Origin of the sequence: Micromonospora sp. NPDC023966, assembly GCF_040639095.1 — a bacterium.
In the GTDB taxonomy this organism is placed as follows: domain Bacteria; phylum Actinomycetota; class Actinomycetes; order Mycobacteriales; family Micromonosporaceae; genus Micromonospora.
The window spans coordinates 1-56,798 of sequence record NZ_JBEZZJ010000011.1 but is presented as its reverse complement, the minus strand read 5'-3'; the positions used below and the strand labels follow the sequence as shown (position 1 = coordinate 56,798).

The 56,798-nt window shown below is 73.8% G+C and carries 50 protein-coding genes and 3 pseudogenes (1 of these 53 running past the window's edge); 18 read left to right on the top strand and 35 right to left on the bottom strand.

Going from position 1 to position 56,798, the window contains the following annotated elements; translation table 11 throughout:
* From AB0F68_RS16705 to AB0F68_RS16690, 4 genes are all read right to left on the bottom strand, one after another.
* A protein-coding gene (locus AB0F68_RS16705; protein WP_357338541.1) for a D-glucuronyl C5-epimerase family protein crosses the window boundary here: on the bottom strand, positions 1–824 show its 5' portion. 616 nt of this gene lie to the left of the window's left edge; the window shows 824 of its 1,440 coding nt (coding positions 1–824); it begins with the start codon at positions 822–824; its stop codon lies off the left edge, out of view.
* Between the two features lie 125 nt (positions 825–949).
* Positions 950–2,425, bottom strand: coding sequence for an aminotransferase class V-fold PLP-dependent enzyme (locus AB0F68_RS16700; protein ID WP_357338538.1), 1,476 nt, complete (start codon positions 2,423–2,425; stop codon positions 950–952).
* A gap of 55 nt (positions 2,426–2,480) precedes the next feature.
* The gene (locus tag AB0F68_RS16695) at positions 2,481–3,851 is read right to left on the bottom strand and encodes an MFS transporter (protein ID WP_357338535.1); all 1,371 of its coding nucleotides are present in this window, start codon (positions 3,849–3,851) and stop codon (positions 2,481–2,483) included.
* A 32-nt stretch (positions 3,852–3,883) separates the two neighbouring features.
* Complete coding sequence (locus AB0F68_RS16690) at positions 3,884–4,198, bottom strand: MGMT family protein (RefSeq protein WP_091317788.1); 315 nt, start codon at positions 4,196–4,198, stop codon at positions 3,884–3,886.
* Between the two features lie 13 nt (positions 4,199–4,211).
* Here AB0F68_RS16690 and proB point away from each other — a divergent pair, with 13 nt between their 5' ends.
* Both proB and AB0F68_RS16680 read left to right on the top strand, forming a co-directional pair.
* Positions 4,212–5,369, top strand: a complete 1,158-nt coding sequence (gene proB / locus AB0F68_RS16685; protein ID WP_357338532.1) for a glutamate 5-kinase — start codon at positions 4,212–4,214, stop codon at positions 5,367–5,369.
* 11 nt (positions 5,370–5,380) lie between these two features.
* A complete protein-coding gene (locus AB0F68_RS16680; protein ID WP_357338529.1) occupies positions 5,381–6,622 on the top strand; it encodes a glutamate-5-semialdehyde dehydrogenase in 1,242 nt (413 codons plus the stop codon).
* A gap of 195 nt (positions 6,623–6,817) precedes the next feature.
* On the opposite strand, the pseudogene AB0F68_RS16675 reads toward AB0F68_RS16680, so the two are convergent.
* The 6 genes and pseudogenes from AB0F68_RS16675 to AB0F68_RS16650 all read right to left on the bottom strand — a co-directional run.
* Positions 6,818–7,687, bottom strand: a pseudogene (locus AB0F68_RS16675) (hypothetical protein); the annotation flags it as partial.
* Positions 7,688–7,761: 74 nt separating this feature from the next.
* Positions 7,762–8,943, bottom strand: coding sequence for an adenylyltransferase/sulfurtransferase MoeZ (moeZ, locus tag AB0F68_RS16670; RefSeq protein WP_357338515.1), 1,182 nt, complete (start codon positions 8,941–8,943; stop codon positions 7,762–7,764).
* 107 nt (positions 8,944–9,050) lie between these two features.
* Positions 9,051–9,950 carry a DUF3152 domain-containing protein gene (locus AB0F68_RS16665; RefSeq protein WP_357338513.1) on the bottom strand — a complete coding sequence of 300 codons (900 nt, stop codon included), beginning with the start codon at positions 9,948–9,950 and terminating at the stop codon, positions 9,051–9,053.
* Between the two features lie 87 nt (positions 9,951–10,037).
* Entirely contained in the window at positions 10,038–10,901 is an 864-nt protein-coding gene (locus AB0F68_RS16660) for a DUF3152 domain-containing protein (protein WP_357338512.1), read from the bottom strand.
* Between the two features lie 5 nt (positions 10,902–10,906).
* Positions 10,907–11,950, bottom strand: coding sequence for an alpha/beta hydrolase (locus tag AB0F68_RS16655; protein WP_357338511.1), 1,044 nt, complete (start codon positions 11,948–11,950; stop codon positions 10,907–10,909).
* A 39-nt stretch (positions 11,951–11,989) separates the two neighbouring features.
* Positions 11,990–15,010, bottom strand: coding sequence for a hypothetical protein (locus tag AB0F68_RS16650; RefSeq protein WP_357338508.1), 3,021 nt, complete (start codon positions 15,008–15,010; stop codon positions 11,990–11,992).
* A 149-nt stretch (positions 15,011–15,159) separates the two neighbouring features.
* On the opposite strand from AB0F68_RS16650, the gene AB0F68_RS16645 reads away from it, so the two are divergent.
* The gene (locus AB0F68_RS16645) at positions 15,160–15,798 is read left to right on the top strand and encodes a TetR/AcrR family transcriptional regulator (protein WP_074472473.1); all 639 of its coding nucleotides are present in this window, start codon (positions 15,160–15,162) and stop codon (positions 15,796–15,798) included.
* Between the two features lie 65 nt (positions 15,799–15,863).
* On the top strand, positions 15,864–16,091 hold the full coding sequence (locus tag AB0F68_RS16640; protein ID WP_262282993.1) for a DUF3107 domain-containing protein: 228 nt from the start codon (positions 15,864–15,866) through the stop codon (positions 16,089–16,091).
* A gap of 83 nt (positions 16,092–16,174) precedes the next feature.
* Here AB0F68_RS16640 and AB0F68_RS16635 read toward each other — a convergent pair whose 3' ends face one another.
* Positions 16,175–16,816, bottom strand: coding sequence for a ferritin-like fold-containing protein (locus AB0F68_RS16635; RefSeq protein WP_357338504.1), 642 nt, complete (start codon positions 16,814–16,816; stop codon positions 16,175–16,177).
* Between the two features lie 297 nt (positions 16,817–17,113).
* On the opposite strand from AB0F68_RS16635, the gene AB0F68_RS16630 reads away from it, so the two are divergent.
* Positions 17,114–18,784 carry a DEAD/DEAH box helicase gene (locus tag AB0F68_RS16630; protein WP_357338501.1) on the top strand — a complete coding sequence of 557 codons (1,671 nt, stop codon included), beginning with the start codon at positions 17,114–17,116 and terminating at the stop codon, positions 18,782–18,784.
* An 88-nt stretch (positions 18,785–18,872) separates the two neighbouring features.
* Positions 18,873–20,021 carry an SAM-dependent methyltransferase gene (locus AB0F68_RS16625; RefSeq protein WP_357338499.1) on the top strand — a complete coding sequence of 383 codons (1,149 nt, stop codon included), beginning with the start codon at positions 18,873–18,875 and terminating at the stop codon, positions 20,019–20,021.
* On the opposite strand, the gene AB0F68_RS16620 is transcribed toward AB0F68_RS16625, so the two are convergent.
* Positions 20,018–20,449, bottom strand: coding sequence for a hypothetical protein (locus AB0F68_RS16620; RefSeq protein WP_357338497.1), 432 nt, complete (start codon positions 20,447–20,449; stop codon positions 20,018–20,020). The genes AB0F68_RS16625 and AB0F68_RS16620 overlap by 4 nt on opposite strands.
* Positions 20,450–20,637: 188 nt before the next feature.
* Here AB0F68_RS16620 and AB0F68_RS16615 point away from each other — a divergent pair, with 188 nt between their 5' ends.
* Positions 20,638–21,060, top strand: coding sequence for a helix-turn-helix domain-containing protein (locus AB0F68_RS16615; RefSeq protein WP_357338495.1), 423 nt, complete (start codon positions 20,638–20,640; stop codon positions 21,058–21,060).
* Between the two features lie 16 nt (positions 21,061–21,076).
* On the opposite strand, the gene AB0F68_RS16610 is transcribed toward AB0F68_RS16615, so the two are convergent.
* The 4 genes from AB0F68_RS16610 to AB0F68_RS16595 form a co-directional block, all read right to left on the bottom strand.
* Positions 21,077–22,039: a hypothetical protein gene (locus AB0F68_RS16610; RefSeq protein ID WP_357338977.1), complete on the bottom strand. Its 963-nt coding sequence runs from the start codon at positions 22,037–22,039 to the stop codon at positions 21,077–21,079.
* A 79-nt stretch (positions 22,040–22,118) separates the two neighbouring features.
* Complete coding sequence (locus AB0F68_RS16605; protein ID WP_357338493.1) at positions 22,119–22,349, bottom strand: heavy metal-associated domain-containing protein; 231 nt, start codon at positions 22,347–22,349, stop codon at positions 22,119–22,121.
* Positions 22,350–22,458: 109 nt separating this feature from the next.
* Positions 22,459–24,579, bottom strand: coding sequence for a RecQ family ATP-dependent DNA helicase (locus AB0F68_RS16600; RefSeq protein ID WP_357338490.1), 2,121 nt, complete (start codon positions 24,577–24,579; stop codon positions 22,459–22,461).
* A gap of 9 nt (positions 24,580–24,588) precedes the next feature.
* The gene (locus AB0F68_RS16595) at positions 24,589–26,346 is read right to left on the bottom strand and encodes an AfsR/SARP family transcriptional regulator (protein WP_357338488.1); all 1,758 of its coding nucleotides are present in this window, start codon (positions 26,344–26,346) and stop codon (positions 24,589–24,591) included.
* A 142-nt stretch (positions 26,347–26,488) separates the two neighbouring features.
* On the opposite strand from AB0F68_RS16595, the gene AB0F68_RS16590 reads away from it, so the two are divergent.
* Positions 26,489–27,310, top strand: coding sequence for a hypothetical protein (locus AB0F68_RS16590; RefSeq protein WP_357338486.1), 822 nt, complete (start codon positions 26,489–26,491; stop codon positions 27,308–27,310).
* 55 nt (positions 27,311–27,365) lie between these two features.
* Here AB0F68_RS16590 and AB0F68_RS16585 read toward each other — a convergent pair whose 3' ends face one another.
* From AB0F68_RS16585 to AB0F68_RS16555, 7 genes are all read right to left on the bottom strand, one after another.
* Positions 27,366–28,115 carry an SDR family oxidoreductase gene (locus AB0F68_RS16585; protein WP_357338484.1) on the bottom strand — a complete coding sequence of 250 codons (750 nt, stop codon included), beginning with the start codon at positions 28,113–28,115 and terminating at the stop codon, positions 27,366–27,368.
* Positions 28,116–28,193: 78 nt separating this feature from the next.
* On the bottom strand, positions 28,194–29,324 hold the full coding sequence (locus tag AB0F68_RS16580; RefSeq protein WP_357338481.1) for a branched-chain amino acid ABC transporter permease: 1,131 nt from the start codon (positions 29,322–29,324) through the stop codon (positions 28,194–28,196).
* Positions 29,321–30,211, bottom strand: a complete 891-nt coding sequence (locus AB0F68_RS16575; protein WP_357338477.1) for a branched-chain amino acid ABC transporter permease — start codon at positions 30,209–30,211, stop codon at positions 29,321–29,323. Before AB0F68_RS16575 ends, AB0F68_RS16580 begins: the two co-directional genes overlap by 4 nt.
* Complete coding sequence (locus AB0F68_RS16570; protein WP_357338472.1) at positions 30,208–30,951, bottom strand: ABC transporter ATP-binding protein; 744 nt, start codon at positions 30,949–30,951, stop codon at positions 30,208–30,210. The genes AB0F68_RS16575 and AB0F68_RS16570 overlap by 4 nt, the downstream gene beginning before the upstream one ends.
* The gene (locus AB0F68_RS16565) at positions 30,948–31,691 is read right to left on the bottom strand and encodes an ABC transporter ATP-binding protein (RefSeq protein ID WP_357338470.1); all 744 of its coding nucleotides are present in this window, start codon (positions 31,689–31,691) and stop codon (positions 30,948–30,950) included. The genes AB0F68_RS16570 and AB0F68_RS16565 overlap by 4 nt, the downstream gene beginning before the upstream one ends.
* A gap of 2 nt (positions 31,692–31,693) precedes the next feature.
* On the bottom strand, positions 31,694–32,896 hold the full coding sequence (locus AB0F68_RS16560; protein ID WP_357338468.1) for a substrate-binding domain-containing protein: 1,203 nt from the start codon (positions 32,894–32,896) through the stop codon (positions 31,694–31,696).
* Between the two features lie 139 nt (positions 32,897–33,035).
* On the bottom strand, positions 33,036–33,320 hold the full coding sequence (locus tag AB0F68_RS16555; protein WP_357338466.1) for a hypothetical protein: 285 nt from the start codon (positions 33,318–33,320) through the stop codon (positions 33,036–33,038).
* A gap of 376 nt (positions 33,321–33,696) precedes the next feature.
* Here AB0F68_RS16555 and AB0F68_RS16550 point away from each other — a divergent pair, with 376 nt between their 5' ends.
* Positions 33,697–35,031, top strand: a complete 1,335-nt coding sequence (locus tag AB0F68_RS16550) for a potassium transporter TrkG (RefSeq protein ID WP_357338464.1) — start codon at positions 33,697–33,699, stop codon at positions 35,029–35,031.
* Positions 35,021–35,689: a TrkA family potassium uptake protein gene (locus AB0F68_RS16545; RefSeq protein ID WP_357338459.1), complete on the top strand. Its 669-nt coding sequence runs from the start codon at positions 35,021–35,023 to the stop codon at positions 35,687–35,689. The genes AB0F68_RS16550 and AB0F68_RS16545 overlap by 11 nt, the downstream gene beginning before the upstream one ends.
* A 50-nt stretch (positions 35,690–35,739) precedes the next feature.
* On the opposite strand, the gene AB0F68_RS16540 is transcribed toward AB0F68_RS16545, so the two are convergent.
* The 7 genes and pseudogenes from AB0F68_RS16540 to AB0F68_RS16510 all read right to left on the bottom strand — a co-directional run bounded on the left by AB0F68_RS16540 (position 35,740) and on the right by AB0F68_RS16510 (position 44,494).
* Complete coding sequence (locus AB0F68_RS16540; RefSeq protein ID WP_357338457.1) at positions 35,740–37,356, bottom strand: serine/threonine-protein kinase; 1,617 nt, start codon at positions 37,354–37,356, stop codon at positions 35,740–35,742.
* A gap of 71 nt (positions 37,357–37,427) precedes the next feature.
* The gene (locus AB0F68_RS16535; RefSeq protein ID WP_357338455.1) at positions 37,428–38,981 is read right to left on the bottom strand and encodes a fused MFS/spermidine synthase; all 1,554 of its coding nucleotides are present in this window, start codon (positions 38,979–38,981) and stop codon (positions 37,428–37,430) included.
* A 36-nt stretch (positions 38,982–39,017) separates the two neighbouring features.
* Entirely contained in the window at positions 39,018–40,058 is a 1,041-nt protein-coding gene (locus AB0F68_RS16530; protein WP_357338450.1) for a hypothetical protein, read from the bottom strand.
* Positions 40,059–40,251: 193 nt separating this feature from the next.
* A complete protein-coding gene (locus AB0F68_RS16525) occupies positions 40,252–41,061 on the bottom strand; it encodes an inositol monophosphatase family protein (RefSeq protein WP_357338448.1) in 810 nt (269 codons plus the stop codon).
* The gene (locus tag AB0F68_RS16520) at positions 41,054–41,506 is read right to left on the bottom strand and encodes a response regulator (protein ID WP_357338445.1); all 453 of its coding nucleotides are present in this window, start codon (positions 41,504–41,506) and stop codon (positions 41,054–41,056) included. Before AB0F68_RS16520 ends, AB0F68_RS16525 begins: the two co-directional genes overlap by 8 nt.
* Positions 41,503–43,215, bottom strand: a pseudogene (locus AB0F68_RS16515) (ATP-binding protein). The gene AB0F68_RS16520 and the pseudogene AB0F68_RS16515 overlap by 4 nt, the downstream one beginning before the upstream one ends.
* 82 nt (positions 43,216–43,297) lie before the next feature.
* Entirely contained in the window at positions 43,298–44,494 is a 1,197-nt protein-coding gene (locus tag AB0F68_RS16510; RefSeq protein WP_357338443.1) for a fused response regulator/phosphatase, read from the bottom strand.
* Between the two features lie 299 nt (positions 44,495–44,793).
* On the opposite strand from AB0F68_RS16510, the gene AB0F68_RS16505 reads away from it, so the two are divergent.
* Positions 44,794–47,220: a M28 family peptidase gene (locus AB0F68_RS16505; RefSeq protein ID WP_357338437.1), complete on the top strand. Its 2,427-nt coding sequence runs from the start codon at positions 44,794–44,796 to the stop codon at positions 47,218–47,220.
* A gap of 96 nt (positions 47,221–47,316) precedes the next feature.
* A complete protein-coding gene (locus tag AB0F68_RS16500; protein ID WP_357338422.1) occupies positions 47,317–47,919 on the top strand; it encodes a dihydrofolate reductase family protein in 603 nt (200 codons plus the stop codon).
* Between the two features lie 18 nt (positions 47,920–47,937).
* On the opposite strand, the gene AB0F68_RS16495 is transcribed toward AB0F68_RS16500, so the two are convergent.
* Positions 47,938–49,107, bottom strand: coding sequence for a low temperature requirement protein A (locus AB0F68_RS16495; RefSeq protein WP_357338416.1), 1,170 nt, complete (start codon positions 49,105–49,107; stop codon positions 47,938–47,940).
* 186 nt (positions 49,108–49,293) lie between these two features.
* Between AB0F68_RS16495 and AB0F68_RS16490 the strand changes: the two genes are divergently transcribed.
* Genes AB0F68_RS16490 through AB0F68_RS16480 form a run of 3 tightly spaced genes read left to right on the top strand, consistent with a single transcriptional unit; the run spans position 49,294 to position 50,874 of the window.
* Entirely contained in the window at positions 49,294–49,764 is a 471-nt protein-coding gene (locus tag AB0F68_RS16490) for a hypothetical protein (protein ID WP_357338414.1), read from the top strand.
* Between the two features lie 58 nt (positions 49,765–49,822).
* Positions 49,823–50,182, top strand: a complete 360-nt coding sequence (locus tag AB0F68_RS16485; RefSeq protein WP_357338412.1) for a metalloregulator ArsR/SmtB family transcription factor — start codon at positions 49,823–49,825, stop codon at positions 50,180–50,182.
* Entirely contained in the window at positions 50,179–50,874 is a 696-nt protein-coding gene (locus tag AB0F68_RS16480) for a cation transporter (RefSeq protein WP_357338409.1), read from the top strand. Before AB0F68_RS16485 ends, AB0F68_RS16480 begins: the two co-directional genes overlap by 4 nt.
* A 94-nt stretch (positions 50,875–50,968) precedes the next feature.
* Here AB0F68_RS16480 and AB0F68_RS16475 read toward each other — a convergent pair whose 3' ends face one another.
* Positions 50,969–51,313, bottom strand: a complete 345-nt coding sequence (locus AB0F68_RS16475) for a hypothetical protein (protein WP_357338407.1) — start codon at positions 51,311–51,313, stop codon at positions 50,969–50,971.
* A 122-nt stretch (positions 51,314–51,435) separates the two neighbouring features.
* Between AB0F68_RS16475 and AB0F68_RS16470 the strand changes: the two genes are divergently transcribed.
* Positions 51,436–51,792, top strand: coding sequence for a hypothetical protein (locus tag AB0F68_RS16470; RefSeq protein ID WP_357338405.1), 357 nt, complete (start codon positions 51,436–51,438; stop codon positions 51,790–51,792).
* Positions 51,793–51,817: 25 nt separating this feature from the next.
* Here the strand turns inward: AB0F68_RS16470 and AB0F68_RS16465 are convergent, their stop codons facing one another.
* A complete protein-coding gene (locus AB0F68_RS16465; RefSeq protein ID WP_357338403.1) occupies positions 51,818–52,033 on the bottom strand; it encodes a hypothetical protein in 216 nt (71 codons plus the stop codon).
* Positions 52,034–52,265: 232 nt separating this feature from the next.
* Between AB0F68_RS16465 and AB0F68_RS16460 the strand changes: the two genes are divergently transcribed.
* Entirely contained in the window at positions 52,266–52,697 is a 432-nt protein-coding gene (locus AB0F68_RS16460; protein WP_357338401.1) for a hypothetical protein, read from the top strand.
* Between the two features lie 188 nt (positions 52,698–52,885).
* On the opposite strand, the gene AB0F68_RS16455 is transcribed toward AB0F68_RS16460, so the two are convergent.
* Entirely contained in the window at positions 52,886–54,100 is a 1,215-nt protein-coding gene (locus AB0F68_RS16455) for a low temperature requirement protein A (protein ID WP_357338399.1), read from the bottom strand.
* 905 nt (positions 54,101–55,005) lie between these two features.
* On the opposite strand from AB0F68_RS16455, the pseudogene AB0F68_RS16450 reads away from it, so the two are divergent.
* Positions 55,006–56,062, top strand: a pseudogene (locus tag AB0F68_RS16450) (IS110 family transposase).
* Between the two features lie 29 nt (positions 56,063–56,091).
* Here AB0F68_RS16450 and AB0F68_RS16445 read toward each other — a convergent pair.
* Positions 56,092–56,798, bottom strand: a 707-nt coding sequence (locus AB0F68_RS16445; protein ID WP_357338396.1) for a GNAT family N-acetyltransferase, incomplete at its 5' end; no start/stop codon positions are given.

Sequence of the window (56,798 nt, the reverse complement as noted above, 5' to 3'; positions counted from 1 at the left end):
GCCCAGTCCTCCACCCGGATCTTCGACGGCAGGTAACGGCGGACGGTGCTGGCCGCCCCGTCGAAGATCGTGACCGCGCGGCTGTCCTTGGTGATCCGCCAGTAGTCGTAGACGCCGAACATGGAGAAGATGTGGCCGTTCATCACCCGCTCGCCGCGCAGGGCATCGCTCTCCGGGTATTCCTCGAGCCAGAGGTAACCGTCGGGGTCGGTCCAGACGGCCCAGGGGGCCTTCTCGTCCGGGGGCAGGGTCAGACTGAGGAAGGTCTTGTCCGCCGCTTCCTTCCACTTGGCGTCGCCGGTCTCCTCGAACAGCCGCACGAAGACACTGAGCAGCTGCCCCTGCGACATGCCGCTGTACCAGGTGGCCTTGATGACCGGGCGCCCCTTGCATCGAGTGAGATCGAATTCATAGGGGTACCACCAGGCGCCGCGCGACTCCACGCGCCGGTCCAGGTTCCGCTGGGCGTTCGCGATGGCCCGGTCCAGGTACCGGCGGTCGTTGGTGGCCTCCCAGCTGGTGAGGTTGCGCAGCGCCCACTGCGCCTGCGCGACCGGGTGGTCCCAGAGCTTGTCGTCCTTCTTGAACATCCGCACGCCCTGGTCGTCGTGCTGCCCCGCGTCGACCAGCGGCGCCGGTTCCTCTTCCTTGGACGGCAGGGCCTCGGCGGACACGCCGTGCAGCTGGTAGCCGTCCCGCTTGAACTCCAGGTCGCCGTCCGACCGGTTGCAGGCGGCGAGCATCGGCGCCACCCCGGCGAGCAGGCCCACAAAAAGGACGGCGGCCGTCCAACGGGCAGGGCGCGACCAACGTAGCTTAATCATCGAAATCCCCCGCGTATCTTCAACGTTGGGACGCTAGCGGACCCTCGGCTGATCAAGCACCACCGGATCGGTCGACCTGGCGGGCCTTGTGTTGCGGCGACATCGACCGAACGGGCCGCCCCGCGTTACCAGGCCGGCCGTTGCAGCAGCCCGACGAACTCCACCAGCAGCCGCTCCCGCAGCCGGACCGGGGCGGCCTGGAGCAGGGTGTTCACCGCGGCCATCCGGTCCGGCGCCGGACCGGTGCCGAGCCTCAGGCCGGCGGCGAGCCCGGCGATCAGGTCGGGGGTGAGCGCCTCCGGGGTGAGGCTGCCGGCGAGCGCCAGGAGCTCCGGCGGCAGCACGACCGGTCCGGCCGACCGGGCGGCGGCCGCCGCGTCGGCCAGCGCCGGGCCGAACTCGGCCACCCGCGGGGCCACCGCCGCGGTCACCGTGAGGTGCACGCTGGCCGGCAGGCCGGCGTACGCGAGCTGCGGCTGGGTGTGCCAGCCCCGGGCGGTCAGCTCGTCCACCAGCAGGAACAGGTCAAGGCCCGGGTCGTCGGCGGTGAAGCAGACCACTGTCGACTCCGGCTCGGCCATCAGCCGCAGCCCGTCGACGGCGCGGACCGCGTCGGCCAGCCCGGCTACTGCGTCCCGGGTCCGCGCGGCCAGCCGCAGGTAGCCGTCCTCGCCGAGGTGCCGCAGGGTGGCGTACGCGGCGGCGATCGGCCCGCCCGAGCGGGTCGAGGCGATCACCGGGTTGACCATCGTGTAGCCGGGCCAGTCGGCGTACGCGAAGAACTGCGGCGCGCGCAGCCCCGGGTCGCGGTGCAGCAGCACCGACACCCCCTTCAGGGCGTACGCGTACTTGTGCAGGTCGACCGAGATCGAGGTGACCCCGGGCACGGCGAAGTCGAACGGGGGCACCGGCGCGCCGAGCCGGCGCAGCCAGGGCAGCGTCCAGCCGCCGAAGCACGCGTCCACGTGGCAGCGCACGCCCGCCTCGGCCGCCACGGCCGCGATCTCCGCCACCGGGTCGACGACGCCGTGCGCGTACGACGGGGCGGAGGCCACGACCAGCACGGTCTCCGGCCGGATCGCGGCGGCCACGTCGGCGACGGCCGGGCGCAGGGTCACCGGGTCCACCGGCACCGGGTCGAGGGCCACCCGCAGGTAGTGGGCCGCCTTGGCGAAGGCGGCGTGCCCGCTGACCGGCACCACGATCCGCGGCTCGGCCAGGTCGGGCCGGGCGTCCCGGGCCGCCTTGACGGCCAGGATCAGCGACTCGGTGCCGCCGCCGGTGACGCTGCCGACCACGTCCGGCGCGGCCGTGCCGGGGCCGCCGCCGAGCAGCCGTGCGGCCGCGCCGACCAGCGCGTTCTCCATGGCCAGCAGGGACGGGAAGGCGGTCGGGTCGAGGCCGTTGACGTGCGCGCTCTCCGCGTGGGCGGCCTGCGCCAGCTCGTCCAGCCCGGCCACCCCGGGGTCGTAGACGTAGGCGAAGAGCCGCCCGCCGTGCGTCGGCCGGTCGGCCGCCCGCAGGGCCCGGATCTCGTCGAGCACCCGCGCCGCGGGGACCCCCTCGACGGGCAGCGCGCCCGCCCCTGCCGTGTCGGTCATCGGGCTCGGATGTTCCTCTCGTGACGGTCCGGCCGGGCGGACGGATTCGCGTGCCTCACGCCGGCACCGTCGGCGCGGCCGGGCCGGGGGCAGGCACGGCGGCCAGCTGGGCCGGCGTCAGGGTGTAGCCGCGCAGCAGCACCACCGGGGCGGCGACCAGCAGGGCCGGCAGGACCGTGAAGCCGAGCAGCACGCCGAGCCGGGCGGTCGCCGACTGGGCGGCGGCGACCCCGGTGGACGAGGAGACGTAGCCCGAGAGCTGGAGGACCAGGCCGTAGATGCCGGGGCCGAGGGCCAGGCCGAAGGTCTCCCCGGCGGTCCACAACCCGGTGAACACGCCGGCCTGCCGCCGGCCGGTGCGCGCGGTGTCGTAGGCGATGCAGTCGGGCAGCATGGCGAGCGCGAAGACCTGTTGGCCGGCGTAGCCGACGCCGATCAGCGCGACCACGGCGTACACCGCGGCGGCCGGGACCGCCGGGGCGGCGACCAGGGCCAGCGCGCCGGCCGCGAAGAGCAGCGACGCGACGACCAGGGCGGCGCGCTTGCCCAGCCGGGCGCCGGCCCGGGTCCACAGCGGCATGACCAGCAGGGCCGGGCCGACGAAGCAGGCGAAGAGCAGGGTCGGCCCGCTGTCCGGGGCGCGGAGCACCTGGTCGGCGAAGTACTTCACCCCGGCCAGCACGGTGGCCACCCCGGCGGACTGGATCACGAAGCAGGCCAGCAGCACCCGGAACGGCCGGTTGCGGCCGGCGACCGCGAGCTGGGCGCGCAGGCTGGGCTCGCTCTCCCCCACCGTGCCGCTCGGCGCGGAGCGGGTGCCGAGGAAGGCGCCGACCGTGCCGGCCACGATCAGCACCGCCACGAACAGGCCCATCCAGCGGTGCCCGGGCACGCCGTCGCCACCGGCGGTCACCACGGCCGGGGCCACCGCGCCGGCGACCAGGATGGCCAGCGCCAGCACCGCGATCCGCCAGCTCATCAGCCGGGTACGTTCCGCCGGGTCGTCGGTCAGCTCGGCGGGCATGGCCACGTAGGGCACCTGGAAGAAGGCGAACGCGGTCGCGGTGGCCAGGAACGCCAGGGCCACGTACGTGCCGGCGGCCGGGCCGGTCCCGAACGGCGCCGCGAAGATGGCGGCGAAGAGCACGGCCAGCGCGAGCCCGCCGCCGAGCAGGTAGGGCCGGCGCGCGCCCCAGCGGGACCGGGTCCGGTCGGAGATCCGCCCGGCGACCGGGTTCACCAGCACGTCCCACGCCTTCGGCAGGAGCACCAGGAGGGCGGCCACCCCGGCGGCGACGCCCAGCGTGTCGGTGAGGTACGGCAGCAGGAGCAGCCCGGGCACCGTGCCGAACGCGCCGGTGACCAGCGAGCCGAGCGCGTATCCGGCGTGCACCCGGCGGGGCAGGCTCCCGCCCGTTGCTGTCATGGAGCCGAATGCTACTCACGTTGTGCCGGCGGTCACATCCCCTCGTCGGGCGACCAGGCGGCCGCCGCCATGTCCACCCCGGCGGGGCGCAACGGGCAGCCCTCGGCGCGCAGCCGGGCCCGCGCCTCCACCTCGTGCCCCGGTGGCAGCCGGCCGGCCGAGTTCACCACCCGGTGCCAGGGCACTCCGCCCCCGTGCCGGGCCATGATCGAGCCGACCAGCCGGGCCGAGGCCCGCCCCGACCGGTCGGCCAGCGCGTCGGCCACCGCCCCGTACGACATCACCCGGCCGGGCGGGATCCGCTCGACCAGGTCCAGCACCGCCTCGACGTACTCGTCAGGTGTCACGGGCTGCCACGATATGGGAACGCGCCGAGGTGCGGCGGACCGCAGCGCGCAGAATGGTCGGGTGCGCGAAGCAGTCACCTCGGCCCGCCGGATCGTCGTCAAGATCGGGTCGTCCTCGCTGACCACCCCGGCGGGCGGCCTGGACGACACCCGGGTCGACGCGCTGGTCGACACGCTCGGCGCGCTGGCCGCCGCGGGGCGCGAGGTGGTGCTGGTCTCCTCCGGTGCGATCGCCGCCGGCCTGGCCCCGCTCGGGCTGCCCCGGCGCCCCCGCGACCTGGCCACCCAGCAGGCCGCCGCCAGCGTCGGTCAGGGCCTGCTGATCGGCCGGTACGCGGCGGCCTTCGCCCGGCACCGGCTGACCGTCGGGCAGGTGCTGCTCACCGTCGACGACGTGACCCGGCGGGCGCACTACCGCAACGCCTACCGGACCCTGCGCAAGCTGCTCGACCTGCGGGCCGTGCCAATCGTCAACGAGAACGACACGGTGGCCACCGAGGAAATCCGGTTCGGCGACAACGACCGGCTCGCCGCCCTGGTCGCCGCCCTGGTCGACGCCGACCTGCTGGTGCTGCTGTCGGACGTGGACGCGCTCTGGACCGGCGACCCGACCCGCGCCGGCAGCACCCGGATCACCGAGGTGCACGGCGAGGGCGACCTGGCCGGGGTGGACATCGGCGGCGCGGGCCGGGCCGGGGTGGGCACCGGGGGCATGGTCACCAAGGTCGAGGCGGCCCGGATCGCCACCGGCTTCGGCATCCCGGTGGTGCTCACCGCCGCGCCGCTGGCCGCGCCCGTGCTGACCGGCGAGCCGGTCGGCACCTTCTTCCACCCGAGCAGCCGGCGCCCGGCCGCCCGGCTCTTCTGGCTGGCGCACGCCACCGCCCCGCGCGGCCGCCTGCACCTCGACCCGGGCGCGGTGCAGGCGGTGGTCGGCCGGCGCAAGTCCCTGCTCCCGGCCGGGATCACTGCGGTGGACGGCGCGTTCACCGCCGGGGACCCGGTGGACCTGGTCGACACCGAGGGCGCGCCGGTCGCCCGCGGGCTGGTCAACTACGACGCGATCGAGCTGCCCGGGCTGCTCGGCCGCTCCACCTCGGAACTCGCCGCGGCGCTCGGCCCGGCGTACGAACGGGAGGTCGTCCACCGCGACGACCTCGTACTGCTGTGAGGAGTGCTGGCATGAGCGTGGTCGAGCAGGCCCGCCGGGCCCGGGGCGCGGCGGAGGCCCTCACGGTCGCCACCCGTACGGTCAAGGACGCCGCGCTGCACGCGATGGCCGACGCGCTGGTGGCGCGTACTCCGGAGATCCTGACCGCGAACGCGGCGGACCTGGCGGCCGGGCGCGAGGCCGGGCTGAGCGCGGCCGTGCTGGACCGGCTGGCCCTCGACGAGGGCCGGGTGGCCGGCATCGCCGACGCGCTGCGCCAGATGGCCGCGCTGCCCGACCCGGTCGGTGAGGTGGTCCGCGGCGCGACCCTGCCCAACGGGCTGGAGCTGCGCCAGGTCCGGGTGCCGTTCGGGGTGGTCGGCATCATCTACGAGGGCCGCCCCAACGTGACCGTCGACGCGGCCGGGATCTGCCTGAAGTCCGGCAACGCGGCCCTGCTGCGCGGCTCCTCCTCGGCGGCGCACTCCAACGCGGCCCTGGTCGCGGTGCTCCGCGACGCGGTCGCCGGGGCCGGCCTGCCGGCCGACGCGGTGCAACTGCTCGACGCCAGCACCCGCGACTCGGTGAAGGAGCTGATGCGCGCCCGGGGTCTGGTCGACGTGCTGATCCCGCGCGGCGGCGCGTCGCTGATCAAGGCCGTGGTCGAGGAGTCCACCGTGCCGGTGATCGAGACCGGGGTGGGCAACTGCCACGTCTACGTGGACGCCGCCGCCGACCTGGCCAAGGCCGTGGCCATCACCCTGAACGCCAAGACCCAGCGCCTGTCCACCTGCAACACCGCCGAGTCGTTGCTGGTGCACGCGGGCGTCGCGGACGCCTTCCTGCCGGCCGTGCTGGCCGCCTTCGCCGACGCCGGGGTGACCGTGCACGGCGACGCGCGGGTGGCCGCGTACTCGGACGCGGTGGTGCCGGCCACCGAGGAGGACTTCGACACCGAATACCTCTCCGCCGACATCTCGGTCGCCGTGGTCGACTCGCTGGACGCGGCGGTCGCGCACATCCGGCGGCACGGCACCGGGCACACCGAGGCGATCGTCACCGACTCCCAGCCCGCGGCGCGCGAGTTCGTGGCCCGGGTGGACGCCGCGGCGGTGATGGTGAACGCCTCCACCCGGTTCACCGACGGGGGCGAGTTCGGCTTCGGCGCCGAGATCGGCATCTCCACCCAGAAGCTGCACGCCCGTGGCCCGATGGGGCTGCCCGAGCTGACCAGCACCAAGTACGTGGTCACCGGGGACGGCCACCTGCGCTGACCGGCCGGCCCGGACGGCTCAGGTGGTGGGCGCGGCCGGCTCGGGCGGCGCCGACCCCGGTGCGGACGGCGGGGCCGGCCTCGGCAACGGGACGACGGGCGGCAGGATCAGGTCGTTCGCGGGCGCCGGGCGCGGCGCGGGCACCAGCGGCGCCACGAACGGCGCGCCGGAGACCGGGGCCTCGGGCGTGGTCGGGCGGCAGGCCCGGATCGCCCGTAGCGTGGTGTGCACGTCGAACTGGTGGCCGTCGTCGCTGTCCCAGCCGCCGTCGCTGCGCTGCGTCTCGGCGAGCCGCCGACGGGCGGAGACCAGCAGCCACTGCTCCTCACCCACGTCGACCCGGCGCAGCGTGGCGGCGAGCCAGGCCACGTCGGCCGGGGACATCCGCGGGATGCGCTCGGCCAGCACCGCCTGGATCCGGGCCGACTCGTAGTACATCTGCTGGCGGTGCAGCACGGCCGCGGCGAGCCAACCGGCCGGGAGGAAGGACGGCCAGCTGCCGTCCGGCGCGAGCTGCGCGGCGAGCGCCTGGGCCGCCGCCTGCACCACCCCGGCGTACGCGCCGCCGACCCGGTGGTCGAGCGGGCCGGCGGCGCGGGCGTCCAGCCCGGCCACGGTCAGCCAGAACCCGGCGTTGGCGGTCAGCAAGAGCCGGGCCTCGGGGTCGCCCGGGGTGGCCCACTCGGGGGCGAACCCGGCCAGCGACGGGTCCTCGTCCCAGCCGCCGTCGGCGAGCTGGCGGGTGGCCAGCCAGTCCAGGGCGTGCCGGGCGGCGGGGCGGCCCAGCGCGCCGAGGTCGTCCAGCTCGGCCAGGCGGTAGCAGGTCGCGTCGACCGAGGCGACCTCGCCGTCGAGCACGGCGGGCCAGCCGCCGCCGGGGGCCTGCCCCGACTCGGCCGCGTCGAGCAGCTCGGACGGCACCGGGGCACCGGTGCGCAGCCGGGAGAGGCGGGCGCGGTCCACCGCGTCGCCATGCGCCACGACGAAGCCGATCGCCGCGTCCAGATCCACCACGCAAGCCACGCTACCGGCGCAAACGCGGTTACGCCTCGGTAGCTCGGCCAGGGGTGGCCCGGCCCACCGGCGGTACGCGAAGGGCCCTCCCGGCACACCCGGGAGGGCCCTTCGACGCGGGCGACTCAGTACGCCGGCAGCGCCGGGTCGATCTGCTTGATCCAGGAGAGCACCCCGCCCTGGACGTGCACGGCGTCCTTGAAGCCGGCCGCCTTGAGCGCGGCGAGCGCCTCGGCGGAGCGGACGCCGGACTTGCAGTGCAGCACGATCTGCTTGTCCTGCGGGAGCTTCGCCAGGGCGTCGCCCGAGATGATCTCGCCCTTGGGGATCAGGGTGGCGCCGGGGATCCGGACGATCTCGTACTCGGCCGGCTCGCGGACGTCGACCAGGAAGATGTCCTTGCCGGCGTCCTGCCACTCCTTGAGCTCCAGCGCGGTGATGGTCGAGTCGACCACCGCCTCCTGCGCCTCGTCGGAGACCGCGCCGCAGAAGTCCTCGTAGTCCTCCAGCAGGTCGGTGACCGTCGGGTTGTCCCCGCAGAGCACGCAGTTCGGGTCCTTGCGGACCTTGATCTTGCGGTAGCTCATCTCCAGGGCGTCGTAGACCATCAGCCGGCCGACCAGCGGCTCGCCGATGCCGGCGAGCAGCTTGATCGCCTCGTTGACCTGGATGGAGCCGATGGACGCGCAGAGCACGCCCAGCACGCCGCCCTCGGCGCAGGACGGGACCATGCCGGGCGGCGGCGGCTCCGGGTAGAGGCAGCGGTAGCAGGGGCCGTGCTCGGCCCAGAACACCGACGCCTGGCCGTCGAACCGGTAGATCGAACCCCAGACGTACGGCTTGCCGAGCAGCACGGCCGCGTCGTTGACCATGTAGCGGGTGGCGAAGTTGTCGGTGCCGTCGACGATCAGGTCGTACCGGGCGAAGATCTCCCGGACGTTGTCCCGGTCCAGCGCGGTGTTGTGGATCTCCACGTTGACCAGCGGGTTGATCTCGCGGATCGAGGCGGCGGCGGACTCGGCCTTGGATCGGCCGACGTCGGAGACGCCGTGGATGATCTGGCGCTGGAGGTTGGACTCGTCGACGGTGTCGAAGTCGATGATGCCGAGGGTGCCGACGCCGGCGGCGGCGAGGTACATCAGGGCCGGCGAGCCGAGACCGCCGGCGCCGACGCAGAGCACCCGGGCGTTCTTCAGCCGCTTCTGCCCCTCGACCCCGACGTCCGGGATGATCAGGTGGCGCGAGTAACGACGGATCTCGTCTACGGTCAGCTCGGCGGCGGGCTCGACGAGCGGGGGCAACGACACGGTGGACTCCCCGGGATCGGCGGTGGGACCGCGTCATTGTCGCTCGCCCCGGTAGGGATCGGCCATGATGAGGGCCACGTAGCCCGACATGCGGGAGCGGGAATAACTCAGACCCCGTCGGTCGGCTCGCCCTCGTAGCGGATCCCGTCGACGTACGGCCAGGCGTTCGGCACGCAGCCGTCCAGCCCGTACGTCTGCTGCTGCATCACCGGGGCCGGCGCGCCGGGCCCGGGGCAGGCCTGGTGCAGCTCGCCGAACTCGTGCCCGACCTCGTGGTTGACCACGTAGGTCCGGTACACCTCCAGCGGGGCGCCGTAGTCGGGCACCGCCTCCAGCCAGCGGGCCAGGTTGATGATGACCCGCCCGGGCAGCCGGCAGGAGGTGTAGCGCTCGGTGCTCAGCCCGCCCTCGGCGCACATCCGCTCGGAGGTGGCCGGGGTGGCCAGGTAGATGGTGAAGTCGGCGGCGACGGCCTCGGGCACCCGCTGCACCCGCAGCTCACCCGAGGCGATCCAGCTACGCGGGTCGCCGAGCACCGCGTCCACCGTGGCGGCGAACTCGTCGACGTCCTGCCCGGCGCCCTGCTCGACCTCGACGCGGTAGCGGCGCAGCGGGCCGTCCTCGCCGCGCACCGGGGAGCGGCTGTCGGCGGCGGCGAAGCTGCCGGGGCCCTCGGCGGGGTACCCGCTCGGCTCGGTCCGGGCCCCCGCGCCGGTGCCGTTGGCCAGCGACGGATCGGCGGAGAGCGGATGCCGGGTGGACAGGTGCACCGGCCCGCCCGGGCCGGCCAGCCGGGTCGCCCCGAACGCGCCGGCACCCGCGGCGAGCAGCACCGCCAGGAGCAGCGTGGCCCGCCGGCGGCGGCGCCGCATCCGGCGCAGGCTGGGACGGCCCGGCGCCGGGGGCCCGGGGCGGGCCGGCGGACGGTCGAAGTCGAGCCGGGGCGACGGGCGGTCGCCGACCGGCGCGGGGTCCTCAGGCGGGTCGTAAGGGGACGACGGCGTCATGACATCAGCGTGCCATGGCAATTCGGGCAATTAGCCCTTTTTGCCAGTCCTCCCGCGAAATACTTCTCATCGCCAGGATCAGGTCTCTCACACCGACGGACCGGTGTACCGCCTCCCACCCACGTACGGCCACGGGTTCGCCCGGCAGCCGTTCAGGAACAGCGTCTGCTGCTGCATCACCGGCGCCGCCCGGCCCGTCCCCGGGCAGGCCTCGTGATGGTGTCCGAGCTGGTGACCCACCTCGTGGTTGATGACGTAGAGCCGGTAGGTGTCCAGCGGCAGCTTCGCCGCGACCAGGTGCGGCGCCGACGTCCGCCACCGATCCAGGTTGATCACCACCTTGCCGGTGACGCGGCACGACGTGTACGGCACGCCGCCCACCCGGATGTCGATGCCCCCGGCCCGGCAGAGCCGGCCCGCGGTGTCCCGGGTGGCCAGGTAGATCGTGAAGTCGGACCGGCTGCCCGGCCCGACCCGCTGCAACCGCAACCGGCCACCGTCCACCCAGCTCCCCGGCCCGGCCAGCGCCCGCTGCACGGCGTCGCCGAAGGCGCGCACGTCCTCCCCGGAGCCGTCCTCCACCGCCACCCGGAACCGGCGCAGCACCCCGGCCCGGCCCAGCACGCCGCCGGCCCGGTCGTCGTATCCGAAGCTGCCCCGCCCGTGCGCGGGCACCGGGCCGGGCAGGCGCAGCACCGGCGCCACCGGAATGCTCGGCGCCGGGTCCGGCGACGGCGGCGCGCTCGACGGCGGCGCCACGGTCGGCATGAGTGGCTGGGCCGTCGAGGCGGCATCGGCCAGCGCCTCGACCCCGACCGACGGATGTTGCAGCGCCACCCCGATGCCGATCGCGGCGGCGACGAGGAAGGCACCGGCCACGACCGCGGAACGCCAGCGACCGGCGGGCGGGGCGGTGGGCCGCGCGGCACGCGGACGGGCGGAGGTGGGCATCCGGCTCAGCCTGCCATGTCGCGGCGCAGCCCGCTCTCCTCCGTTTCGGCGATCAGGGCCCTGGCCTGCGCCTCCCCCCGCTCCCCACCCGGCGGCGATCCGCCCGGGGACGCCTCGGCGAGCAGCGCCAGCACCGCCCGCGCCACGGTCCGGGGCACCTCCAGCTGGGCCACGTGCCCGACGCCGTCGAGCAGCAGCAGGCGGCTGTCCGGGATCACCCGGGCGGCCTGCGGCGCCACCCGCACGTCGACCAGCCGGTCCTGCCGCCCGCCCACCACCAGCGTGGGCGCCCGCACCGCCGCCGCCAGCCGCCACAGCGAGCCCGACCCGGGCAGGTAGGACCGCAGGAAGCTGGATACCAGGCCCCGGAAGGTACGGACGTAGGCGGCCGCGTAGTGCGCCGCCTCGTAGCGGATCCGGATCTCCTCGACCGCCTCCCGCCGGCGCTGCTCGCTGATCCGGGTCAGGTCGGCGATGCACGCCTCCATCACCTGCTGGGCCATCACCTCGGGAGCGAGCTGGGCCAGCCGCCGGGCGGCCAGCCGCTCGCCCCGGGGGACCGCCAGCAGCGGCAGCATCCGTCCCTGCAACGAACGCCGGAAGTCCAGGAACGGCAACGCCGGGGAGATCAGGGTCAGCGTGCGGACCAGATCCGGACGCAGCGCCGCCACCCGGACCGAGACGGCGCCGCCGAGCGAGTTGCCGAACAGGTGCACCGGCCCCCGGTCGCTGTGCTCGATCCAGCGGACCACCCGCTCGGCGAAGGCCGGCACGGTGTAGCGCCGGCCGGGCTCGCTGCGCCCGAAACCGGGCAGGTCGATCGCCTGGCCGTCGAGCCGGTCGGCGAGCAGGCCGGCCAGGTCCGTCCAGTTCTGCGACGAGCCACCGAGGCCGTGCACGTAGAGCGCCGACTCGGCGCCGGGGGCGGTGGCCGGGGTGTCCCGCACAAACGTCACCGTGCCGTCGAGACAGACCTGCCGGCCGGGCCAGGGCGGCGGGACGTGATGCGCGGGCAGGAGATCGTCCGGCCAGAGGGCGGCGGGCTTCATGGTTCCAGTCTTCCCGGACCGGCCCGGCCCGACACCGGCTCAGGCGAGCAGGGCCTCCAGCCGGCGGTTCACCGCGGCCAGGGTCGCCCGGACCACGGCCTGCCGGGGATCCCCGGCGACCAGGGCCGAGCCGGCGAGCTGCTCCACCCAGCCGTCGCAGACCAGCAGCACCACCACCGTCGCCACCTCGCAGTTGCCGAACGGCACCACGGCGGCGTGCTCGACGAAGCACCGGCCCCGCTCGCCGGCCGGCGCGGCCCGGCCGAGCAGTTCGTCCACCGCGGCGGCCGCGGCCACCGCGCAGAGCCGCATCACGTAGCCGTCGACGGCGGGCCCGGTGGAGTGGCCCTCCGCCGTCCGGTCGCCGGCGATCAGGCGGACCTCCACGGTGGCGTCGAGGCCGAAGGTGCTCACCTGGACGTGGTCGATCACCACCCGGGGGCCCGGCAGGCCGCCGGTGTCCAGCGGTCGCGACGGCGCGGTCTCCGTCGTGCTCATCTGCCCGCCGGAGTACGAGGTGCCGAGCGTGACCGGGCTGCCGGTGGCCGTGCCGGCCGGGGCGGTGGCGAGCGAGGACTCCTCGACCGTGGCCCGGCCCCGGTGGCTGCTGGCCTGCCGGCGGCGGCGCGGCTCGACGCCCGGGTCGGCGCCCTCGGCGGGCGCCTCGGCGAGCCGGCCGGCACGCGCCTCGGGCGCGGCGAACCGACCCTCCCCGGACCGGTTCTCGGCCGGCCGGTTCGGACCGGACCGCGCCGCGCCGCCCACCTCCTCGGCCGCACGGAACTGCGGACCGGACCGCGCCGCGCCGCTTACCTCCTCGGCCGCACGGGACTGCGGACCGGACGGCACCGCCCCGCCCGCCTCTTCGGTCGTACGGGGCTGTGCGCCGAACGGCGCCGGACCGGTCGGTTCCTCGGTCGGACGGGACTGCGGGCCGGACCGGGCCGCCGGATCCTCGGCAGGGCGGTCGGCGCGCTGGGCCGACCGGCGGCGGACCGGGGGCGGCGGGGTCGCCGGGGCGCCGGGCAGGTTCTGCGGGGCGGCGGCCAACCCCATCCGCTCCTGGAGCAGGCGGGCCACCACCCGGCTCACCTCGGCCGGGTCCGCGCCGTCGGCGAGGTCCAGCCGGAGGCTGTGCGCGCCGGCCGGGGTGCGGCGCAGCGCGGCATCCCGGACGCCGGCCACCTCGCGGACGGCGTCGAGGATCGCGTTGACGTCGAAGCCCTCCGGCCTCTCGCGCAGCGGCGCGGGTTCGTCGTCCCGGCGCAGGTGGGTGGCGATGCGGGCGAGTTCCGGGGTCTCGGCGGACGGTTCCACGGCGGGCGGCTCCGGCACGACGGGCACGTCCGGCTCGGCGGGGACGCGCTGCGGCAACACCGGGGTGAGTTCGGCCGGCTGGGGCTCGGCGACCGCCTCGGCGGTCGGCACCGGCTCCGGGGCGGACCGGCGGGCCGCGTAGGGAGGTGCGCTCGTGGGGGCGGGCGCGGGGGTGCGGTCGTAGGGGGCCACGCCGCCGGTGGCGGGGGCCGACGGGAGGCCGGCCGGCTCGGCGGGCGGCCGCTCCGCCCCGCCCGGCAGCCGGTACGGCGCGCCCTCCCGCTCCTCGGCGGCGCGGACGGCCGGCGCGGGCGGGTAGCCGGTGGACGGCGGCCCGGTGGGCGCCTCGCGGGGCACCGGCGGGGCGCTGGTCGGGGTGGTGTGCGGCGGCGCGCTGAACGGGGTCACCGGCACGGGCGGCCCGGCCCACGGGGGCCGCTCGGGGACCTCCCGGGCGGCCGGCTCGTAGGCCGCACGCGGCTCGGCGTCACCCCGGGGCGCCTCGTACCGCCGGGCCGGCTCGGCGCGCGGCGGCTCGTAGCCCGCGGGTGGCTCGGCGCGGGCCGGCTCGTAGCCCGCGGGTGGCTCGGCGCGGACCGGCTCGTACGGGCGGACCGGCTCCGGCCGGGGCGGGTCGTACCCAACGGGGGGCTCGGCCCGGGCCGGCTCGTACGGGCGGGACGGCTCGGGCGCCCACTCCTCGCGGGCGGCCCGGCGGCCGACCGGCTCGTCCTCGCGGGCGCGGCGGCCGGCGGGCTCCTCCTGCTCGCGGGCGCGGCGGCCGGTCGGTTCGTCTCCGCGGCCCCACGGCGGCGCCCAGCCTCCGCCCCAGCTGGGGCGGTTCCAGGCGGGGCCGGACCATTCCGGTTCCCCGGCGGGCGGGCGCTCCCCGGCCGGCCCGGCGCCCCGGTCGTCGGCGGCGGCGCGCGGCTGCTCGGTGGCCGACCGGCGCTCCTCGGCGGCCCCGGCGGGCGGGGCCGACGTGGGCCGGTCGCCCCAGCCCCGGGAGAGCGACGGCGCCTCGCTCGGTGGCTGCTCCGGCGGGAAGCGGTCGGCCGGGCCGGCGGAGCGCGGCGCCTCGGCCGGGGGCTGCTCGGGCGGGAAGCGGTCGGCCCAGCCGTGGGAGAGCGACGGGGCGGGTTCGGAGCGCTCGGCGGTCGGGGCGTGGAAGCCCGGGGGCACCTCGAAGCCGGAGGCGGCGGCGCCGACCGGCGGCACCTGGAGGGCCGGTGGCGCGGATGTCGGGCCGCTCTCCGCCCAGCGCGGGGCGCGCCCCGCCGGCGGGTCGTCGGAGGCGTGCCGGGAGCCGGTGGGCTCGGCCTCGGCGGTCGGCTGCTCGACCGCGGGCGCGGGCCGCTGGGCCGGCACGACCAGCCGGCCGCCGTCGGTGTCCCGGCGCGGCTCGTCCGCGGGCGGGGCACTGACCGGCGCCGGGCGGGTCACGGGCGACTCCTCCCCGCCGTGGTGCACGCCGTTGACGTGGCGGCCGTTGACCCGGACGGGCGGCTCCTCGTCGGTCAGTCCGGGCAGCGGGGCCGGGAGGTCACCGTGCCGGGGGGACGAGGCGCCCCAGCCGGTGGTGAGGTCGGCGCGGGGCCAGCCGCCGGGCGCCGGTGCGCCCCGGGCCCAGCCGGTCGCCGGGGGCGCCCACCCGCTGCCGGCGTGGGCCAGGTCGTCCTGCTGACCCGTGCCGTCGCCGTGCTCTCCCGGGGTGGCGGCTCCGGGTTGCCCTGATTCACTCACCGCGCGCTCCTTGGTCGCCCCCGCTGAGGCTACCGTGTGGTGACAGTGGCGATAAGTTACAGCGGCGGGCCAATTCCGCGACGGGTTCACGAACCCGGACCGGTTCGGGTGTTAAGTGCCGGCTCGTACAGAGAAACTCGGAGGTTCCCATGACCGCTGTGGGGAACGGTGCGCAGACCGCCGGCCGGCCCACCCGCCTACCCCGCTCGGCGCGGCGCAAGCAGCTGCTCGCGGCCGCCCAGGAGGTGTTCGTCGCGCAGGGCTACCACGCCGCCGCGATGGACGACATCGCCGAGCGGGCGGGAGTCTCCAAGCCCGTGCTCTACCAGCACTTCCCCGGCAAGATGGAGCTCTACCTGGCGCTGCTGGACACGCACTGCGACGCCATCGTGGCGAAGGTGCACGACGCGATGCGCGGCACCAACGACAACAAGGAGCGGGTCGGCGCCTCGGTGCGCGCGTACTTCGACTTCGTCGACCACGAGAGCGAGGCGTTCCGGCTGGTCTTCGAGTCGGACCTGCGCAACGACCCGGCCGTGCGGCAGCGGGTGGAGCGGGTCGAGCAGGGCTGCATCGCCGCGATCACCGACACCATCATCTCGGACACCGGCGTGAGCCGGGCGCACGCCGAACTGCTCGCCTCCGGGCTGGTCGGTGCGGCCGAGACGGCCGCCCAGTTCTGGCTGGCCGGCGGTCGTCAGGTGCCCAAGGCGGAGGCCGAAGCCCTGGTCGCGGCCCTGTCCTGGCGGGGCATCGCTAGCTTCCCCCTGCAAGGTGAGTCAGCCTGAACATCGGGCCGCCAGATCGGATAGCCTTCCCAGGGTGGCTTTTTCGCCCCAGTTGAGGAGGCACAGTGGAGGTCAAGATCGGCGTGCAGTACGCGCCGCGGGAGCTGGTCCTGGAGAGCGCGCAGTCGCCGGCCGAGATCGAGCAGATCGTGACCGACGCCGTCGCCAAGGGTGAGGGCGCCCTCTCCCTGACCGACGAGAAGGGCCGGCGGGTCATCGTGCCGATCACGAAGGTCGCCTACGTCGAGATCGCGGAGGCCTCGCCCCGCGCGGTCGGGTTCACCGTCCGCTGATCCCCAGCCGGCCCGCCGTGACGGGCTGTCATCCCCGGTCGGCCCGCCCGTGGCGGGGAAGCCCGTCACGGCGGCGCGCGGCGTCAGTTGTTCAGCCCCACGGCGGTCATCCGCGCCGTGTGCGCGTCGGTGAGCCGGCGGAACAGCGCCGGCACGTCCACGCCCTCCCGGGAGATCAGCGCGGTGAGCGCGCCCCGGTCGGCGGCGGCGACCCGGCCGGCCTGGGAGAGCGCCTCGCCGACCAGCCGCCGGGCCCACATGGAGAGCCGGTTGGCCACCCGGGGGTCGGCCCCGATCGCGGCCCGGATCTCGGCGGCGGCGAACTCGGCGTATTGGGAGTCGTGCAGCACGTCGAGGATCAGTCGCTGGTCCGGCCCGTCGAGGCCGTCGGCGATCACGCGCAGGAAGTCGTCGCTGATGGCGTCGCCCACGTACGCCTTCGTAACCGCCTCCAGCCAGTCCTTCGGCTCGGTAGAGTCGTGGTACGCCTGCAACGCCGCGACGTAGGGCGCCATGGCCTCGTCGGGGGTCACCCCGAGCGCGCTGATCCGGTCGGCGATCCACCGGTAGTGGGCGATCTCGGCGGCGGCCATCTCGCTCAACGCGGCCCGGCGGCGCAGGTCGGGGGCCAGGCGGGCGTCGGCGGCCAGCCGGTCGAAGGCGAGCAGTTCGCCGTAGGCCACGAGGCCGAGCAGATCGGCCAGGGCGGGGTCGGGGGCGGACACGAGCGCAGGCTACCGCCCGGGCACAAGGACGACCGCCCAGTGACCCAGGTCACACCGGTCACCCCCGGGCGTCGTGTGGTCACCTGGAATCAGGACGGCCCCCGTGCCGTTCAGGTAAGATGACACAGTTGCCGTGGGCACCGATCCGTTCAGCTGAGCTGATCAACGCCGGTCCCCGGCGCGCGTGCGGCCCGGTCCGGCTCGGCGTAACCGCCCCCGACCGTGTGGCCCGCGCCATACCGTTCGCGCCCTGAGGACATGACGGGGCGCACCACGAGAGGGCACCCCCAAATCCACATGAGCGAGCAGATTCAAGGCCAGGAACTGGCCCCCACCGCTCCGGTCCGTCCGGAAGCTCCCACATTCGCCGAGCTCGGCGCCCGCCAGGAGACCGTCGAGGCCCTGGCCGCCGCCGGCATCACCCGCGCCTTCGCCATCCAGGAGTACGCGCTGCCGATCGGGCTGCGCGGCGTCGACCTGATCGGTCAGGCGCCCACCGGTACCGGCAAGACCCTGGGCTTCGGCATTCCGCTGCTGGAGCGCGTCTTCGCCCCCGCCGAGGGCGGCGACGGCGTGCCGCAGGCGCTGGTCGTCGTTCCCACCCGCGAGCTGGGCCTCCAGGTCGCCAAGGACCTCGCCGCCGCGGGCCGCACCCGGGGCGTCCGGGTGCTGCCGATCTACGGCGGCGTCGCGTACGAGCCGCAGATCGACGCGCTGCGCAAGGGCGTCGAGATCCTGGTCGGCACCCCCGGCCGGCTGCTCGACCTGTCGAAGCAGAAGCACCTCCGGCTCGACCGGGTGCACGCGCTGGTGCTCGACGAGGCCGACCGGATGCTCGACCTGGGCTTCCTCGACGACGTCGAGAAGATCCTGGCGATGCTGCCGGAGGACCGGCAGACCATGCTCTTCTCGGCCACCATGCCGGACCCGATCGTGGCGCTGTCCCGGCGCTTCCTGCGCCGGCCGGTGACGATCCACGCCGGGCACACGGCCGAGACCGGCCCGTCGCCGCAGACCCAGCAGCTGGTCTACCGCACCCACTCGATGAACAAGGTCGAGATCGTGGCGCGCATCCTCCAGGCGGAGGGCCGCGGGCTGACCATGATCTTCACCCGGACCAAGCGGGCCGCCGACCGGGTGGCCGAGGACCTCGACTTCCGCGGTTTCGCGGTCGCCGCCGTCCACGGCGACCTGGGCCAGGGGGCGCGGGAGCGGGCGCTGCGGGCGTTCCGGGCCGGCAAGATCGACATTCTGGTCGCCACCGACGTGGCGGCGCGTGGGCTCGACGTCACCGGCGTCACCCACGTCATCAACTACGACTGCCCTGAGGACCAGGACACCTACACCCACCGCATCGGCCGCACCGGCCGGGCCGGGGCGTCCGGTGTCGCGGTGACCTTCGTCGACTGGGACGACATGCCCCGCTGGCGGATCATCGACAAGACCCTGGGGCTCGACATGCCGGAACCCCCGGAGACCTACCACACCTCCCCGCACCTCTACACCGACCTGGACATCTCCCGAGACATGACCGGCACGCTGCCGACCGCCGAGCGCACCCGCGCCGGCCTGTCGGCCGAGGTCGAGGAGGACCTGGGCGGTGGCCGGTCGCGGCGCGGCGAGCGCGGCGAGCGCGGCGAGCGCGGTCCGCGGCGCGGCGAGGGCCGGGGCGAGGGCCGGAGCCGGGAGCGCCGCCGGGGTCGCGAGGGCGACAGCGGGGCGGCGCCCGAGGGCACGGCCACCGAGGCGTCCGCCGAAGAGGGCACCCGTACCCCGCGCCACCGCCGGCGTCGCCGGGCCGGCGAGACGGTCGCCGGTGAGCCCACCGCGGTGATCTCCGCCGAGGGTGGCGCCGAGCCGGCCGCTTCGGCCGCCGAGGGCGAGTCGGCCGCCAAGCCGCGCCGCCGCCGGCGCCGCCGTGGTGGCGGTGGCGGCACCGGTACGCCGGCCGAGGCCAACGCCGACTGACCCGCGAGACATCCGACGTCCCCCGTACCGGTCACCCGGTGCGGGGGACGTCCCCGTTCCACCCATCCCCGCCGAGGAAGAGGAAGCCATGCCGGAACCGCTGGACGCCGCGCTGAGCGAGGTCCGGGCGCTGCTGCTCGACCCCGCCCTGACCCGGGCGGTCGCCGCCGGGCGCCGGCGCGGCCAGCGCCCCTCGGTGGTCCGCGCCGAGCTGCGTCCGGTCACCCTCAAGGGCGGCCCCCGGCTCCAGATCTCCACCTCCGACGGGGCCCGGCCGTACACCCGGAACGTGGCGCCGGGCGCGGAGGCCGACACGGCGGTCGACGCGCTGCTCGCCGAGCCCTTCGGCAACTGGCACGTGGAGACCGCCGACAGCACGCTCCAGCTCCGGGTGACCAAGTCGGGCGAGGCGCAGGTGCACCGGGCGGCGGCCAGCCGGCCGGCGCCGGAGCCCGGCGACCACGACCGGGCCAAGGACTGGCTGCTCGACCCGGGCGACCCGATCTTCGCCGAGATCGGTGGCTCGGCGGCCAAGCGCCGCCAGGTGGACGCGTTCCTCCGGGCGCTGGCCGCCACCCTGCCGGACGAGCTGACCGGGCCGCTGCGTGTGGTGGACCTGGGCTGCGGCAACGCCTACCTGACCTTCGCGGCCTACCGCTACCTGACCCAGCGCGGACTGGACGTGACGCTGGTCGGGGTGGACGTCCGCGAGGACCAGCGCCGGCGCAACACCGAGCTGGCCGAGCGGCTGGGCTGGGCCGACCGGGTGAGCTTCGTGGCCGGCACCATCGCCGACGCGCAGGTCGCGCCGGCCCCCGACCTGGTGCTCGCGCTGCACGCCTGCGACACCGCGACCGACGAGGCGCTGGCCCGCGCGCTGCGCTGGGGTGCCCGCTGGGTGCTCGCCGCCCCCTGCTGCCACCACGACGTGGCCGCCCAGCTCCGGGCCCGACCCGCGCCGGGGCCGTACGAGCTGCTGACCCGACAGGGCATCCTGCGCGAGCGGTTCGCCGACGTGCTCACCGACGCGCTCCGCGCCGGCCTGCTCCGGCTGCACGGCTACCGGGCCGAGGTGGTGGAGTTCGTCGACTCCCGGCACACCCCGCGGAACCTGCTGATCCGAGCCCGGCGCACCGGGAGCGCGCCGACCGACGACCAGCGCGCCGAATATCGCGAGCTGGTCGACCAGTGGGGCGTCACGCCCCGGCTGGAGGCGCTGCTCGCCGACCGCCCCTAGCGGCGGCGCTCGCCCCGGTTGCGCTCCCCCCGGTCGAACGCGGGCATCCGCTCGCCGGGCCCCCGGTTGGTGGACCGGTCGGCCTCCTGCGCCGCGGTCGGGAACGGCACCACGGTCGCCGACTCGTCGGCGTTGCCGGCGGCGGCGAACGCGTTCCACGAGATGTCGACCAGCAGCCGCTTGAGTTCGGCGTGCCGGACGGCCGCGTTGCGCTGGAGCGCCATCCGGGCGCCCAGCACCACGCCGACCAGCGTCGTGGTGACGGCCCCGCTCGCGGCGATCAGGTGCACCCCGGTCAGCGGATCGCCGAGCACCGCCAGCACCAGCAGCCAGATCCAGAAGCCCAGGGCGAAGACGCCGGCCTTGGCCACGAAGAAGAGGCTGATCGTGCCGGGGTGGTGGGGCACGGGACGGTCCGGGTCGGCCATGCTGCTCCTCGCGTGTGTTCGCTGCTCAGCGGGTCCGTCGAGTTTAGTTGACGAATCACAACTGTCTATGCCCGGCGGTCCCGCCCACGGGACCTTCCGACCGATCAGTCAGTTACTTATCAGTCGGCGCGTACTAGGCTCGGTGCCCAGAGTCGGGTGCTCCGGCGGAAAGGGACAGAGCCCGGGGGATGGGTTCCGCAGAGGTTTCGCCGCAGATGGCGTTCGCGCGCTTCGTGCGACGCGCCATCGATGACGCCCGCGAGGAGCGCGGCTGGACGGTGACCGATCTCGCCACGCACACCGGCGTGGGGCGGTCGACCGTGTTCCGCTGGCTGGCCGGCGACTGGCAGGACTATCCCGAGTTGGCCAAGGTGCGCGGCTTCTGCGCCGCCCTCGACCTGCCGGTGGCGGCCGCCTTCCGCGCGCTGGGCCTGCCCGACGCCGGCGCCGTGCCCCGTCGCCGCGGCGGCGCCGAGGACGGCCCGGTGGAGGCCGACGTGCGGGTGATCCTGGAGCGGCTGGCCGACCCGAGCGTCCCCGCCGAGGAGAAGCACCACATCCGCGACCTGCTCCGCTACCTGGCCCACCGCCCGGTCCGCCGGGCGGGCTGACCGGCCGGCCGGCGGCTCAGGCCACCGACACGGTGAACGCGGCGGTCTGCACCACGCCGCCGACCTGGAAGTCCAGGAACATCCGGTAGCGGCCCGGCCCGGGCGCGGTCATCCAGAAGGTCACGGCGTCGCCGTCCCGCACCGGCTCGGGGTGCACGTGCAGGTAGCCGAGGTCGCCCTCGCGGAGCGCGACCAGGTGGCCGTACGCGCCGAGGTAGGGCTCCAGCGGAGCGGCCGCGCCGTCGGGGCCGGTGACCCGGAACCGCAGCGGCACCGACTGCCCCACCGCCGGGGTGCCCGCGTAGCCGACGGCGAACCCGTCGACCGTGGCCGAGGTGGCCGGGGCCGGCAGCGGCCGGGGCGCGTACCCGCCGGGGGCGGCCAGGTCGACGCCGAGGATCACGGCGGTCTGCCGGCCGTCGTCGGCGACCGCGGTGAAGTCCGCGTACGCCCGCCAGGCGCCCGGCTCGGCCAGGGTCAGCGGCACCGACCAGGTGCCGTCGGCGGCCATGGTCGGGTGCAGGTGCCGGTAGCCGGTGAGGTCGCGGCGCACCGCGATGAGGTGCATCGGCTTGTCGTGAACGACGGCGAACCGGGTGACCGCCCGCCGCCGCTCGTCCCTGATCTGGAACCGCAGCTCACCGGCCCTGCCAGGGGTGAACTCCACGGTCGACGGGGCGAGCGTGTAGCCGGCCGAGCTGATCGACAGGCCGGCCGCGTCCGCGTCGCCGCCCTGGGTGACGGTGGCCCCGCCGTGCGAGTGCGCCCCGGTGCCCGGGTCGTGGGTGTGCCCGGCGGTCACCGGGACGGACCCGGTGCGCGCCGGGTTCGACGGCGGGTTCAGCCGGCCGAGACCGAAGCCGAGCAGCACGGCCAGCACCAGCCCGCCCACCACCAGGGCGAGCCGCAGCGTCGCCCGGTCCACCTCGACGGGCCCGCCCGGAGCGGACGCGCCAGCGTCGGCCCCGGACCCCGCCACGTCGGAGCCCAGCCGCGCCTCGGGACCCGGCCGCGCCTCGGGGCCGGGTGGCGCGTCGGGGCCGGCGAGGGGCGGTGACTCAGGCAATTCCGGCGGCCAGCTCGTAGCCCGCCTCGTCGACGGCGGCGCGGACGGACTCGACGGGCAGCGGGGCGGCGCTGGTGACCGTGGCCGTGCCGGCGGCGAGGTCGATCCGGACCTCCTCGACACCCGGCAGGGTGGACAGCTCCTCGGTCACCGCCCGGACGCAGTGTTCGCAGGTCATGCCGGTGACGGCGTACGTCTGGACGACGGGTCGCTGCTCGGTCATTGGCCCACGGTACCGCCGGTCGGGGGTCGGCCCGCCGACGGTCCGCCGACGGTGGCGGCGCTCGCATTCGCGGACCGGTCGGAACTTTCCGGGCCCGGGGAGCGACGGTTCATCCGGCGACCGCGAGGGCCAGCGGGAGGACGTCGGGTGCGCCGGCCCGGCGCAGCAGCCGGGCCACCATGCTCATGGTCCAGCCCGAGTCGACGAGATCGTCGACGAGCAGCACCGGCCCGTCCAGCCCGGCCAGCGCGTCGGCCAGGTCGCCGGGCACCGCGAAGGCGTCGTGCAGCGCGCGTACCCGCTGGGCGCTGTTGCCCCGCGGCCCGCCGGCCCCGCCGGGGCCGGTCGGGACGACCCGGCCGAGCAGCGGCAGCCGGCCCACCGCGGCGATCCGCTCGGCGAGCGAGCCGACCAGCAGCGGCCGGGTGCGGGAACCGACCGCGACCACGCCGGCCGGGCGACGCGGCCACGGGTCGTCGCCGTGCGCCCAGGCCTTCAGCACCTCGACCACCGCCGCCGCCACGTCGTCGGGGACCGGGCCGTCCGGAGCGTCCGGCCCCACCAGGCCGCGCAGCCGCCCGCCCCAGCCCAGGTCGGAGAGGCGTCCCACGGCCCGCCCGGGCAGCGCCTGCTCCGCCGGGGAGATGCGCCCCTTCAGGGGGACGCCGACCGCCTCCAGCCCGGTCGGCCAGAGCTTCTTCGGCGCGATCTCCACGCCGGGGCGCCCGAGGAAGGTCTGCGCGGCGCTGAGCGCGGCGTCGGAGACCTCGACGCCGAACAGCGGGGCGGCGCAGTTGTCGCACCGGCCGCAGTCCCCCGCACCGGCGTCGTCCAGGCACTCCCGCAGGTAGCGCATCCGGCAGCCGGGCGTGGCCCCGTACTCGCGCATGGCCTGCTGCTCGGCGGTGCGCGCCTGGGCGACGCGGCGCAACCGGGCCTCGTCGTAGACCCAGGGCTCCCCGGTGGCGAGCCAGCCGCCGCGCACCCGGCGGACCGCGCCGTCCACGTCGAGCACCTTGAGCATCAGCTCCAGCCGGGCCCGGCGCAGGTCGACCACCGGTTCGAGGGCCTGGGTGGAGATCGGCCGCTCGGTGTCCAGCGCGGTGAGCACCGCCCGGACCTGCTCCTCGGGCGGGAAGGCCAGCGAGGCGAAGTACCGCCAGATGGCCGCGTCCTCGACGCCGGGGAGCAGCAGCACCTCGGCGTGCTCGACGGCCCGGCCGGCCCGGCCGACCTGCTGGTAGTAGGCGATCGGCGAGGGCGGCGCCCCGAGGTGCACCACGAAGCCGAGGTCGGGCTTGTCGAAGCCCATGCCGAGCGCGCTGGTGGCCACCAGCGCCTTGATCTTGTTGTCCAGCAGGTCCTGCTCGGCGGCCCGCCGGTCGGCGTCCTCGGCCTGCCCCGTGTAGGCGGCCACCGACCAGCCCCGGGCGCGGAGGAACTCCGCGGTCTCGCCGGCTGCCGCCACGGTCAGCGTGTAGATGATCCCGGAGCCGGGCAGCCGGTCCAGGTGGTCGGCGAGCCAGGCCAGCCGGTGCGCCGGGCTGGGCAGGTCCAGTACGCCGAGCCGCAGCGACTCCCGGTCGAGGGTGCCGCGCAGCACCAGGGCGTCGCCGAGTTGCTCGGCCACGTCCTGGGTGACCCGCGCGTTGGCGGTGGCCGTGGTGGCGAGCACCGGGGTCCGCTCGGGCAGGTTGGCCAGGAAGGTGCGCAGCCGCCGGTAGTCGGGGCGGAAGTCGTGCCCCCAGTCGGAGACGCAGTGCGCCTCGTCCACCACCAGCAGCCCGGTGGTGGCGGCCAGCTTCGGCAGCACGCCGTCCCGGAAGTCCGGGTTGTTGAGGCGTTCCGGGCTGATCAGCAGCACGTCCACGTTGCCGGCGTGGATCTCGGCGGTGATCTCGTCCCACTCGTCCAGGTTGGCCGAGTTGATGGTGCGGGCCCGGATGCCGGCCCGCGCGGCCGACTCGACCTGGTTGCGCATCAGCGCCAGCAGCGGCGAGACGATCACCGTGGGGCCGTGCTCGCCGCTCTCGCGTAGCAGCGCGGTGGCCACGAAGTAGACGGCCGACTTGCCCCAGCCGGTGCGCTGCACGCAGAGCACCCGCCGCCGATCGACCACCAGCGCCTCGATGGCCCGCCACTGGTCCTCGCGGAGCCGGGCGTGCTCACCCGCCAGCCGCCGCAGCACCGCCTCGGCGCGTTCCCGGACGGCCATCCGATCCTGACCCATCCGGCATTTCTACCAGGCGACCGGCGGGGAGCCGAGGGACGAGGGCCGGACGGGCAGCGGCTCGGGCGGCAGGAAGAGCAGCACATCCCGGAGCATTTCGGTCGCGCCGGGCGGCAGGTGGCACCGCCCGGCCAGCTCCTCCAGCGACCCGTACGGGCCGCGCAGCCAGCGGTCGACAGCGATCTGGCGGCGCTGGTCGACGGTCAGCCCGGGCAGCGTGGCCAGCACCGGATCGGGCACCGCGTTGACGTCCACCAGGCCGCCGTCGTCGTAGCCGCGGAGCAGGTCCGGGCGGCCGATCCGCAGCTCGGCCCGGGCGGACGGATAGTGGTGCAGCAGGTAGCGGGCCTGCTCCCGGCGCAACCGCCGCTGCTCGTCGGTGCGCTGCCGGCCGGTCCAGAACAGCCCGCCGATGGCCGCCCAGAGCGCGGGGTTGAGCAGCACCACGTGCGCCGCGCCGAGCAGCCAGCAGATGCCCATCGCGACGATGAAGTAGAGCGTCTCCCCGTCGGTCGGCTCCTCGTTCTCCGGACTGGTGACCGCGAGGACGAACACGCTGAGGACGAGCAGGAAGTAGCCGAGGCCGGCCAGCGCCAGCCGCCAGCTACGCCGCCACAGCGCGTACCCGAGGACCACGGCCCAGGTGAGCGCGCCGAACGACAGCAGCGCGCCGGCGGTGCCGACGAAGGTCGCGGCGAGCCGCACCCACCCCGGCGCCCGGCGTGCCGTCGGCGCCTCCGGCTGGTTCATCGCGACCAGGAGGGCGTGCGGAATGGGGGCCACCGGCCCGGCGCCGCCCCAACCCGGCGGGGCCGGTGGGATCGGGGCGGGAGTGGCGGCCGGTCCGGCAGTGTCCCGGGTCGGGGCGGTGGACATCGACCCGACGGCAGCCGCTTCCGGCGCGGCGGCCGGCGACCCGTCCGACACGCCCGCCTCGTCGGCGCCGGAGGCGTCACCGGCCCGGGGGGCCGGCACGGCCTCCGGCGGGGACGGCGGGAGCAGGGTCGGGTCGGCGCGGAGGATGCGCTGGTGCAGTTCCTGGAGCGCCTCGCCGGGCTCGATGCCGTACTCCTCGCGGAGCAGGCCGGCGAACTCGCGGTACGCGGCCAGCGCCTCGGCCTGCCTGCCGCTGCGGTGCAGCGCCAGCATGAGCTGGTGGCGCAGCCGCTCCCGGACCGGGAACTCGGCCACCAGCTCGACCAGGCGGCCGACCAGCTCGCCGTGCCGGCCGCTGGCTAGCTCCAGCTCGGTACGCGTCTCCAGGGCGACGGCCCGCAGCTCCACGAGCCGGTGCCGGGCAGCGTCGAAGTACGGGCCGGCGAACCCGGTGAACGGCTCCCCCTGCCACCGCTCCAGCGCGGCCCCGACCTCGGCCAGCGCCTCCTCGGTACGCCCCTCCGCGTGCCACTGCCGGGCCCGTCGCACCCCCCGCTCGAAGCGGACCGCGTCCACCGCCTCCGGCGGGATCCGCAGCAGGTACCCGGCGTCGGTGAGGGTCAGCACCTGCGCCGGCGTACGCGGCGACCGGTCGGGTTCGAGCACCCGGCGCAGCCCGGCCACGTACTTCTGCACCACGTTCGGGCCGTTCGCCGGGGGTTCCTCGGGCCACACCGCGTCGACGATCTGCCCGGTCGGGACGGGACGGCCCGCGGCGAGCAGCAGCACGGCCAGCACGGCCCGCTGCTTGCCGGGGCCGAGGTCGAGCGGGCGGTCCGCGTACCAGGCCCGTTGCGGGCCCAGGATCTCGAAGCGCAACGCCTCTGACATGCGAGTTTCCGCTCCTGTACCCCCCGGTCGCCCGCCGCGGCGGCCCGCGGCAGTCGGACGGCAGCATATCGGCAGCGGGACGGCCGTGGCGGCCTGTCAGGATGCCGGTGCAACAGCCACCTGGGAAAGTGAGTCAAACGAGATGACGCAGCGTACCGGCACCGCCGTGACGTTCCGGCGGGTCGCGGCCATCGCGACGGCCGTGCTGGCCGCCACCGCCCTGTCCGCGGGGTGCGGCACCGGCGGGAGCACCGGATCCGACCCGGCCCCGTCCCCGTCGGCCGACCCGAAGGCCGCGCTCCTGGCCGCCGTGCCGGACGACAAGGACCCGGCCTTCCGGTTCTCCACCCTCGACGGCGCCGACAAGTTCGTCGGCGTGGTGGACCCGGCCGCGCACGCCATGGAGCTGGGGATGTCGCAGAAGAACGACGACCCGGAGTTCACCATGGACATGACGTTCCGGGTGATCGACGAGGACCTGTGGATGCGGGTCAAGCTGACGGGCATCTCCGGCCTGCACGACATGCTGAAGCTGCCGAAGCGCTGGATGGCGCTGGACCGGACCAAGCTGGACGACGGCTCGGAGGCGCCGGTCTACCAGAACGCGGACCCGGCGAACACCGGCGCGATCATCCGGACCGCCGACACGGTCGAGGACAAGGGCAACGGGACGTACACCGGTCTCGCCGACCTGACCGACAACGTCGACGTGAAGAGCGCCTTCGACGGGGTGGACGTGGCGGCGCTGGGCGAGGCGGCGAAGAAGGTGCCGTTCACCGCGGTGGTCGGCCCGGACGGCAACCTCAGCTCGCTGACCCTGGAGATCCCGGCCGCTGGCAAGCAGAAGGCCATGAAGCTGGTCACCCGGTACTACGACTTCGGCAAGGCGCCGAAGCTCACCGCGCCCGCCGGGGACCAGGTGCAGAAGGCGCCGGCGTCGGCGTACGAGCTGCTGAACGGCTGACCCGCGACGAGAGGAGGGGCGGCGGCCACACGGGGGGCCGCCGCCCTCGCGCGTCTCAACGGCCGAGGACGGAGCCGCCGTTGACGCCGAGCACCCGGCCGGTGACGTAGCCGGCGGACGGGCCGACCAGGTAGCGGACAGCGGCCGCGATGTCGTCCGGCACACCGGCCCGGCCGACCAGGGTGGCGGCCACCCGCTTGGCGTGCCCCTCCGGGGTCATCCGGTCGCCGAAGAACTCGGTCTCGGCGACGTATCCGGGACTGACCACGTTGACCGTGATCTGTTCCGGACCGAGCTGGGCGGCCAGGTCGTACGCCCAGCCGTGCAGCGCGGCCTTCGCCGCCGAGTACGGCCCGCCTCCGCCCCGCTGGGCGGCGATCGAGCTGAGCAGCACCACCCGGCCGCCGGGGCGGCGCAGGGCGGGCAGCAGCGCCTCGGTGAGCAGGACCGCGGTGAGCACGTTGGCGTCGAGGTTCGCCCGCCACCAGGCCGCCACGTCGGCCAGGGTGTCGGTCGGTCCGCCCAGGTAACCACCGGCGTTGTTCACCACCGCGTCGACGGTCCGCTCCCCGACCGCCTCGACAACCGCCGAAACCTGCCCCGGATCGGTCAGATCGGCGACCACCGGGGTGACCGCGTCGGCCCGCCCGCACGAGTCCCCGATCCGCGAGGCGGCCTCCGCGAGCACGTCCCCCCGCCGCCCCACGATCACCACGTCGTACCCGTCGTCAACGAGCCCCCGCGCCACGGCGGCCCCGATCCCGGTCCCACCACCGCTGACTACGGCCAGCTTGCTCTCCCCCATGACCCCTCCCCAGTTGATCAAGAGTTTGCGTCATCCTACGGCGGATTCCCGACGCAAACTTCTTGATCAACGGCGGGGTCAGCGGCGGTGGAGGGCCGTCAGGAGGGGGTGTAGGCGGGTGCGGAGGCTGGCCAGGCCACCGGGGAAGAAGTAGACGGCCAGGATGAAGACGGTGCCCAGGACGAACAGCGGCTGGGACAGGGGGCGGCTGAGGATCGCCGGGAGGTTGTTGACCGCGTCGCTGGTGCCGAAGGCGGTGAGGCGGTGGTCCAGGTACATGTAGAGGATGCCGCCGAGCACCGGGCCCCAGCGCGTGCCGGGGCCGCCGAGCACCACCATGACCAGCAGCGACAGGGTCAGCTCACTCGACGTGACGTGCGTGCTGGCGCCGCCGACGATCAGGCAGTAGACCACCCCGCCGGCCGTGGCCAGGCCGCCGGCCAGGGTGAACGCGACCAGCTTGAACCGGTACGGGTCGAGCCCGAGCACCCCGATCCGCCGCTCGTCGTCGCGCAGCCCGGCCAGCACCCGCCCGGTCGGCGAGCCGCTGACCCGGTGCACCACAAGGACCACCAGGGCCAGGTACGCCAGCGCCAGCCAGTAGAGGTTCACCGTGTTGGTGACCCCGACCAGGGCCGACGGCAGCCCGGACACGTCCAGCGGCAGTCCCTCCTCGCCGCCCGTGAGCCCCCGCCCGTCGCCCAGCTTGAAGTCCCGAGCCACCACGATCGCGCCTACTTGGGCGAAGGCCAGCGTCACCATGGCGAACGCGATGCCGACGGTCCGCAGCGCGACCGCGCCGAGCAGCGCGGCCAGGATCGTGCCGCCCACGATGGTGAACAGCGCCGCCTGCCACAGCGGCAGCCCGAACCGGGTGACCAGCACGTCGGTGCCGTAGACCCCGGCGGCGAAGTAGAGGGCGTGCCCGAAGGAGAGCATCCCGGTCCGCCCGAAGAGCAGGTCGTAGCCGGCCGCCAGCCCGCCGAAGACCAGGCAGATGGCGAGCAGTTGCAGGGTGCCGGGCGAGTTCAGCGGCCCCTCGAAGATGCCCGGCAGGTTGACCGTGGAATACGGCAGGATCGCCGCCACCACGAGGGCGGCCAGCGGCGCGTACGGGCGCAGGCCGTGCCAGCGGGCGTGGCCGGGGGTCAGCTCGTCGGGCACCGCCGCGGGCGGCGCCGCCACCTCCGGACTCTTGACCTCGGTCATGCGTGAGCCACCTTTCCGGCCAGGCCCTGCGGACGCAGCAGCAGCACCACGGCGAGCAGGCCGACCACGCAGAGGTCACCCAGCCCGGACGTGCCGTAGTAGTTGACGAACTGTTGCAGCAGCCCCACCGCGACCGCCGCGTACGCGGACCCGACCACCGAGCCCATGCCGCCGATCACCACCACGATGAACGCGAAGATCAGCAGCGAGCCGCCCTGCCCGGGCGAGACGGTGCCGAAGTAGACCGAGCCGAGCGCGCCGGCCAACGCGGCGGCCGCCCCGCCGATCGCGAAGACCAGGGTGAACGCCTTGCGCACGTCGATGCCGAGCGCGGTCACCATCTCCCGGTTCTCCACGCCGGCCCGGATGATCAGGCCGTACCGGGTGAACCGGAGGAAGGCGAGCAGCGCGCCCAGCACCACCACGGCGGCGACGATCAGCAGCAGCCCGGCGTTCGGCACCTGGGCGCCGAGCACCGAGGTCACGTCCCGGGTCCAGCCGGGGCGCGGGAACGGCCGCGCGTCGGCGCCCCAGGTGGCCTGGAGCAGCGCCACCCCGGCCAGCGACAGGCCGACGGTGACCAGCACCTGCTCGATCGTGCGGGAGTAGAGCGGCCGGATCAGCACCAGCTCGACCAGCACCGCCACCACCGCACCGGCGAGCACGCCGAAGGCGACCGCCACCACGAACCCGAAACCGTCCGAGCCGGCCCCGGGCAGGTTGCCCGCCGCCCACCAGGTCGCGTACGCCCCGACCCCGAGGAAGAGGCCGTGCGCGAAGTTGAGCACGTCGGCCAGGCCGAAGACCAGGGAGAGACCCGAGGCGACCAGGAAGTAGAGCGCCGCCAGGCCCAGCCCGGTCAGGATCAGCAGGATCACCGTGCTCACGCGATGCCATCCTTCGTTCGAACCTCACCGGAGCCGACGCCCAGCAGCGACTTGGTCAGCGCGGTCTCCAGCAGCAGGTCCTGCGCGTCGCCGGTCCAGGCCACCTTGCCGGCGGAGAGCACCACGGCGTCGCGCGCCAGCCGCCGCACCACGGCCAGGTTCTGCTCGACCAGCAGCACCGGCACGGATTCCGCGACCCGTTCCAGCACCTCGGCCACCTCGGTCACCACCTTCGGCGCCAACCCCTTGGTCGGCTCGTCGACCAGCAGCAGCCGGTTGTCGTTCAGCAGCACCCGGCCGATCGCGAGCATCTGCTGCTGCCCACCGGAGAGCGAGCCGGCCCGTTGCCGTCCGCGCCGGTCCAGCTCGGGAAAGAGGTCGTAGACCTTGTCGTACGCCGGGGTGGTGCCCCGCCGCTCGGCCAGCCGCAGGTTCTCCGCGACGGTGAGCGCGGCGAAGACGCAGCGGTCCTCCGGCACGTAGCCGAGGCCGCCGCGGACCAGCCGGTGGGTGGGCCGGGCCAGCAGGCTCTGCGCCCCCATCCGGACGGTGCCGCGGACCTCGCCGTTGCGCGGGGTCAGCCCGACGATCGCGCGCAGCGTGGTGGTCTTGCCGACGCCGTTGCGGCCGAGCAGCACGGTCACCCCGGTCGGCGCGACGTCGAAGGACACCCCCTGGAGGATGTGCAGCCCGGCGATCCGCACGGACAGGTTCTCCACCGACAGGATCGGTTCCGTCATAGCGATTCCCCCAGGTACGCCTCCTGCACGGTGGCGTTGGCCATCACCGTGTCCGGGGTGTCGCAGGCCAGCAGCGCGCCGTGGTGCATCACGGCGATCCGGTCGGCCAGCTCCAGGATCACGTCCATGTGGTGCTCCACCATGAGCACCGACCGGCCGCTGTCCCCGGTCAGCGACTTGATCACGCTGACCAGCTCGGGCACGTCCTCGGCGCTCACCCCGGCCATCGGCTCGTCCAGCAGCATCACCCGGGGCTCCCCGGCGAGCAGCAGGGCGATCTCCAGCTTGCGCTTCTCACCGTGGGCCAGGGTGCCGGCCAGCGCCGTACCCCGGTGGGCGAGGCCGACCCGGTCGAGCGCCGCGTCGGCGGCGGCGGCCACCTCCCGGTCGGCCGCCGCCCGCCGCCACAGCTTCATCGAGCCACCCCGGTGCGCCTGTACGGCGAGCCGGACGTTCTCCCGCACCGTCAGCGAACCGAAGACCGAGGACGCCTGGAAGGTACGCCCCAGCCCGAGGCGGGCCCGCTGGTGCGGCGGGAGTTCGGTGACGTCCGCCCCGTCCAGCAGGATCCGCCCCTCGGTGGGCCGGCGCAGGCCGGTGATCAGGTTGAACAGGGAGGTCTTGCCGGCGCCGTTCGGCCCGATCACGCCGAGGAACTCCCCGGGCGCGAGGTCGAGGTAGACGGAGTCGACGATGGCGACCTCACCGATCCGCCAGGTCAGACCGCGGGTGGCGAGCATGGTCAGCCCTTCATCTGCGCGACCGGCGGCGCGCTCTCGTCACCGGTCAGGGTCTTCTGCGCGGCCGCCGTGAAGGCGGTGCCGCTGCCGGAGAGCTTCGCCTGGTACATCGGCTGGAGAAGCGCGTGGTCCTCGGCGCGGATGGTCATCTTGCCCTTGACGCCGTCGAACTGCCAGCCCTCCAGCGCCTTGATCATCTTCTCCACGTCGTCGCCACCCTCCTGCACGGCGCGCACGACCATCTGCGCGGCGGCGAAGCCGTCCGGGTGGAACAGGTCGAGCGTGCCGCCCGGGATCTTGGCCTTGGCGGCCTTGGCGGCCTCGGTGTCGCTGGCCCCGTCGAAGTAGTGCGACAGGAAGGAGATCTTGCTGCCGGCCGCGCCGAAGGTGGGCCAGGAGGCGCGGATGTCCAGGCCGGTGACGACCGTGGTGGAGGCGAGCACGCCCTGCTGGTCGAGGGTCTGCCACATGGCCGGGGCGGTGGTGCCGGCCCAGGCGACGAAGAGCAGGTCCGGCTTGGCGGCCTTGATCTGGCTGGCGAACGGGGTGAACTCGGTCGCGCTGGCCGGGGCCCGGACGCTGCTCACGGTCGCACCGGCACCGCCGATGACGGCCTTGACGGCGGCCTCGTTCGCGTCACCGAAGGCGCCGTCCTGGGCGAAGACGACCACCTTCTTGCCGGCGGCGTCGCCGATGAACGACTTGGCGGTCACCACGTCCTGGTACGACTGCCGGCCGGAGCGGAAGGTGTACTTGTTCGCGCCGGTCACGGCGTCGGTGGCGGCCGGGCCGGAGATGAACAGCACCTTGTTCTGCGCCGCGATCGGGGCGACCTGGAGGGCGACGCCGGACGAGGTGGACCCGGCGATGATCTTCGTGCCCTTGCCGATCAGGTCCTTGGCCGCGGAGACCGCCTTCGCCGGGTCGCCCGCGTCGTCGACCTCGGTGAGCTCGATCTTCCGGTCGCCGACCTTGCCGGTGCCCTTGGTGGCGAAGTCGAGGCCGGCCTTGAAGCCCTCGATGTACTGCTTGCCGTAGCTGGCCAGCGGACCGGACTGGGAATACACGAGGCCGACCTTGACCGGTGCGGCGTCGCCGCCGCCGGAGGCGGTGTCCTGCGGGCTGCCACAGGCCGTGGCCGCGAGCGCGGCCGCCATCGCCGTGGCGGCGGAAAGGAACACCCGTCGCGTGTGCCGGATCGTCATTGCGACTCCAGGTGGGGACAGGGGAAGTGTCAGTTGTCGGCTCACGCTAGAAGTGACGTCACGCACGGGCTATGTGGCCGAAACACACAAGTAACCAGGGTGGGGTGGCCCGCCGTTACAAGCACCCCCGAGTGGTGGATCACTCTCCCCTTCCCGGTGGCCGCCGGCACCACCGGCCGGGGCGCCGCTGTGTCCCGGCCCGCCACCGCCAGCCGCGCGGGCGGCAGTCGCCGTCGTGGTCGGCCGGGAGCGGGCAGCGCCGGCCGCCGTCGAGCAACCGGTCGCACCAGACCCAGTGGCGTACGCACCGGCCGTCCTCGGCCGGCACGGTCGTGCCCAGCCGGTCCACGTCGGGCACCCACGTCGCCGAGCCTCCGAAGTAAGTCCCCGAGCCGCTACAAACTTGATGGCGTAAACGACTCACGCTCGCCGCGTCCCGCTCAGCCGGTCCTAAGTCGTCCCCGGCATCAGCGCGAAAGGCACCGGCGAGGACACCTCACGCCGACCGCCCGATCCATCCACGTCATCAAGTTCGTAGCAGCCCAGGAGAGCACGCCGTCCGACGAGAGCACGCCGGGCAGGGGTGGCGCTGCCACGACGAGGCGGCACCCCGGACGAGGGTCCGCTCCGCCCTCAGCCGCTTGATCCACTCCAGCTCGCCGACATGGCGGTATCCCAGCCCCGCCGACACCCCTACCTCGCCGGACTGGTGTGGATCAAGCCCGTGCCACCCGTTCCGGTTGGCCGGCAGTTGGTCGGTTCCTGACCTGCCGGTGAATCTCCGGACGGAAGATGACCTGGTGCGCCGCCTGCTCCGGAACCCCGTACGGCTGGTGCCGTTCGGGTTCCTGGCGGTGATCCTGCTCGGCACCGGCCTGCTGATGCTGCCCCAGGCCACCAGCGAGCAGCACTACACGCCTTTCGTGACGGCGCTGTTCACCTCGACCTCGGCGGTCTCGGTCACCGGCCTCGCCGTCAACGACACGCCGAACTACTGGAACGACTTCGGCCTGGCCATGATCACCGTGCTCACCCAGCTCGGCGGCCTGGGCATCCTGACCGTCGCGGCGCTGGTGACCCTGGTGGTCTCCCGGCGGCTCGGCCTGCGCAACCGGCTGCTGGTACAGGCCGAGACCGCCGAGTTCGGCCTCGGCGACATCCGCTGGCTGCTGGTGCGGATCGTCGCGACGGTCTTCGCCACGGAGGCGGTGATGACCGCGGTGATCACCGGCCGGCTCTGGCTGGTCTACGACTATCCGCCCGGGCGTGCGCTCTGGTTCGCCGCCTTCCACGCGATCCAGGCTTTCAACAACGGCGGCTTCACCCTCTACTCGGACGGCCTGGTCGCCTTCTCCCGCGACCCGTGGGTCGCGCTGTCGCTTGGCCTGGGCGCGATCATCGGCGGCCTCGGCTTCCCGGCGCTGTTCGAGGCCGTCCGGGAGTGGCGGAAACCGCGCCGCTGGGCGGTCGCCACCAAGCTGACCATCTGGGGCAGCGTCGCGCTGATCGGACTGGGCTTCGGGTTCCTGCTGCTCGCCGAGTGGACCAACCCGGCCACCATCGGCACCTACGACGCGGGCGGCAAGGTGCTGGCGTCGTTCACCCAGATCGCGCTGAGCCGCACCGGCGGCTTCGACGTGATCAACGTCGACAGGCTCAGCAACGAGAGCTATCCGCTGCTCATCGTGCTGATGTTCATCGGCGGCGGCAGCGCCAGCACCGCCGGCGGCATCAAGGTGTCCACGTTCTTCCTGCTCGCCTTCGTGATCTGGGCCGAGCTGCGCGGCGAGCCGGACGTGACGGTGGGCGATCGGCGGGTGGCCACGGCCAGCCAGCGGCAGGCGATCACGGTGGCGCTGCTCAGCGTGGCGCTGGTCGTCGTCGGCACGATCCTGCTGATCGTGATCACCGACAACCTGCCCAACCTCGCCGCGGTCTTCGAGGTGACCTCCGCGTTCAGCACCACGGGGCTCTCCACCGGCCTGGCCCCGAATCTGGCGCAACCCGGCCAGTACGTGCTCATCGTGCTGATGTTCATCGGTCGGGTCGGCCCGCTCACCCTCGGGTCCGCCATCGCGTTGAACACCGGGCGACACCTGTACCGCTACCCCGAGGAGCAACCCATTGTCGGCTAGGAGGACGGACGACAGCAGCATCGTGGTGATCGGCCTGGGCCGGTTCGGCTCCCGGCTGGCCGGCGCCCTGTTGCAACTCGACCACGACGTGCTCGCCATCGACCACGAGCAGGAGCGGGTGCAGCGCTGGGCGTCCCGGCTGGACCGGGTGGTACAGGCGGACACCACCGAGGAGAACGTGCTGCGCCAGCTGGGCGTCGCCGAGTTCCGGCGGGTGGTGGTGGCCATCGGCGCCTCGGTCGAGGCGAGCGTGCTCACCGTGCTGGCCCTGACCGAGTTGGACATCCCGCAGATCTGGGCGCGGGCCACCTCCGAGAAGCACGCGAAGATCCTGCACTCGGTGGGGGCGCACCACGTGATGTTCCCGGAGGCCGAGACCAGCGAACGGGTGGCGCATCTGATCGTCAGCCGGATGCTCGACTTCATCGAGTTCGGCGACGACTTCGCCATCGCCAAGGTCCGGGTGCCCGCGTCGCTCGTCGGCCGGTCGCTGCGGGAGCTGGCCCCGACCGACCGGTACGGGGTGATGGTGGTCGGCGCGAAGCTCTCCGGCGAGCCGTTCCGCTACGCCGGCCCGGACACCGTTCTCCAGCCGGACAGCATGCTCATCGTGGAGGGACCGATCGGCCGGGTGCAGCAGTTCGCCGGACTGGGCTGACCGTCACTTCTTCCCGCCCTTACCGCCGGAACCACCCCCCTTCGTGCGGTTCACTTCCCTTTTCCCTTGCCACTCTCCTTGCCCTTGCCGGAATTGTCGGGCTTGGACTTGCCGGACGTCTGCCCGCCCCCGCTCTTCGCGGCGGGCTTCGCGGGCGCCTTGGCCGGCGGCTTGGCGGGCGGCCTGGTCGTCGGCGGCGCGGTGGTCGGCACTGAGCCGGCGACGCCGGACACCTGCACGCCGCAGGTGCTCTCCCCGACCTTGAACTCCACCGGCAGCGGGTTGCCCCCGGTGTAGCTGCCGGTCAACGAGACCTTCTTCGAGGCGCCCGGAGCCAACGCGGCGTCGGTGGCCGGCGCCTGGAGCAGCACCGTCTTGCCCTGCTGGCGTACCGCCGGCTGGGCCGCGCTGACCGTCTGCCGGCCGGGGAAGGTGAAGCTCATGGTCCAGTCGCGCAGCTCGCGGGTGCCGGTGTTGGTGAGGGTCAGGTCCGCGGTGAAGTCCTTGCCGGAGTCGCGGCGCAGCACGTAGTCGACGGCGCACGGGATCGGCTCTGGCGCACCCATCCGGGCCTCGGTCGGCTCCACCCCGCCGCTGGCCGGGCTCTTGGAGGTGACACCCCACAGGGTCGCGGTGACCGCGATCAGACCGGCGGCGGCCACCCCGGCCTCCACCTTGCGCCGGGTCGCGGACCGGCGGGTACGGGTGCGGACGGCCGAGAAGGGCAGCGCGTCGGTGCCCGTGGACCAGGGCAGGATCGTGGTGCCCGCGTTCTCCATCAGCGCCGGGTCGAACTGGCCGAGCGCCGGGGAGACCGGCACGATCGCCGCGATCCCGGCGGCCTCGGCGAGCGTACGGGCCACCTCGGCGGTGGCGGGGCGGTCCTCCGGGCGCTTGGCCAGGCAGCGCCGGACCAGCTCGGCGACCTCGTCGGGGAGGCCCACCACCGGGGGCATCGGGTCCGGGTCGTTGTACATGTGGGCGCGGAGCATCTGGGTGGTGGTGCTGGCCTGCCAGGGCAGCCGGCCGGTGAGCATCCGGTAGAGCAGCAGGCCGACCGCGTAGACGTCGGTGGCCGGGGAGACCTGGCCGTTGTCCAGCCGCTCCGGGGCCAGGTAGGCGGGCGTGCCGAGCAGCGCCCCGTCCGGGCCCTTCTCGCTCTCCCCCACCAGCGCCGAGATGCCGAAGTCGACGACCTTCACGCCGGTCGAGGTGAGCATGACGTTGCCGGGGGTCACGTCCCGGTGCACCACGCCCCGGGCGTGCGCGGCGGCCAGCGCGGACGCCACCTCCGCGCCGATCGTCACCGCCTCCCGCCAGGGCAGCTGCCCGCCCCGGCCGAGCCGGCTGCTCAGCGGCCCGCCGTCGACCAGCTCCATCACCACGTACGGGACGGTCAGCCCGACCTGCACGGACTCGCCGTAGTCGTACACGTTGGTGATGTTGGGGTGGCAGAGCCGCGCGGCGGCCTGCGCCTCGATCCGGATTCGGTGCCGGAACGCCTTGTCGCTCGCCAGCCGCGAGGCGAGCACCTTGATCGCCACCTGCCGGCCGAGCACCTCGTCGTAGCCGCGCCAGACGACCGACATGCCCCCCGCGCCGAGCTGCTCGACCAGCCGGTACCGCTCACCGAGCAGTTGCGCGCCGTTCCTGACCGCTGCACCCATGGTGGGTCCAGTTGCCCGAGGTTGACCCTCGTACACCTGGTGGGTCGAAATCGGTCAGCGAAGTCACCCGTTCAGGCGGTCGCCAGGAGCTGGTCCACCGGCGCGTAGTCGTCGGTGAGCACCATCGCGTCCCCCACGAACGCGGCCACCTTCGCCTCGTCCAGCAGCGTCGCCGGCTCCGGCAGCAGCCGCAGCCGGGCCGGGATCCCGGCCAGCGGCAGCGGCGCGTCCGAGGCCACGATCACGAAGTTCGCGCCGTGCTGCCCGGCGATCGCGCCGGGCGGGGCGATCAGCGCGACGTGGCGGAACTCGGCCGCGACGGTGGCCAGCTCGGCCCGGATGAACCGGTCCGGCGGGTAGTCGATGACGTTCTGCACGTAGATCCCGTCCGGGCGGAGCACCCGGCGGATGTCGGCGGCCATCTCGCGGGTGGCCAGGTGCCAGGGCACCACCAGGTGCCCGAAGGCGTCGCCCACGATGAAGTCGCGGCTGTCGCTGGGCTCGGCGCCGAGCAGCACCCGCGCGTCCCCCACCCGGGCGCGCAGCTGCGGCCCGGTGCGCACGCCCAGCTCCCGCCGGTCCAGCTCGACCAGGCCGCCGTCGATCTCGAAGACCAGGTTGTCGCTGCCCGGCCGGGTCGCCGCCAGGTAGCGCGGCATGGTGAAGCCGCCGCCGCCCAGGTGCAGCGCGTCCATCCGCTGCGTCGCCGGCCGGGCCAGGTCCGCGACCAGGCCGATCCACTGGGTGTACGCGTACTTCAGGTGGGTCGGGTCGGCCAGGTTCACGTACGAGTGCTCGGCGGAGTTGAGGTAGAGCGTCCGCCCCTCGGTCCACTGCTCGTCCACCTCGACGCGGGCGCAGTGGTAGGCCGTCTCGACGTCGCACGGGTTCGGAGCGACCGCGGAGAGGCCGGCCCCGGCCAGGCCGAGCACCGCCAGGGCGGCCTTGGCCCGGGTGGGACCGGGCAGCGCCGTCCCCGACCCCCGGCGCAGGTACGCCCCGAGCGCCAGCCCGGTCACCCCCAGCACACCGGCCAGCGCCAGCACGATCACCGTGCTCGGCAGCGCCGCCACCAGCACGAAGCCGGTCACGAGGGTGGCCGTGATGCCGCCCAGGGTGCCGATGCCGGAGAGCCGGCCGACCACCTGCCCGGTGCGGCGCAGGTCGGCGAGCTGGAGCTTCACCACCAGCGGGGTGACTCCGGCCAGCAACGCCGCCGGCAGCAGCACCGCCAGCGCGGTCAGGAGCAGCACCGCGCTCGCCGCGCCGCCGCGCAGCGCCTCACCGGCGTACCGGACCACCGGCAGGGTGACCGCGGTGGCGATCCCGGCCAGCACCAGGGCCGGGGCGAGCAGGGTGCGGGGGTCCCGCCGGTCGGCCAGCCACCCGCCCATCCACGCCCCGTACGCGATGGCGGCCAGCGCCATGCCGATCACCGAGCTGGTCACCTGGAGGGTCACCCCGACGTACGGGCCGACCAGGCGGAGCGAGACCGTCTCCAGCACCAGCACCGCCCCGCTGGAGAGGAAGACCAGGAACGCGGCGAGCCCGTTCGGCAGGGCCCGCGGCGGGACCGGCGCGCGCGGCGCCGGCTCCGCGACGACGTCGGACGATGTGCTGCTCACCGTGGCGATGCTACGCAGCGTTCCCGGCGGAGCAGGTCAATACATCGAGATGTGAACATGGTTTGTGTGGTCCGCGGCGGGGCTGCCGCCCCCGCTGTACGCCCGCCAGCCGGTGTTCGGCATCCAGATCTGGCGATACCAGATGACGTACATGATGCCCAGCCGGCTCGCGTTGTTCTTCGCCCAGCTGGCGAGGCTGTCCCCGTACGCCTTGTCGCCCCCGGTGGCCGAGACGTCCTCGAAGCCGCCGGTGGCGGCCGCGAAATCGCAGGCGCGACCCTTCGGGTGCTCGCCGCCGCCACCGCTGCGGTGGCAGGAGGCGTAGCGCTTGTAGCCGGCCGCCTTGGCCTGCTCGAGCATGTGCAGGGTGCGCGGGGTGATGCAGCCGTCGGCCGGCGTCGGGTCGTTCACCGAGCAGGACTCCGACGGCCACGAGCCGTCCGGGTTGCGCGGCGCCGGCTTGGCCGAGGACGAGCCGCCGCTGAAGCCGGAGCCGGCCCCGGAGCTGACCTTGGCGAGCGCGACCTCGGCGTCCCGCTTCTTCTTGGCCAGCACGGCGAGCTGCTTCTGCTGCTCCCGGACCTCGGTGTCGATGGCAACCTTTGCCTCGGCGGCCTGGGCCTTCGCCTCGTTGAGATCGTGCAGGCGCTTGCTGTCCCGCTGCGCCATCATGTCCAGCTCGGCCGCCCGCTGGAGGAACGCGTCCGGGTCGGAGCTGGCCAGCAGCATCGACACCGGGGTCAGCCGGCCCAGCCGGTAGGACTGCGCGGCCACCTCGCCCACCTGCGCGGACAGCTCGACCAGGCGTACCTCGGTCTGCTTGAGCTGGCCGGCCAGCGCGACCTGCCGGCGCTTGGAGTTGTCGAGCCGGTTCTTGGCCTCGATGTGGCCCTTCGCCGCCGCCTCCAGGGCCGCCCGGAGCTGCTTGCTGCCGCCCTCGTCGGGGGCGTTCGGGGTGGGCGCGGCGGCGGCCGCCCCGGCGGGGGCGGGACCGGCGCCCAGCAGCAGGGCCGTCGCGGCGAGCAGAGCGAGCAACGACCGGCGGACCCGCCGGCGGGTGAGCCTGGTCCTGGGCACGTAGAGGTCCTTCCGTCGACCGCCGGCCCCCCGAGTCGACCTTGCGCGGCGGCGGCTCCACCGGCCCCGGGCGGCGGCCTGCTGGCGGAGACCGCCGGTCACGATACCGGACCACACGCCCCGCGCCATGCCCCCGACCTCGGGCGACGCGGATCGTCGACGCACCGTGCCGGGGCCGTCGCGGACCGCTCGCTCAGCCGCCCAGCAGGGCGTCTCTGACCTCGTCCCAGATCTCCTCGCTGACCGCGACCAGCAGGCCCTTGCCCTCGTCGGCGGGGTGGTAGTCGGTCCCGTCGAACCGGCGGGCCACGCCGCCCGCCGCCCGCACGAGCAGCGTGCCCGGGGCATGGTCCCAGGGCAGGGTGCGCCAGAAGAGCACGAACTGCTGCGTGCCGGTGAGCATGTCGAGGTATTCCCGGCCGGCGCAGTGCTGACCGGGCAGCAGCTCGCCGAGCCGCCGGCCGCCGGCCTCCACCCTGCGCCGGAGGTCCGGGGGCAGGAAGCGGGTCGTCGCGGTGCCGCGCAGCGCGCCCACCGCCGGCTCCGGCCCGGCCGTGCGCACCCGCGTGCCGTCCAGCCAGGTGCCCTCGCCCGCCCGGCAGGTGGCCATCGTGCCGTCCAGCGGGTCGTAGACCCAGGAGGCGACCGGCTCCCCGTCGGTCAGCAGCGCCACCATCAGGGCGAACGGGCGCCGGCCGGCGGCGAAGTTGGAGGTGCCGTCCACCGGGTCGACCAGCCACACGTCGCCGGCACCGCGCAGGTGCCGCAGCAGGGCCGGGTCCTCGGCGACCGCCTCCTCACCGACCACCACCGAGTCGGGGCGGAGCCGCCGCAGCCCGGCGGAGATCAGCGCCTCGGCCTTCCGGTCCGCGACGGTGACCACCTCGCCGGGTGCCTTCTCGGAGATGTCGGCGTCGTCGAGGCGGCGGAACAGCGGCACCACGACGTCGGCCGCGGCCTCCCGCAGCAGCGCGCCGACCTCGTCCAGCAGCGGGTCAGCCACGCGGCGGCAGCTTGACCACGCTGACGAAGAACTCGTCGATCTGGCGGACCACCGAGATGAAGCGCTCGAAGTCCACCGGCTTGGTCACGTAGGCGTTGGCGTGCAGCTGGTAGCTGCGCAGGATGTCCTCGTCGGCCTGGGAGGTGGTGAGCACCACGACCGGGATCCGGCAGAGCTGCTCGTCCTTCTTGATCTCCTCCAGCACCTCCCGGCCGTCCCGGCGGGGCAGGTTGAGGTCGAGCAGGACCAGGTCCGGGGTGATCGCGTCCGCGTACTGGCCCTCGCGGCGCAGGTAGGCCAGCGCCTCGGCGCCGTCCGAGACGACCGTGAGGCGGTTGCGGAGCTTGTGCTCCTCGAAGGCCTCCTGGGTCATCAGCACGTCGCCCGGGTCGTCCTCGACGAGCAGGACCTCGATCGGGCTCTTGCCGTCCGCCGGCGCGGTCATCCCACCGTCTCCTTCATGCCACCCGTTGTACCGTCTCGGGCCGCCCCCTCGGGCGTGTCTTCCCGTGCCGTGCCGTCCGGCTGCCGGGCCATGCTCACCGCGGCGTCCTCGGCGCCGTCCCCGGTCGCCGTCCCGTCCCCGGTCGACTCCTCGTCCGCGGCCGGCTCCGCCGCCCGCGCCGCCTCCACGTCCTCGGGCAGGGCGGGGAGGGTGAACCGGATCGTGGTGCCCTCCGCGGTGTCGGTGTCCACCCAGACCCGGCCGCCGTGGTACTCCACGATCTTCTTGACGATGGCCAGCCCGATGCCGGTGCCCGGGTAGGCGTCCTTGGCGTGCAGCCGCTGGAAGATCACGAAGATCTTGTCGGCGAACTCCGGCTCGATCCCGATGCCGTTGTCCCGGCAGCTGATCTCCCACTCGTCGTCGACCAGCCGGGCGGAGACGTGCACCCTCGGCGGCACGTCGGGCCGGCGGAACTTGATCGAGTTGCTGACCAGGTTGGCCAGCAGGTTGGTCAGCAGCGGCTCCTCGCCGCGGATCACCGGCAGCCGGTCCCAGGTCAACTCGGCGTCGGCGTACTGCCGGGCCGCCTCGGTCTGCCCGGCCACGTCGCCCATCACCTTGTTCAGGTCGACCTCGGTGAAGCCGGTGGTGAGCCGGCCGATCCGGGAGAACGCGAGCAGGTCGTTGATCAGCCGCTGCATCCGCTGCGCGCCGTCCACCGCGAACGCGATGTACTGGTCGGCCCGCTCGTCGAGCTGACCGGAGTAGCGCCGCTGGAGGAGCTGGCAGAAGCTGGCCACCTTGCGCAGCGGCTCCTGGAGGTCGTGCGAGGCGACGTACGCGAACTGCTCCAGGTCACGGTTGGAGCGGGTGAGCTCCTCGGCCTGCTTCTGGAGCTGGCTGTTGACCCACTCGATGCGCTCCCGGGCCTCGCGGACCTCGTCCAGCTCCCGGGCGATCTTCTGCCGCATGAGGTCGATGTCGTCGGCGAGCAGGCGGAACTCCGGCGGGCCGGAGCCCTCGATGTGGTGCCGGTAGTCGCCCGAGGCGACCTCGCGCACCTGGGTGACGAGGCCGGCCAGCGGCCGGATCAGGATCCGGTCCAGCGAGAGCAGCAGAACCGCGCCGGCCACCGCCACCACCAGGGCCGCGATGATCAGGAGCACCACCAGCACGTTGCTGGTCGCGTTGACCTTGTCGGCGGTCTGCTGCCGGACCTCGAGGATCTCACCCTGCAGCGCGTCCACCGCGGACCGGATGCCTTCGAACTGCTGCCGGGTCTCGTCGGTGATCAGCGCCCGGCCGGCGGACGGGCCGCTGCGCTCGGTCGTGGTGATCACGGGCTCGGCGACGGTGGCCCGCCACCGCGCCGCCCGCTGCTCGACGACATCCACCTCGCGCAGCACGTCCGGGTAGTCGACGGCCAGCTTCCGCATCTCCGCGACGGTGTCCTGCTCCCGCCGCAGACCCTCCTGGTAGGGCTCCAGGTCGTTGCGGTCGGCGTTCACCGCGTAGCCGCGGACGGCGGTCTCCTGGTCGAGCAGGGCGCTCATCAGCTCCTGCGCCTGGACCCGCAACGGGCCGGTCTTGAGCAGCACCGCGTCGATGTTCTGCCGGTTCTTGGCGGCGAGGGTGGCCTCGGCCGCGGCCAGCGCGAGCAGCAGCACCAGCACCACGCCGAGCAGCGCGCCGACCCGCCGCCGCAGGGTCCACCCCTGCTGGTACGCCTTCACAGAACAATCTCCGTTCGCGACTGCGCGGCCCGCAAAAGCGGCTCACACCTCGCGCTCACCGGCCGGCGCCCCGGGTGAGCAGCAGCATGGCGACGTCGTCGGCGAGCGGGCCGCCGTTGAGCTGCTCGGCCCGGCCGACCAGCCAGGCGGGCAGCTCGGCCAGGGGCACGGCGCGGTTGGCCGGGTCGGCGAGCAGGTCGGTCAGCCCCGGCACGTCCAGCCGGTCGTCACCGGTGCCCACCCGACCCTCGATGAGGCCGTCGGTGTACATCAGCAGGGACCAGTCATCGGTGTCGAACTCCAGGTCGAAGGCAACGGGCCGGCGCGGCCGTACGCCGAGCAGCAGACCGCCGCGCGCCGGCACCGGGGCGACCTTACCCCCGCTGAGCAGCAACGGCGGCGGATGACCGGCGAGTCGCACGGTGGCCCGGTTGGCCGCCAGGTCGAGCCGGGTGGTGGCCACCGTGGCGAAGATCTCCTGGAGCCGGCGCTCGCTCATCAGCACCTGCTCCAGCGCCGGCAGCACCTCCTCGTCCGGCACCCCGGCCAGGACCAGGGCCCGCCAGGCGACCCGCAGCTCGACGCCGAGGGCGGCCTCGTCCACGCCGTGGCCGCAGACGTCGCCGACGATCAGGTCGATCCGGTCCGGCCGGGTCTGCACCACGTCGTAGAAGTCGCCGCCGATCAGCGCGGCGTGCCGGCCCGGGCGGTAGAAGGTGTGCACCGACACCTGGTCGGTGGTCATCAGCGGCTGGGGCAGCAGGCCGCGCTCCAGGCGCGCCGACTCGGCCTGGCGCAGCTCCACCTCGCGCAGCCGGCGGGCGTTCTCGTCGGCCCGCTTGCGCTCCACCGCGTAGCGCAGCGCCCGGGTCAGCAGGACCCCGTCAACCTGCCCCTTGACCAGGTAGTCCTGTGCGCCCTCGGCGACCGCGACGATGCCCAGGTGCTCGTCGGAGCGGCCGGTGAGCACGCAGACCGCCGATCCGCTGGCCATCTCCAGCACCTGGCGCAGCCCGTCCAGGCCCTGCGCGTCGGGCAGGCCCAGGTCGAGCAGGACGCAGTCGACCCCCATCACCCGCTGCCGCGCCTCGCTGAGACTGGTGGCGACCAGCAGGTCGATCATCGAGTTGGTCTCGGCGAGCAGCTCGCCGACCAGGAAGGCGTCGCCCTCGTCGTCCTCGACCAGCAGGACCCGCAGCCGCTCGCCGGGCGGCACGCTGCCGTAGTGCCCGAGCCCCGCCTGCGGCACCACGGGGGCACCGGCCAGACCGGCCCCCCGGTGCGGCCGGGTCACCGCCGCGAGACGCGGGAGTTCGCTGGTGATGTCGGGCTCCTTCCGAGTGCCCCGCTGATCCTGTATCAGACAACGGTCGCACACAACACGAGCGGAGTCGGGGCGGGCAGACCCACCTAACGGACAGCGGCACGGCCGACGCTCGATGTTACGCCGCGACCGGCGTCCGGCCCGGATCACACCGGCCGGAGGGAGTGCCGCCGCAGGCCGCACGGGTGCAGGATGATGCCCAACCCGAAGCACCCCGAGGAGTCACCGTGGGCGTACCCCCCACCCGCCCCGCCGACCGCGCGCCGGCCCGGCCGCCGGGCGTACCGCCCACCCGACCGGCCGACCGGGCGCTGGCCCGGCCCCGCCGGCGGCTGCTCGCCGCGCTCGCCGCGCTGGCCGCGTTGCTCGCGGTGGGCGCCGGCGTCCTGGTCGACCTGGCCACCCCGGCGCCGCGCCCCGCCGACGCACCCGCGGACGCGTTCAGCGCCGAGCGGGCGTACCAGAATGTCAAGGTCATCGCGGCGCGGCCGCACGTGGCCGGCAGCGCCGCCAACGACCAGGTCCGGGAGCACGTCGTGGGCGTGCTGCGCGGGCTGGGCCTGGAGACCGAGGTGCAGGACACCGTGGCCCCGGAGGCCGGGCAGCTCAGCGGGGCGGCCGGCGGCGCGACCCTGGCCCGGGTCCGCAACGTGGTGGCCCGGCTGCCCGGCACCGACCCCACCGGGCGGGTCTTCCTGGTGGCCCACTACGACTCGGTGCAGTCCGGGCCGGGCGGCAACGACGACGCCGCCGGCACGTCCACCATCCTGGAGGTGGCCCGGGCGCTGGCCGCCGGCCCGCGTCCCCGCAACGACGTGGTCCTCGTGCTCACCGACGCGGAGGAGGCCTGCCTCTGCGGCGCCGCCGGCTTCGCCGCCGACCACCCGCTGGCCGCCGACGGCGGCGTGGTGCTCAACCTGGAGGCGCGCGGCTCCACCGGTCCGGTGATCATGTTCGAGACGTCCCGGAACAACGCGAAGCTGGTGGAGGCCTTCGGCCGGGCCGCCCCGCACCCGGTGGGCACCTCGTTCGCGGTGGAGATCTACCGGGCGCTGCCCAACGACACCGACTTCACCGCCTTCCTCGACCACCGGTTCGTCGGGCTGAACTCGGCGTACATCGACGGGGGCGCGGTCTACCACACCCCGCTCGACGTGCCGGCGGCGATGAACCGGGGCAGCCTCCAGATGCACGGCGACAACGCCCTCGGCCTGGCCCGCGAGTTCGGCCGGACCGACCTGCGCGACCTGCGCTCCGGCCACGACGACACCTACTTCCCGGTGCCCGGCAGGCTGGTCCACTACCCCGGGTGGCTGACCCTGCCGCTGGCGCTGGCCGCCCTGGTCGCGGTCGGCGCGCTCAGCTGGCTGCTGCGCCGGCGCGGCCGGGCCACCGCAGGACGGCTCGCGGCCGGCGTCGGACTGACCCTGGTCCCGATCGTCGCCGCCCCGCTGGGCGCGGGGCTGCTCTGGACCGCGATCACGACCATCCGCCCCGGCTACGCCGAGCTGCTCGACCCCTACCGCCCGGTCTGGTACCGGCTCGCCGTGGTGGCGCTCGCCGCCGCGATCCTGTTCGCCTGGTACGCGCTGACCCGCCGTCGGTTCGGCCCGGCCGCCCTGGCCTTCGGCGGGCTGTTCTGGCTGGCCCTGTTCGGGGTGCTGCTCGCCGTGCTGGTGCCCGGTGGGGCGTACCTGACCACCCTGCCCGCCCTGGCCGGCGCGCTCGCCGGCCTGGCGGCGCTGGCCACCCGGCGGGACGGCCCCTGGCCGGTGGTCGCGGTGACCCTGGCCGGCGCGGTGGCCGTGGTGATCCTGCTGCCCACCGTGGTGCTGCTCTTCCCCGCGCTCGGCATGGGCATGGGTGGTGTGGCGGCGCTCTTCGCGGTGCTGCTCGGCCTGGCCGCGCTGCCCGTGGTGGACCTGCTGCACCCGCAGGCCGGCGGCCAGCGGGGCCTGGTGGCGCTCCGGGCCCGCCGGCTCGGCCCGCTGCCGGCCGGCGCCGCCGCGCTCGCCGCCGTGGTGCTCGCCGGGGTCGGCCTGGCCGTGGACCGCTTCGACGCCGCGCACCCCGTGCCGACCCACCTCATGTACGCCCTCGACGCCGGCACCGGCAAGGCGCAGTGGCTCAGCCACGAGGAGGACCCGCAGCCCTGGACCGACGGCTACGTCGACGGCACCGTCTCCGTGGCCGACGACTTCCCGGGGCTGGGTGACGCGGAGCTGCGGGCCGGGCCGGCGCAGGCGGCGAGCCTGCCCGCCCCGAAGCTGGACACCCTCTCCGACACCCGCTCGGGCGACCAGCGGGTGCTGCGCGTCCGGGTGCTGCCCCAGCGACCGGTCCGCCTGCTCTCCCTGCACGTGGACACGTCCACCGCCGAGGTGCGCTCGGCGACGGTGGCCGGGCGGGACGTGCCGGTCAAGGCCCGCGAGGGCCGGTGGGGCTTCGGCGTCGTCTTCCACGCCCCGCCGCCCGAGGGCGTCGAGGTCACCCTGACCCTGGTGCCGAAGGCGGGACAGGTGAACCTGCGCGCGATGGACGCCAGCGACGGGCTGGGCGGGCTGCCCGGGTTCCGGGCCCGGCCCGCGGACGTCGGCGTGGTCGGCTCGCACAGCTCGGAGATGCTGGCGGTGGCCCGCACCTATCCCCTCTAGCGGCCGCGGAAAATTTCTTGGGACGGATGTCGAGGGGAGGCGCCCCAGCTTCTACCCCTGGGTGAAGGACGAGCAAACGACCTGAGGAGCAGCACGATGACGAAGGTGACGACCGGAGCCACCATGTCGCTGGACGGCTACATCGCCGACGCGTCCCACGGTGGCTTCGAACACCTCTTCCAGTGGTACGGCAACGGCGACGTGGAGACGCCGACGGCCAACCCCGACATGACCTTCCGTACGTCGGCGGCGAGTGCGGAACACATTCGCGACCTGATCGAGCGGACCGGTGCGCTCGTCGTCGGCCGGCGGCTGTTCGACATGACCAACGGCTGGGGCGGCCGGCACCCGATGGACGTGCCGGTGGTCGTGGTCACGCACCACGTGCCGGAGGGCTGGGACCGGGAGGGCGACTCGTTCGTGTTCGTCACGGACGGCATCGAGAGCGCGATCGACCGGGCCAGGGCCATCGCCGGCGACAAGGAGGTCGGTGTCAACGGCGGCACCATCGCCACGCAGGTCCTGGAGGCCGGCCTGCTCGACGAGGTCCACGTCGACCTCGTTCCGGTCCTGCTCGGCGACGGCATCCCGCTCTTCGCGAACCTGCGGATCGCGCCCCTCGACCTGGAGGGCCCCACCCGTGTCGTGCAGGGCAACGGGGTCACCCACCTCGCCTACCGGGTCCGCAAGGCGGGCTGACGCTGCGAGCCGCATCCGTCAGCCGGGCCGTCCCCGCAGCGGGCGTCGAGGCCTCCGCCCGGCCATGGCGTCGCTGGTCACCACCCCCGCCAAGATCAGCACGACGAGGGTGGTGACCAGCACCGGGGGCCAGCCGCCCACCAACGGCATCACGGCCAGCAGGATCAGCAGCCAGAGCACCCGGTGCCACGGGGCGGTGCCGATGATCCGGTAGGTGAACAGGATGCGCCCGAGCAAGAGGAGCGCCGGCCCGCCGAGGATCAGGGCGATCCACCGCGCCGGCGTGTCGCCGGTGGGCTGCCTCACGACCAGGTCGAACCCGGCGGCGGTGCCGACGATGCCGGCCAGCATGACCAGGTGGGTGTACGGCGCCAACCGGGTCGCCCGCCGGAGCAGCCGCGGCGCGGTGGTCCGCACGATGGCGCCGGCCCCCAGGACGTAGATCTGCCAGAGCAGCAGCATGGCGGCGAAGGCGCTCAGAAAGGCGACCCACCGGGCGCGGGTGAAGTCGGCGGCGTTGATCTCCAGCGTCGGCACCAGGATGATGTCGCCGAGCGCCAGGATGATGAACTGCTGGTAGCGCTCACCCAGGTGCTCGGTGGTGTTCTCGTACTGCGCGACGGGCACCCGGCCGAGTCCGGGCGTCGGGTAGCGCGCCGCGGACGAGACGTAGTCGATCGCCACCGCCACGGCCCAGAGCGTCCACTGCGGCTCCACCATCGACCCGCCGATCCAGAGGACGCCGGAGACCAGGAACCAAAAGAGGAAGCGCGCGGCCCGTCCCTCGGCCTGGTGTCGTTGCCGGTGCAGCACGCTCACCAGCACCACGCCCCGCACGAGGTGCGGGACCACGTACCCGAGGGCGAAGACCACGGCGTGCGAGTCGACGGCCACCGCCGCCGCCATCACGACGGCACCCAGCGCGGTCACCATCAGGATGGCCTGGATCGGTCGCTGGTCGGGGTCGTAGAAGTCGGTAGTGGTCGAGGTGACCGACCAGGTCCACCAGATCGCCATCAGCATGATCACGACCGGTCCGGCACCGGCCCACGAGTTCCGCTCGGCGATCAGCATCGAGACCAGCGCCAGGGCCGCCACGAAGACGACGTCGAAGAGCAGCTCCAGCAGGGTCGCCCGGGTGGACCCGTTCGGCCGGCGCACCAGCGCCCTGCCGCCTCCGGTCGTCATTGCCCGGCCTCCCGTCGACATCAGGTCGCGGGCGACGCTGCGTCCCCGAGAATTATCGGCCCGCCGCGGCGGCCCGTCCCCGGATCGGCGTTCCCGCCCCACCACCGGGCAGACGTGATGTAACAGGCACCGGGGTCGCTCGCGCCTGTACGGAGGTGAAGTCAAGCCTGCGCGAACGGCACTTCCATGCCTGACCTTTCCTCGATCGCCCGAGAGCGGGCAGCGCTGGCGACCATCGCCGACGCGATCGTCGCGGCGTCGGTCGACAAGGGCCTCCGGATCGAGGTGGCCTGCCCCACGTCCCGCCTCGCCGTGGTCGACCATCTGGCGCAGGCCCTGCACGCCCGAGGCCGCGTCTGCCGCTGCCGACCGGCCGGGCCGAACCCGGGTGAGGCCGGCCACCCGCCCCCGCGGCGGGGCCAGCACGGTTCGGCCGTCGTGATCATCACGGGCGGTCTCGCCACCGGGATCGATCGTGGCGTGCTGTGCGTGGACGTCCGGGTGACCGCCGCCGTCCCCGTCCAGGATGACGGCGTAACCGGCACCGGTTTCCCGGCCGACCGTGATCCGGACATCATCCTCGACTACCAGGATCCGGCCGGGCCGATGATCCGCTACCTGGCGCCCCACCTGTCGGCCGGCGCTCGAGACGGGTGAGCGGGTCTTCTCGCGACACACCGGCCGTCCCATCGCCCAAGGCGGCTATCATCGCGCCATGGCGATTGGTTGCACTCCCGGACCGGCTCCGGCCGTCGCGCTGTTCCGGTCCCTCGGCGACCCGACCCGGCTGGCGATCCTGCGCCGGCTCGCGTCCGGCGAGGCGCGGGTGGTCGATCTGACCGGCGAGTTGGGGTTGGCGCAGTCGACGGTGTCGAGGCACCTGGCGTGTCTTCGGGACTGCGGCCTGATCGACTACCGGGTCGAGGGTCGCCAGTCGCTTTACGCGCTCACCCGGCCGGAGTTGCTGGACCTGCTGCGCTCGGCGGAACAGGTCCTGGCGGCCACGGGTGACGCGGTCGCCCTGTGCCCGGTCTACGGCACCACGGCCGGCTCGCCCGCAAAGGTGGCGGCGTGAGCGTCTCGCTGCTGAGTCCGGAGCGTCGCGCGGTGCTGTCGCGCCGCAGCCTGTGGCTGGCCTACGCCACCGCCGGCTACAACCTGATCGAGGGCGTGGTCGCGATCGCCGCCGGCGCGGCGGCCTCGTCCACGGCGCTGCTCGGTTTCGGCCTGGATTCGCTGGTCGAGGTCTCCAGCGCGGCCGTGGTGATCTGGCAGTTCCGCTCGCGGGTGCCGGAGGACCGGGAGCGGCTGGCGCTGCGCCTGATCGGCGTGTCGTTCTTCGCTCTGGCCGCCTGGGTGACCTTCGACGCCGTGCGCTCACTGCTCGCCGGTGGCGAGGCCGAGCACAGCCCGGTCGGCATCGGCATCGCGGTCGCCTCGCTGATCGTGATGCCGCTGCTCGTACGGGCCAAGCGGCGCACCGGACGGGAACTCGGCTCGGCCACCGTCCTGGCGGACTCCACCCAGACGATGCTCTGCACCTACCTGTCGGCGGTGCTGCTCGTCGGCCTGGTCGTCAACGCCGCCTGGGGCTGGTCATGGGCCGACCCGATCGCCGCGCTCGTCATCGCGGGGGTCGCGGTGAAGGAAGGCCGGGAGGCCTGGCGCGGCGAGCACTGCGACGACTGCGCACCGCTCCCGGCCGCCGACGCGGGGGCCGGCCAGCTCTCCGGCTGCGCGGACGGGTGCTGCACCGACGCCGGATGATCCTGATGGTCCGTGTTCGGGTCCGGCTGGTCGGCCCGGGACATGGCGATCCGGTTGACGAGGACGCCCGACCGGCGAGCGCCCGCACGAGCCGTCAAAGGTCCGCTGGACGTGGCGGGCCGAGGGGCGCCGCACGGTCCAGGCGTTCGGCGGTCTCTCGCATCTCCCTCTGATTCCAGGTGATGGAGCCGTCCTGGAGGCCGGCCACGACACTGTCGATCCAGTGGATTTCCGCCTCGATCATCGTCCGCAGGTATTCGGTCTCCAGCATGGTCACGCGCGGAAGCTCGACGCCGGCCTTCGCCACCAGCGCGTCGCGTTCGGCGAGCCGCTGGAGCAGCCGGTCGCGACGGGTGGCCAGCAGGTCCTGAGTGGCCCGTGGAGAGATCATCGGCAGGAACGAGAGCGCCGCCGGCAGTTCCGGGAACTCGTTGCGCATGGGTAGTGCTTTCCCTTGTAGCGGTGCTCTGTACCGGGATCGTGGTAGTGCCCGTGTCGTGGGCCGTGCGGCGGCAGGCAGAGGCAGAGCGAGGTGAGGCAACGCCGGAGGCGGCCGTGAACGTGTACGTGCTCCAGATGAGCAGCGGAGAGTGGATCGGCCTGTCGCGGGTGCTGGCCGGCAGGCGTCATGACGAGCTGCTGCGGCAGTGGCGTGAGTACCGCGGCGAGATGGAACGCGGCAATGTTCCGTCGAAGCTTGAAGTGGTCGGACTGATCGACGTCGAGGACCAGGCCGACGACCGTGCGGAGGTGACAGCCCAGGTCCATGCGGTCTGGTGGAACGAACAGGTCAACCTCAGCGGGACAGCTCACCCGTGGCGGTTCGAGACTCGGCGGGACGCCGGCGGCTGGCGGGTGTGGGCGGCCGAGCTGCCGCCGTGGTGCGGTGTGCACGTCCGGGCAGACGCCTGCCGTTGAGCGCTATCGGGCGCGACCGGTCCAGCTAGTGAGTCCGCCGGCGGTTGGACTCCTGCCGGATCGCCTCCGTGAGATCGCGCCAGGTGCCGGCCGGGGTCTTCATCATCCGGTCGACCATCGAGCGGGCGGAGGATTCGTCCGGGAAGTCGTACGAGACCTCCTGCCCTCCATCCCCGCCGAGGCGGCCACGGACGCGCCAGAGCCGACCGTCGGAGACCAGCCAGATGTCCCGCCGGGCCATGCGGCCCCACGATCGGTTCCACCAGCGACCACGTATCTCCACGCCCAGGACCCCAATCGAACAGACGTTCGATTAGGGCGCCTACGGCGTGCCTGGCACACAACGTGACCGTAGCCTTACCCGCAAAGGCTCAATGTCCACTTCTCCCGCCTGATGTCGTCCGATCGTCGGATCTAGATCGTCCTCCGGGTCATTAGCCTCGGCACGATTCGCGACAAGGAACGGAGACGCAGTGCAGCAGAAGCTTCAAACCCGTGCGTTCGAGCAGGTGACGCCGATCCTGCAGTCCGGTGAGCAGCCGGTCGTGGCGACGCGAGCCATGGTCGGGAAGTTCTCGGCCGGGCGACTCGGGACGGTCGTCAGTCAGGCGATCAGGCTTGAGGGTGGCGGAGCGTTGTTGGGGGCGGCGCTGGCGTCGACCCGTAAGCAGTTCGTCGTGCTCACCAACCGTCGACTGATCTTCTTGCCGCAGACGTTCCTCGGGGGCCCCGGAAAGAAGGTCCTCGGTGAGGTGCCCCGTGAACACGTTTCGCTGGCCGAGGCCAAGATGGGCGTCGTGAGCCTGCTGCGCCTCGCGTTCGGTACTGCGGGCGACGGCGTCGCTCTCACCTTCCCCCGGGTGGACAAGAAGAACGCCGAGGCGCTCGCGGAAGCCCTGCGGTAGGTTCCGGCCGCCGAATCACCGGGCCGGCTGCCGGTGTGCCTGGTCCCGCATGATGCTTGACGGGGCGTCACAGGATCCTTGACACCGGGTCATGGTCGAATCGTGGCCGTGCTGTGGTGCAAGGGTGATCCTACGAGCCGTGCCGCGGGCGTACTCGGATGTTGTTGCGGTGGCCGTTGAACCTTGGGTCAGGAGGGAGTCACCTTGCCCGCCATCGGGTTTCGTGGGCCCCCGCTGACCAGCTCGTACGAGGCCAGGGCGACGAGGAACGCGGTGAGGAGCCCGAGCGCGGCCAGGGCGGGCAGGCTCCGGGCGGCGGGTAGCAGCAGCAGCACCACGCAGGTGGCGACGATCTGCGCTCGTGGGGTGGACTGGCCGGTGGGACGGAGGAACAGAACTCGGCCGGCGCAGTAGAGGATCACCCCGCCGTACAGCGCGACGGTGGAGGCCCAGTCCAACGGCGGCGTGGTGTGCCAGGGTCGGCCGTGGGCTAGGTGGGCGAGGACTTGCTCGATGCCCAGCGCGGTGTAGATGACACCGGCGATCAGGGGAAAGTGCGCCAGGCTGTACGCGTTGGTGGCTAATCGGCCGCGCTGTGCGCTAGGCACCGTTTCCAGTGCGTGGCCGGCGACGATCGCAGTGTTCTTGAAGTAGAGCCGCCATAGGCACACCGCGTTGGTGAATGCGAGCAACGCTGCCAGCAGGACCGGCCCGCGCGTCACTGCCAACTCGGCCCCGGTTCCCGCCGAGATCAGTGACTCGCCGAGCGCGATGATTAACACCAGGCCGTGCCGTTCGGTGAAGTGGCTGGGGCTGCGCAGTCGCCACCCGCTGAGGGCCGAGGCGATGACGCCGCCGCTGAATTCGATGGCGAATGCACCTGCCCAGAGCAGGGTCTGCGCGGTGCCGTGGAACGTGGCGCCGAGGAGGAGTGGTATGCCGGCGAGGATCGCCGTTGTCGTGTAGAGGCGCAGCGTGGTGCGCAGTTGCCGGTCGCCAGCCGCTACGTGGAAGGTGAGGGCGAGGTGCAGTACTCGTTGCACGATGTAGGCCAAGGCCAGGATCACAGGTGCGTCCACGATTCCGTTGCCGTGCCGCCAGGCGTTCGGTATCACCAGGGCGGTGACGAAGATGGCCGCCATCGCCACGATCGTGCCGGCGGGGACCAGGCCGACGTCGGCGCGGACTAGGTTGCCCAACCAGGTGTAGTTCGTCCAGGCCATCCAGAGCAGCAGCAGGAGGACGAGCCCCTGTGCCATGGTGAGGAACGTGGGCGGCCGCCCCATGAACGAGATGATCCGGGTGAGGGCGAAGACGAACACGAGGTCGAAGAAGATCTCGAACGAGGTAGCCCGGTGCGTCTCCTCGGTCATGATCGGCCGGGACCGGAAGATCTTTTTCATAGCTACATTCTCATTGTTCACCGCCCAAAAAGGCCGGGAGTCGACATGAACCGGGCCAGGACAATGCCGCAGGCGGCGTGACCGGGTGTCGCACGTCAACCGAGGCCGCCGTGTCAACCATCAACCGGCGCAGGACAGGCCGGCTGCCGGCGGTTCAAAGTTTCTGTACGTCTTCAAGGCGGCCCGCAACGGGCCGCACACGCCGCCGCCTGGGCGCGCGCCGGCCGCTGCCGCTGTCGCTCTGCGGCCGTCACGCCTGACGCCCGGCGGCTGGCGCGGACAGCGGGAAAGCCCGGAGGGCCGCCGCAGCGCGATAGAACGTTGACCGGTGAGGAGGTGGGCCGGCAGCCGGCCGGGCCGCGCGGCCACGAGCCCGCGCGGCGCAGGGGAGCGCACGCCGGCCGCGTCGGCGAGCTGGCGGCGGTCGCGGGGTTGCGGTTAGGGCGCCTCCGGCGGGGGCGCTCCGGCTCCAGGATGGCCGGGGGCACCGTCGGCGGGGCACGGTCCGTGGGTGGTTACGGAAGGAACCATCCCGCCTGCCATCGACCCGGGCGAGCCGAGCAGACCACCGCCCGACCCGCCAGCGTCCGTACGGGCGTCAAGGTCCGCTTGACGTGGCGGGCCGGGCGGCGGCCCGCTCCCCAGGAGGGCGGGTCGGCGGCAGACAGTGAGGATGGTGGGGTGGGTCGCCGGGTTGGTCTGACTCACCGGCAGACCGACGGTTGCTGTCCTCATCCCGATTCGTCGGCCGGCTCGGTGGCCCTGGTAGCTGCATGTCACCGGTCAGGCGTCGTGACCTGATAGGAGCCTGTGCGAGAGGCGCCCACCACTGTGTTGTCCGCATCACCTGACCGGTGACGTGTCCACAGATCTCGACCCAGACGAGAGAGGCGGACCTCACCAGCATGGCAGCCAAGAAGCGATCGGTCATCGGCGGTGTCGACACCCACCGCGACACCCACCACGCCGCCGTCATCGACAGCACCGGCAGGCTCCTCGGCGACGCCGAGTTCCCCGCGACCACCGCCGGCTACGCGGATCTGCTGGCCTGGATGCGCTCCTTCGGCCGGGTCACGGCCGTGGGCGTGGAGGGCACCGGCAGCTACGGCGCCGGACTAGCCCGCTACCTGACCAGCAAAAAAGATTGCCATCAGGGAGGTGGACCGGCCGGACCGCCGAGCCCGCCGCGCACAGGGCAAGTCCGACCCGATCGACGCGATCGCCGCCGCCAGGGCAACCCTTGCCGGCACCGCCATGGGCACCCCGAAAACCCGCACCGGACCGGTCGAGGCGATCCGCGCCCTGAGGGTCGCCCGTCGAGGAGCGGTCAAGGCCCGCACCGCCGCCCTGAATCAGATGCGCGGCCTGGTCGCCGCCGCCCCCGAACCCCTGCGAGCCCACCTGACCAGGGCCAGCGCCGCCACGCTGGTCAGCCGCTGCGCTGCCCTGACCTACGACCCGGCCAGACTCCACGAACCGGAGTAGGCCACCGCCGCAGCCCTGGTCGGGCTCGCCCGCCGGGTCACCGCCCTCACCGACGAGATCACCACCCTCGACCGGCAGGTGACACCCATCGTCGCGAAGGCGGCACCCCGCACCATGGCCCTGTTCGGCGTCGGCCCCGACGTCGCCGCGCAGCTGCTGACCACCGCTGGCGACAACCCCGACCGGCTACACTCCGAAGCGGCTCTGGCCCACCTCTGCGGCGCAGCCCCCATCCCCGCGAGCTCCGGACGGGTGCGCCGCCACCGCCTGCACCGAGGAGGCGACCGCGGCGCCAATCACGCCCTGCACACCATCGCGCTATGCCGCATGCGCTACGACCAGCGAACACGCGCCTACGTCCACCGCCGCACCACCGAAGGCCTCAGCAAGCAAGAGATCCTGCGCTGCCTGAAGCGCTACATCGTCCGCGACGTCTACACCGCCCTGGCCGCAGACTTCGCCGCCCTGACCACTTGACCTCCCTCGGAACATCGGGGTGGCTCGGCTCACTCGGCGATGACGACGGTGTATTCGACCGTGGCGCCGCTCTGTTTGCACACGTGCTTGCCGACCTCGACGAAGCCGAGCGATCGGGTCAGGCGCAGACTGCGCTCGTTCCACGACTGCACCACCGCGCGGAGCCGGTGAATGCCGGTCGTGGACCGATAGTGGTCCAAGACAGCGGAGGCGAAGTGCACCCCGTTGCCCTGCCCGACCATGGCCGGATTCATGCCCACGCCTACGTCGAGCACCCCGTCCTCCGGTTTCAGGCCGGGCACCGTCGCCTCAGCCCCGGAGCAGCAGAACCCGACTAACGGACCGCCGTCGGCACCCGCGACCGCAAGGTAGGCCGCGTTGTCACTCATCAACCCGTCTTCCGGCCGCGAGTCGTAGATCCGCCACGGGCCGTCATACCTCCACTGGGCGATCTGCCCCGCGTCCTCGGTCGTGAGCGGACGGACAAGAAGCTGCGCAGGCCATACCTCGGTCATCGGAGCATTCTCACCGATCCGGAGCTGCCCTGGGATGACGGCATCCGCGCTCATCGACACGCCGTGATCGTTCCTTCGCGAAGGATCAAGCTTCGCTGGCGAGGCGGTCGCCAGCAAAGCTAGACATCCATAGGAGTCTCCGATGCCTCTGTCGTGACGCCCGTGCCGTGCGTGAAAATCTGGGGTGGTCGCCCGCCGACGTCGTTGATGCTTGGCATCTT

Coding starts and splice junctions, on each gene's coding strand:
- AB0F68_RS16700 (WP_357338538.1), bottom strand. CDS start 2,425: ATGACCGACACGGCAGGGGCGGGCGCGCTGCCCGTCGAGGGGGTCCCC.
- AB0F68_RS16695 (WP_357338535.1), bottom strand. CDS start 3,851: ATGACAGCAACGGGCGGGAGCCTGCCCCGCCGGGTGCACGCCGGATAC.
- proB (WP_357338532.1), top strand. CDS start 4,212: ATGGGAACGCGCCGAGGTGCGGCGGACCGCAGCGCGCAGAATGGTCGG.
- AB0F68_RS16680 (WP_357338529.1), top strand. CDS start 5,381: ATGAGCGTGGTCGAGCAGGCCCGCCGGGCCCGGGGCGCGGCGGAGGCC.
- AB0F68_RS16665 (WP_357338513.1), bottom strand. CDS start 9,950: ATGACGCCGTCGTCCCCTTACGACCCGCCTGAGGACCCCGCGCCGGTC.
- AB0F68_RS16660 (WP_357338512.1), bottom strand. CDS start 10,901: ATGCCCACCTCCGCCCGTCCGCGTGCCGCGCGGCCCACCGCCCCGCCC.
- AB0F68_RS16655 (WP_357338511.1), bottom strand. CDS start 11,950: ATGAAGCCCGCCGCCCTCTGGCCGGACGATCTCCTGCCCGCGCATCAC.
- AB0F68_RS16645 (WP_074472473.1), top strand. CDS start 15,160: ATGACCGCTGTGGGGAACGGTGCGCAGACCGCCGGCCGGCCCACCCGC.
- AB0F68_RS16630 (WP_357338501.1), top strand. CDS start 17,114: ATGAGCGAGCAGATTCAAGGCCAGGAACTGGCCCCCACCGCTCCGGTC.
- AB0F68_RS16625 (WP_357338499.1), top strand. CDS start 18,873: ATGCCGGAACCGCTGGACGCCGCGCTGAGCGAGGTCCGGGCGCTGCTG.
- AB0F68_RS16620 (WP_357338497.1), bottom strand. CDS start 20,449: ATGGCCGACCCGGACCGTCCCGTGCCCCACCACCCCGGCACGATCAGC.
- AB0F68_RS16615 (WP_357338495.1), top strand. CDS start 20,638: ATGGGTTCCGCAGAGGTTTCGCCGCAGATGGCGTTCGCGCGCTTCGTG.
- AB0F68_RS16605 (WP_357338493.1), bottom strand. CDS start 22,349: ATGACCGAGCAGCGACCCGTCGTCCAGACGTACGCCGTCACCGGCATG.
- AB0F68_RS16600 (WP_357338490.1), bottom strand. CDS start 24,579: ATGGGTCAGGATCGGATGGCCGTCCGGGAACGCGCCGAGGCGGTGCTG.
- AB0F68_RS16595 (WP_357338488.1), bottom strand. CDS start 26,346: ATGTCAGAGGCGTTGCGCTTCGAGATCCTGGGCCCGCAACGGGCCTGG.
- AB0F68_RS16590 (WP_357338486.1), top strand. CDS start 26,489: ATGACGCAGCGTACCGGCACCGCCGTGACGTTCCGGCGGGTCGCGGCC.
- AB0F68_RS16585 (WP_357338484.1), bottom strand. CDS start 28,115: ATGGGGGAGAGCAAGCTGGCCGTAGTCAGCGGTGGTGGGACCGGGATC.
- AB0F68_RS16580 (WP_357338481.1), bottom strand. CDS start 29,324: ATGACCGAGGTCAAGAGTCCGGAGGTGGCGGCGCCGCCCGCGGCGGTG.
- AB0F68_RS16570 (WP_357338472.1), bottom strand. CDS start 30,951: ATGACGGAACCGATCCTGTCGGTGGAGAACCTGTCCGTGCGGATCGCC.
- AB0F68_RS16565 (WP_357338470.1), bottom strand. CDS start 31,691: ATGCTCGCCACCCGCGGTCTGACCTGGCGGATCGGTGAGGTCGCCATC.
- AB0F68_RS16560 (WP_357338468.1), bottom strand. CDS start 32,896: ATGACGATCCGGCACACGCGACGGGTGTTCCTTTCCGCCGCCACGGCG.
- AB0F68_RS16540 (WP_357338457.1), bottom strand. CDS start 37,356: ATGGGTGCAGCGGTCAGGAACGGCGCGCAACTGCTCGGTGAGCGGTAC.
- AB0F68_RS16520 (WP_357338445.1), bottom strand. CDS start 41,506: ATGACCGCGCCGGCGGACGGCAAGAGCCCGATCGAGGTCCTGCTCGTC.
- AB0F68_RS16500 (WP_357338422.1), top strand. CDS start 47,317: ATGACGAAGGTGACGACCGGAGCCACCATGTCGCTGGACGGCTACATC.
- AB0F68_RS16495 (WP_357338416.1), bottom strand. CDS start 49,107: ATGACGACCGGAGGCGGCAGGGCGCTGGTGCGCCGGCCGAACGGGTCC.
- AB0F68_RS16490 (WP_357338414.1), top strand. CDS start 49,294: ATGCCTGACCTTTCCTCGATCGCCCGAGAGCGGGCAGCGCTGGCGACC.
- AB0F68_RS16485 (WP_357338412.1), top strand. CDS start 49,823: ATGGCGATTGGTTGCACTCCCGGACCGGCTCCGGCCGTCGCGCTGTTC.
- AB0F68_RS16475 (WP_357338407.1), bottom strand. CDS start 51,313: ATGCGCAACGAGTTCCCGGAACTGCCGGCGGCGCTCTCGTTCCTGCCG.
- AB0F68_RS16465 (WP_357338403.1), bottom strand. CDS start 52,033: ATGGCCCGGCGGGACATCTGGCTGGTCTCCGACGGTCGGCTCTGGCGC.
- AB0F68_RS16455 (WP_357338399.1), bottom strand. CDS start 54,100: ATGAAAAAGATCTTCCGGTCCCGGCCGATCATGACCGAGGAGACGCAC.